The organism is Ferrovibrio sp. (assembly GCF_019636075.1).
GTDB lineage: Bacteria > Pseudomonadota > Alphaproteobacteria > Ferrovibrionales > Ferrovibrionaceae > Ferrovibrio.
Map to the genome: position 1 here is coordinate 1 of NZ_JAHBYG010000011.1, position 57671 is coordinate 57671.

General features: G+C 56.9%; 38 protein-coding genes (1 of these 38 running past the window's edge). 17 read left to right on the top strand and 21 right to left on the bottom strand.

The window, feature by feature from the left end:
• The 13 genes from KF827_RS06855 to KF827_RS06915 form a co-directional block, all read right to left on the bottom strand.
• Nucleotides 1-11312 (bottom strand): calcium-binding protein (locus KF827_RS06855; protein WP_291002392.1); only part of this gene is annotated, 11312 nt, incomplete at its 3' end.
• Between the two features lie 837 nt (nucleotides 11313-12149).
• Nucleotides 12150-12353, bottom strand: a complete 204-nt coding sequence (locus tag KF827_RS06860) for a hypothetical protein (RefSeq protein WP_291002395.1) — start codon at nucleotides 12351-12353, stop codon at nucleotides 12150-12152.
• Between the two features lie 31 nt (nucleotides 12354-12384).
• Nucleotides 12385-13224, bottom strand: a complete 840-nt coding sequence (locus KF827_RS06865) for a DMT family transporter (RefSeq protein ID WP_291002598.1) — start codon at nucleotides 13222-13224, stop codon at nucleotides 12385-12387.
• Nucleotides 13225-13241: 17 nt separating this feature from the next.
• Nucleotides 13242-13760, bottom strand: coding sequence for an NUDIX domain-containing protein (locus KF827_RS06870; protein ID WP_291002399.1), 519 nt, complete (start codon nucleotides 13758-13760; stop codon nucleotides 13242-13244).
• The gene (locus KF827_RS06875) at nucleotides 13757-14656 is read right to left on the bottom strand and encodes an NAD(P)-dependent oxidoreductase (protein ID WP_291002402.1); all 900 of its coding nucleotides are present in this window, start codon (nucleotides 14654-14656) and stop codon (nucleotides 13757-13759) included. Before KF827_RS06875 ends, KF827_RS06870 begins: the two co-directional genes overlap by 4 nt.
• A 9-nt stretch (nucleotides 14657-14665) precedes the next feature.
• Complete coding sequence (locus tag KF827_RS06880) at nucleotides 14666-15940, bottom strand: UDP binding domain-containing protein (RefSeq protein WP_291002405.1); 1275 nt, start codon at nucleotides 15938-15940, stop codon at nucleotides 14666-14668.
• Nucleotides 15937-16860 (bottom strand): Gfo/Idh/MocA family oxidoreductase, encoded by a 924-nt coding sequence (locus KF827_RS06885; RefSeq protein ID WP_291002408.1) that lies wholly within the window; start codon nucleotides 16858-16860, stop codon nucleotides 15937-15939. The genes KF827_RS06880 and KF827_RS06885 overlap by 4 nt, the downstream gene beginning before the upstream one ends.
• A gap of 11 nt (nucleotides 16861-16871) precedes the next feature.
• Nucleotides 16872-18428: a PfkB family carbohydrate kinase gene (locus tag KF827_RS06890; protein WP_291002411.1), complete on the bottom strand. Its 1557-nt coding sequence runs from the start codon at nucleotides 18426-18428 to the stop codon at nucleotides 16872-16874.
• Nucleotides 18421-19440, bottom strand: a complete 1020-nt coding sequence (locus KF827_RS06895) for an NAD-dependent epimerase/dehydratase family protein (protein ID WP_291002416.1) — start codon at nucleotides 19438-19440, stop codon at nucleotides 18421-18423. Before KF827_RS06895 ends, KF827_RS06890 begins: the two co-directional genes overlap by 8 nt.
• Nucleotides 19437-20444 carry an SDR family oxidoreductase gene (locus tag KF827_RS06900; RefSeq protein ID WP_291002421.1) on the bottom strand — a complete coding sequence of 336 codons (1008 nt, stop codon included), beginning with the start codon at nucleotides 20442-20444 and terminating at the stop codon, nucleotides 19437-19439. Before KF827_RS06900 ends, KF827_RS06895 begins: the two co-directional genes overlap by 4 nt.
• Nucleotides 20445-20504: 60 nt before the next feature.
• A complete protein-coding gene (locus tag KF827_RS06905) occupies nucleotides 20505-21236 on the bottom strand; it encodes a transaldolase (protein WP_291002423.1) in 732 nt (243 codons plus the stop codon).
• A gap of 20 nt (nucleotides 21237-21256) precedes the next feature.
• On the bottom strand, nucleotides 21257-21787 hold the full coding sequence (locus KF827_RS06910; RefSeq protein WP_291002426.1) for an HAD-IIIA family hydrolase: 531 nt from the start codon (nucleotides 21785-21787) through the stop codon (nucleotides 21257-21259).
• A gap of 40 nt (nucleotides 21788-21827) precedes the next feature.
• Complete coding sequence (locus KF827_RS06915) at nucleotides 21828-22415, bottom strand: SIS domain-containing protein (protein ID WP_291002429.1); 588 nt, start codon at nucleotides 22413-22415, stop codon at nucleotides 21828-21830.
• Nucleotides 22416-22635: 220 nt separating this feature from the next.
• Here KF827_RS06915 and KF827_RS06920 point away from each other — a divergent pair, with 220 nt between their 5' ends.
• Both KF827_RS06920 and KF827_RS06925 read left to right on the top strand, forming a co-directional pair.
• The gene (locus KF827_RS06920) at nucleotides 22636-23556 is read left to right on the top strand and encodes a glycosyltransferase family 2 protein (protein WP_291002432.1); all 921 of its coding nucleotides are present in this window, start codon (nucleotides 22636-22638) and stop codon (nucleotides 23554-23556) included.
• A 33-nt stretch (nucleotides 23557-23589) separates the two neighbouring features.
• Nucleotides 23590-24246 carry a class I SAM-dependent methyltransferase gene (locus tag KF827_RS06925; RefSeq protein ID WP_291002435.1) on the top strand — a complete coding sequence of 219 codons (657 nt, stop codon included), beginning with the start codon at nucleotides 23590-23592 and terminating at the stop codon, nucleotides 24244-24246.
• A gap of 15 nt (nucleotides 24247-24261) precedes the next feature.
• On the opposite strand, the gene KF827_RS06930 is transcribed toward KF827_RS06925, so the two are convergent.
• The 4 genes from KF827_RS06930 to KF827_RS06945 form a co-directional block, all read right to left on the bottom strand.
• Complete coding sequence (locus KF827_RS06930) at nucleotides 24262-25323, bottom strand: alpha-ketoacid dehydrogenase subunit beta (RefSeq protein WP_291002438.1); 1062 nt, start codon at nucleotides 25321-25323, stop codon at nucleotides 24262-24264.
• Nucleotides 25324-25373: 50 nt separating this feature from the next.
• Nucleotides 25374-26378: a thiamine pyrophosphate-dependent dehydrogenase E1 component subunit alpha gene (locus KF827_RS06935; RefSeq protein ID WP_291002441.1), complete on the bottom strand. Its 1005-nt coding sequence runs from the start codon at nucleotides 26376-26378 to the stop codon at nucleotides 25374-25376.
• Nucleotides 26379-26506: 128 nt separating this feature from the next.
• Nucleotides 26507-28393: a sulfotransferase family 2 domain-containing protein gene (locus KF827_RS06940; RefSeq protein ID WP_291002444.1), complete on the bottom strand. Its 1887-nt coding sequence runs from the start codon at nucleotides 28391-28393 to the stop codon at nucleotides 26507-26509.
• Complete coding sequence (locus tag KF827_RS06945; RefSeq protein WP_291002447.1) at nucleotides 28390-29622, bottom strand: SGNH/GDSL hydrolase family protein; 1233 nt, start codon at nucleotides 29620-29622, stop codon at nucleotides 28390-28392. The genes KF827_RS06940 and KF827_RS06945 overlap by 4 nt, the downstream gene beginning before the upstream one ends.
• Before the next feature lie 200 nt (nucleotides 29623-29822).
• Between KF827_RS06945 and KF827_RS06950 the strand changes: the two genes are divergently transcribed.
• Nucleotides 29823-30674, top strand: a complete 852-nt coding sequence (locus tag KF827_RS06950) for an NUDIX hydrolase family protein (RefSeq protein WP_291002452.1) — start codon at nucleotides 29823-29825, stop codon at nucleotides 30672-30674.
• A 21-nt stretch (nucleotides 30675-30695) separates the two neighbouring features.
• Here KF827_RS06950 and KF827_RS06955 read toward each other — a convergent pair whose 3' ends face one another.
• The 3 genes from KF827_RS06955 to KF827_RS06965 all read right to left on the bottom strand — a co-directional run bounded on the left by KF827_RS06955 (nucleotide 30696) and on the right by KF827_RS06965 (nucleotide 38912).
• A complete protein-coding gene (locus KF827_RS06955; RefSeq protein ID WP_291002455.1) occupies nucleotides 30696-32096 on the bottom strand; it encodes an HlyD family type I secretion periplasmic adaptor subunit in 1401 nt (466 codons plus the stop codon).
• The gene (locus KF827_RS06960) at nucleotides 32086-34245 is read right to left on the bottom strand and encodes a type I secretion system permease/ATPase (RefSeq protein WP_291002458.1); all 2160 of its coding nucleotides are present in this window, start codon (nucleotides 34243-34245) and stop codon (nucleotides 32086-32088) included. Before KF827_RS06960 ends, KF827_RS06955 begins: the two co-directional genes overlap by 11 nt.
• Before the next feature lie 83 nt (nucleotides 34246-34328).
• Complete coding sequence (locus KF827_RS06965) at nucleotides 34329-38912, bottom strand: calcium-binding protein (protein WP_291002461.1); 4584 nt, start codon at nucleotides 38910-38912, stop codon at nucleotides 34329-34331.
• Between the two features lie 639 nt (nucleotides 38913-39551).
• On the opposite strand from KF827_RS06965, the gene KF827_RS06970 reads away from it, so the two are divergent.
• Nucleotides 39552-40544 carry an NAD-dependent epimerase/dehydratase family protein gene (locus KF827_RS06970; protein WP_291002464.1) on the top strand — a complete coding sequence of 331 codons (993 nt, stop codon included), beginning with the start codon at nucleotides 39552-39554 and terminating at the stop codon, nucleotides 40542-40544.
• A 30-nt stretch (nucleotides 40545-40574) separates the two neighbouring features.
• On the opposite strand, the gene KF827_RS06975 is transcribed toward KF827_RS06970, so the two are convergent.
• A complete protein-coding gene (locus KF827_RS06975) occupies nucleotides 40575-41750 on the bottom strand; it encodes a TIGR00180 family glycosyltransferase (protein ID WP_291002467.1) in 1176 nt (391 codons plus the stop codon).
• Between the two features lie 399 nt (nucleotides 41751-42149).
• Here KF827_RS06975 and KF827_RS06980 point away from each other — a divergent pair, with 399 nt between their 5' ends.
• From KF827_RS06980 to KF827_RS07040, 13 genes are all read left to right on the top strand, one after another.
• The gene (locus tag KF827_RS06980) at nucleotides 42150-43340 is read left to right on the top strand and encodes a hypothetical protein (RefSeq protein WP_291002476.1); all 1191 of its coding nucleotides are present in this window, start codon (nucleotides 42150-42152) and stop codon (nucleotides 43338-43340) included.
• A 21-nt stretch (nucleotides 43341-43361) separates the two neighbouring features.
• Nucleotides 43362-44615, top strand: a complete 1254-nt coding sequence (locus KF827_RS06985) for an SGNH/GDSL hydrolase family protein (protein ID WP_291002479.1) — start codon at nucleotides 43362-43364, stop codon at nucleotides 44613-44615.
• On the top strand, nucleotides 44612-45712 hold the full coding sequence (locus KF827_RS06990) for a hypothetical protein (protein WP_291002482.1): 1101 nt from the start codon (nucleotides 44612-44614) through the stop codon (nucleotides 45710-45712). Before KF827_RS06985 ends, KF827_RS06990 begins: the two co-directional genes overlap by 4 nt.
• Nucleotides 45709-47919, top strand: a complete 2211-nt coding sequence (locus tag KF827_RS06995) for a radical SAM protein (RefSeq protein ID WP_291002485.1) — start codon at nucleotides 45709-45711, stop codon at nucleotides 47917-47919. Before KF827_RS06990 ends, KF827_RS06995 begins: the two co-directional genes overlap by 4 nt.
• A complete protein-coding gene (locus KF827_RS07000; RefSeq protein WP_291002488.1) occupies nucleotides 47916-50264 on the top strand; it encodes a glycosyltransferase in 2349 nt (782 codons plus the stop codon). The genes KF827_RS06995 and KF827_RS07000 overlap by 4 nt, the downstream gene beginning before the upstream one ends.
• Nucleotides 50261-51052 carry an ABC transporter permease gene (locus KF827_RS07005; protein WP_291002491.1) on the top strand — a complete coding sequence of 264 codons (792 nt, stop codon included), beginning with the start codon at nucleotides 50261-50263 and terminating at the stop codon, nucleotides 51050-51052. The genes KF827_RS07000 and KF827_RS07005 overlap by 4 nt, the downstream gene beginning before the upstream one ends.
• A gap of 2 nt (nucleotides 51053-51054) precedes the next feature.
• Nucleotides 51055-52902, top strand: a complete 1848-nt coding sequence (locus tag KF827_RS07010; protein ID WP_291002495.1) for an ATP-binding cassette domain-containing protein — start codon at nucleotides 51055-51057, stop codon at nucleotides 52900-52902.
• Nucleotides 52902-53570 carry a hypothetical protein gene (locus KF827_RS07015; RefSeq protein ID WP_291002498.1) on the top strand — a complete coding sequence of 223 codons (669 nt, stop codon included), beginning with the start codon at nucleotides 52902-52904 and terminating at the stop codon, nucleotides 53568-53570. Before KF827_RS07010 ends, KF827_RS07015 begins: the two co-directional genes overlap by 1 nt.
• Nucleotides 53567-54745, top strand: a complete 1179-nt coding sequence (locus KF827_RS07020) for an SGNH/GDSL hydrolase family protein (protein ID WP_291002500.1) — start codon at nucleotides 53567-53569, stop codon at nucleotides 54743-54745. Before KF827_RS07015 ends, KF827_RS07020 begins: the two co-directional genes overlap by 4 nt.
• Nucleotides 54746-54867: 122 nt before the next feature.
• Nucleotides 54868-55434, top strand: a complete 567-nt coding sequence (gene rfbC, locus KF827_RS07025; RefSeq protein ID WP_291002503.1) for a dTDP-4-dehydrorhamnose 3,5-epimerase — start codon at nucleotides 54868-54870, stop codon at nucleotides 55432-55434.
• Between the two features lie 27 nt (nucleotides 55435-55461).
• Nucleotides 55462-56457 carry an SDR family oxidoreductase gene (locus KF827_RS07030; protein WP_291002506.1) on the top strand — a complete coding sequence of 332 codons (996 nt, stop codon included), beginning with the start codon at nucleotides 55462-55464 and terminating at the stop codon, nucleotides 56455-56457.
• A 7-nt stretch (nucleotides 56458-56464) separates the two neighbouring features.
• Complete coding sequence (gene rfbD / locus KF827_RS07035) at nucleotides 56465-57334, top strand: dTDP-4-dehydrorhamnose reductase (RefSeq protein ID WP_291002509.1); 870 nt, start codon at nucleotides 56465-56467, stop codon at nucleotides 57332-57334.
• 5 nt (nucleotides 57335-57339) lie between these two features.
• Nucleotides 57340-57671: the 5' portion of an SxtJ family membrane protein gene (locus KF827_RS07040; RefSeq protein WP_291002512.1), read on the top strand. The gene runs 178 nt beyond the window's last position; only the first 332 of its 510 coding nucleotides appear in the window; the start codon lies at nucleotides 57340-57342; its stop codon lies off the right edge, out of view.

Below are 57671 nucleotides of genomic sequence, written 5' to 3' on the forward strand. Positions count from 1 at the left end.
TTCAAGCTATCGGAGCCCGCAGCCAGATCGATGCTGGCGCCCGCCACCGTGCTGGTGAGCGTGACGCTATCCGCGCCGGTGCCTCCGGTGATGGTTTCGGTATTGGCCACCGAAACGGTGTTGCCGCCCGCACCGAGGATCAGCTTGTCGTTGCCGCCGGCCAGATCGATGCTGCCGGTGCCGCTATAGGTGACCGTATCCGCGCCCGAATTGCCGGTGACGGTTTCGACATTGTTGACGGTGAGCGTGTTGGTGCCGCTGCCCAGTGTGAGTTTGTCGGCGCCCGCGCCACCATTCACGGTCTCGACATTGCTGACCGTGATGCTGCCGCCGGCCGCACCGAAATTCAGCACATCGTTGCCAGCCCCCAGATCCACCCGGCCAGTGCCGTTGAAGGTGACCGTATCGGCGCCCGTGCCGCCGGTAACGGTTTCGATATTGGTGGTGGTAAGCGAATTGGTGCCATTGGCCAGGGTCAGGCTGTCATTGCCGGCCAGCAGATCGTAATTGCCGCCAGAGACCACGGAGGCGAGCGTGACATGGTCGTCGCCCGTGCCGCCGGTGATGGCTTCGATATTGCCGGCCGTCAGCGTGTTGCCGCCATTGGCCAGGGTGAGGCTATCGCTGCCGCCACCGAGATCGATGCTGCCATTGCTCAGCTTATTTTGCAGCGTGACCGCATCGTTGCCCGAACCGCCGGTGATGGTTTCGGTATTGGCCACCGTTACCGAATTGGCCGCGCCGGTGAGGATCAGGGTGTCGGAGCCGCCTGCCAGATCGATGCTGCCGGTGCCGCTATAGGTGACGGTATCGTTGCCCGAGCCGCCCAACACGGTTTCGACATTGGTAGCGGTGAGCGAATTGGTGCCATTGGCCAGTTGCAGTTTGTCGTTGCCATCACCCAGATCGTAGCTGGCACCCGAGACCGCACCGGCCAGCACCAGGATATCATCGCCGGCACTGCCCGGCATGGTGACTTCCTGGCCATTCAGCAGCAGGCCGTATTGCACAGCCAGCGTCACGCCGCCATTGGCGAAATTGGCATAGGTGATGCCGTCCACAACCGTATCGGCCAGGCGGCCGGTGAAACCGCTGGCATTGATCACATCGCCTGCATCGCCACGGATCACCAGCGTGTCGCTGTCGGAAATGCGCAGCACATCGGTGGGCGTGAGGGTAACCGTATCAAGGCCGCCATTGGCCAGGTCCAGCACCTCGAAGCCGGTGATGCGGCTGTCGTTCAGGTTCAGCGCGCTGGTGGCGCTGGCAACCTTCAAGGTATCGGTGCCGCTGCCGCCGGCGATCATGGTGTCGGCGCTGTCGTAGATGATTACGTCGTTGCCGCTGCCGCCATCCAGCTTGTCGGCGCCCTCCCCGCCATCCAGATAATCGCTGCCGGCGCCGCCATAAAGATTGTCGTTGCCCTTGCCGCCCAGCAACGTGTCGTCGCCCGAGCTGGCCCACAGCACGTCGTTGCCGTCGCCGCCATCGATGGTGACCGAGCCATGGCTGTAGGTGGTGCTGGTCAGATCCACCACATCGTTGCCGCCGCCGGCATTGATGAACTCGACATTCTTGATGCGCGCGCCGCTGACCGCGGCATCGCTGTATTTGTCGTCGAGGAACAGCGCGTCGTCGCTGTCGCTCAGCTGCACCGTGTCGATGCCGTCGCCGCCATCGATGATATCGTAGGTGCGCACATCGCCGGTGATCGAAACGGTTTCGTTGGTGCCGGCCGCATCCGGGCTGCCGACATTCTTGGCCGCCCAGCCGCTGGTCCAGATCGCATCCTGCGAGGCGATGAACAGATCATTGCCGGCTCCGCCCGACAGGATATCGGACCCCGCGCCGCCGCTGATGGTATCGTTGCCATCGCCGCCGGTGAGCACATCGTTGCCATCGCCGCCGATCAGGTACACGCCGGTGGAGCCGGTGACCGTGATGGTATCGTTGCCCGAGCCGCCGGTGACGGTTTCCACATTGGCAACGGTGATCGTGTTGGTGCCATTGGCCAGTTGCAGGCTATCGGCGCCCGCACCGAGATTGATCGTTGCACCAGTGACGGCGCCCGACAGCGTGACCGCATCGTTGCCAGTGCTGCCAACGATGTTTTCCACATTCGCCAGGGTGACATTGCTGCCGCCGCTGAGCGTGACCGTGTCGTTGCCCGCGCCAAGATCCAGCGTACCGGTGCCGGAGAAGCTGACGCTATCGGCGCCCGAACCGCCGGTGACGGTTTCGACATTGGCAACCGTGAGCGTGTTGCCGCCATCGGCGAGCTTCAGGCTGTCGTTGCCGGCGCCGAGATTGATCGTACCGCTGCCAACCGTGTTGCTGAGCGTGACCGCGTCATCGCCCGAACCGCCGGTGATGGTTTCGGTATTGGTCACCGTGACGCTGTTGCCGCTGCCGGTCAGAGTCAGCTTGTCGGAGCCGGCACCAAGGTCGATCGTGCCGACGCCGCTATAGGTGACGTTATCGTTGCCCGAACCGCCGGTAACGGTTTCCGCATTGGCAATGGTGAGCGTGTTGGTGCCATCGGCGAGTTGCAGGCTGTCTTTGCCGGCACCCAGATCGATATTGCCGCCAGCAAGGGCGCCGCCCAGCGTGATGATGTCGTTACCCGAACCGCCGGTGATGGTTTCGATATTGGTGAGCGTGGCGCTGTTGCCGCCATTGGCCAGCTGCAGGCTGTCGGAACCCGCCCCCAGATCGATCTTGCCATTGTTCAGGCTGGCCGTGAGCGTGACCGCATCCTTGCCGGAGCCGCCCTGGATATTCTCGATATTCGCAGCCGTAACGCTGTTGGCGCTGCCGGTCAGGGTCAGTGTGTCGTTGCCGCCGGCCAGATCGATGCTGCCGGTGCCGCTAAAGCTGACGCTGTCATCGCCCGAACCGCCGGTGATGGTTTCGACATTGGCGATGGTGAGCGTATTGCCGCCATCGGCCAGCTTCAGGCTGTCGCTGCCCGCGCCGAGATCCACCTTGCCATTGGTGAGGCTGGTGGTGAGCGTGATGCTGTCCGCGCCGGTGCCGCCGGTGATGGTTTCGATATTGCCTGCGGTGACGATGTTGCCCACGCCATTCAGGATCAGCGTATCGGAGCCGCCGCCGAGGTCCACCTTGCCGGTAAGCGCGGTGGAAACCGTAACCGTATCGTTGCCCGAGCCGCCCGTGATGGTTTCGGTGTTGGCAACCGTAAGGCTGTTGGTGCCATCGGCCAGGGTGAGGCTGTCGGAGCCGCCAGCCAGATCGATGCTGCCGCCGGCCACGGCCGCCGCCAGGGTGATAGCGTCGTTGCCCGAACCGCCGGTGACGGTTTCGACATTGGCCAAGGTGGCGCTGTTGCCGCCATCGGCCAGCTTCAGGCTGTCGCTGCCCGCGCCGAGATCGACCTTGCCATTGCTGAGGCCGGTGCCCAGGGTGACTGTATCGGCGCCCGAACCGCCTGTGATGGTTTCGATATTCGCAGCGGTGACGCTGTTGGCGGAACCGGTCAGGGTCAGGCTGTCGGCGCCGGCGCCGAGATCCAGCGTGCCGGTGCCGTTATAGGTGACGGTATCGTCGCCCGAACCACCCTGCACGGTTTCCACATTGGCGACCGTGAGCGTGTTGGTGCCACCCGAAAGGATCAGCTTGTCGGAACCGGCGCCGAGATCGACGCGGCCTTCGGCATTGGCGCCGAGCGTGATCGTATCGTTGCCCGCGCCGCTGGTGACGGTTTCCGCGCCGCCCACCGTGGCCGTAACGCCAGTGCCGGTGAACTTGATGCTGTCGGCGCCATCGCCCAGATCGATGGTGCCACCGGCGCCATTGAAGGTGACGGTGTCGTCGCCATAGCCGCCAGTGAGGCTTTCGACATTCGTGACAGTGAGGCTGTTGGTATCGTCGGCCAGGGTGAGGCTGTCGGTGCCCGCGCCCAGATCGACGCTGCCGCCGGCCACGGCCGCAGCCAGGGTGATGTTGTCATTGCCCGAACCGCCGGTGATGGTTTCGACATTGCCAATCACGGCGCTGTTGCCGCCATCGGCCAGCTTGATGCTGTCGGCGCCATCGCCCAGATCAATCTCGCCATTCACCAGGCTGGCCGTGAGCGTGACCGCATCCTTGCCGGCGCCGCCTTCGATATTCTCGATATTGGCAACCGTCACGGCATTGGCCGAACCGGTGAGGATCAGGGTGTCGTTGCCGCCCGCCAGATCCAGCGTGCCGGTGCCGCTATAGGTAATCGTGTCGTCGCCCGAACCGCCCTGTACGGTTTCGACATTCGCAACCGTCAGCGTGTTGTCGCCGCCCGAAAGGATCAGCTTGTCGGAACCCGCGCCGAGATCGACATTGCCAGTGGCATCGGGGCCAAGCACCAGGGTGTCGTTGCCGGTGCCGCCGGTGACATTCTCGACATTGCTGGCGGTGACGGTGACGCCGCCATTGCCAAGCTGTAGCGTATCCTCGCCATCGCCGAGATCGACACTGCCAGAGCCGTTGAACGTGACGGTATCGTCGCCCGAACCGCCCACCAGGGTTTCGACATTGGATACGGTGATGACATTGTCGCCATCGGCCAGCGTCAGCTTATCCTTGCCGCCGGCCAGATCGATGCTGCCACTCAACACCGGATCCTGCAGGGTGATGTCGTCGTTACCCGAACCGCCGATCAGGGTTTCCACATTGGCAACCGTGAGCGTGGAGCCATCGGAAGCCAGGATCAGCTTGTCGTTGCCATCGCCAAGATCGATGACGCCCGCGACAGACGGCGGCACCAGAGTGACCGTGTCGTCGCCCGCACCGCCGGTAATGGCTTCGACATTCGAGACGGTGACATTATTGCTGTCGCCGGTCAGGGTCAGGCTGTCTTTGCCGCCGCCGAGATCGATGCTGCCAGTGCCGCTATAGGTGATGTCGTCGTTCGAGGCGCCGCCCTGCACAGTCTCCACATTGGCGACCGTGAGGCTGTTCGGGCCCTCGTTGGAAAGGATCAGCTTGTCGGCGCCATCGCCGAGATCGACGCTGCCGCCATCCACGGCGCCATCCAGCGTAACGGTATCCGCACCCGTGCCGCCCGTGATGGTTTCCACATCGGCGATGCTGACCGTGTTGCCGCCATCGGCCAGCGTGACGCTGTCTTCGCCCGCACCGCCCTGGATGGTTTCGGCGCCAGCAACCGTGACATTGGCGCCATCGTCGTCGAGAACCAGCTTATCTTTGCCGGCGCCAAGATCGACATTGCCGTCGCCGTTGAAATAAACCGTGTCGTCGCCCGCACCGCCGGCCACGCTTTCCACATTGGTGATGGTGACGCTGTTGCCGCCATCGGCCAGCGTGACGCTATCCTCGCCATCGCCGAGATCGATACCACCGCCCTGGATGGGTTGGGTGAAGGTGACATTATCCGTGCCCGACGAACCGTTCAGGGTTTCGACGCCGGACACGGTGACATTGTTCGGCCCCTCGCCGCCCAGCGTGAGGGTATCGTTGCCGCCGCCCAGATCGATCTTGCCGGATCCGTTGAAGGTGACATCATCGTCGCCCGCACCGCCGGTCAGGGTTTCGACATTGCTGACCGTGATGGTGTTGCCGCCATCGGCCAAGGTCAGTTTGTCGTTGCCATCGCCGAGATCCACTTCGGCGCCATCCACCGGGCCGCCAAGCGTGACATCATCGCCGCCAGTGCCGCCGATGATGGTTTCGGTACCGGTGACCGTGACGCTGTTGCCGCCATCGGCCAGTACCAGCGTGTCGTCGCCACTGCCCAGATTGATCTGCGTGCCGGTGCTGGGCTCGCCCAACGTTACGGTGTCGTCGCCCGCGCCGCCATTGATGGTCTCGGTGCCGGTAACGGTGACATTGCCGCCACCCGGGCCGAGCGTGAGCGTATCCTTGCCGCCGCCCAGGTCGACATTGCCATCGCCATTGAAGGTGAGGGTGTCGTTACCCGAACCGCCAGTGACGGTTTCGATATTGGTGGTGGTGAGCGTGTTGCCGCCATCGGCCAGGATCAGGCCGTCATTACCATCGCCGAAATCGAAATCGCCGTTGGAAACCGTGGTGTCGAGCTGCAGGGTAACGTCGTTGATCACCGAGTCCGAGATGATCTTTTCGACATTGACCGCGGTAATGCGGCTCTGATCGTTGGCGAGCTTGACCACATCATAGCCAGCGCCGCCATCCACATAGGATTTGCCGGTGAGCAGGATGTAATCGTCGCCCGAACCGCCGATGATGGTTTCGACATTGCTGACGGTGACGGTGTTGCCGCCATCGCCAAGCCGCAGCAGATCGGCGCCATCGCCGCCTTCGATCACGCCGCCCTGCAAGCCGCCGGTAAGATTGATGGTGTCGTTGCCGCTGCCGCCGGTGATGGTTTCAACGCCGGAGAGCGTGACGTTATTACCGTTATTGGCGAGCGTAACGGTGTCTTTGCCGGCACCGCCCTGCACGATTTCGACATTGGCCAGCGTGACCGAGTTGGTGCCATCGCCCAGCTTGACCACGTCGATGCTTTCGCCGAGATCGAGATAGGCCTTGCCATTCAGGGTGATGGTGTCGGTGCCATTGCCGCCGATAATGGTTTCGGTATTGGCGACTTCCAGCGTATTCGGGCCGTTGGCCAGGATCAGCTTGTCGTTGCCGCCAGCCAGATCGACCTTACCGCCATTGATCTGTTCGGAGAAGGTGACGGTATCGTTGCCGGCACCGGCCGTGAGCGTTTCAACGCCAGCCACAGTGACGGTATTGCTGGCACCCACCAGAGTGAGGCTATCGGCGCCGGCACCCAGATTGACGCTGCCGGTGCCACTGAAGGTGATGGTGTCGTTACCGGTGCCGCCGACCAGGCTTTCCACATTGTAGACCGCCAGCGTGTTGTCGCCATTGGCCAGCTTCAGGGTATCGAAGCCGCCGAACAGGTCTACCTTGCCGCCGGTCACCGCGCTGGCAAGGGTGATGCTGTCCTGCCCGCTGCCGCCATCCACACTTTCAACATTGGCGAAAGTAAGCGTGTTATCGGCATTGGTGAGGCTGATCTTGTCGTTGCCGGCACCCAGATCGATCACGCTGCTGGACGGCCAGGTGCTGGTCAGCGTGAGATGGTCGTTGCCGGTGCCGCCGCTGATCTGCTCGATATTGGCAACCGTGGCGGCATTGTTGCCGCCATCGGCAAAGCGCAGCACGTCGGTGCCTTCGCCCAGGTCGATGCGACCGGTGCCGGCGAAGGTGACCGTATCATTGCCAGTGCCGCCGGTGGTGGTTTCCACATTGGCGACAGTGAGCGAGTTGGTGCCGTTGGCGAGTTTCAGCGTGTCGCTGCCGCCAGCAAGGTCCACCTTGCCATTGGTCATCAGCGAGGTGAGCGTGATGTTGTCGGCGCCCGCCGAACCCGCCACCGCCTCGATATTGTTCAGCGACAGCGTATGGGTGCCGCTGAGGCCCACGGTGTCGAAGCCCGCGCCCAGATCCAGGCTGGACAGCGACTGATTGGGGCCGAGATAGACCGTATCGTTGCCCGAAGAGCCGACAACGGTTTCGACATTATTGACGGTGATGACGCTGCCGCCGACAGCCAGCACCAGCTTGTCTTTCAAACCGCCGCCGAGATCGTAGGAGCCGGTAACCGCATCGCCGATGGTGATGGTGTCGTTGCCGCTGCCGCCGATCAGGGTTTCAACGCCGAATACGGTCTGGATATTGGTGCCGTTGGCCAGTTTGAGCGTGTCGTTACCGCCGCCGAGATCGACGGCCTGGTTCTTCACCACCGCCTTGTTGGTGATGAAATCGTCGCCCGAGCCGCCGACGATGGTTTCCACGCCACTGACGGTAAGAGTGTAGTCGCCATCCTTCAGGGTCAGCTTGTCGGCACCGCTGCTCAGATCGACGCTGCCGGTCATGCCGCCGGTAAGAGTGATCTGATCGGCGCCCGATCCGCTGGTGATGGTTTCGGCGCCGCTCACCTCGACGACATTCGCACCCTTGGCGAATTTGACGCTGTCGTTGCCGGCGCCGAGATCGACGCGGCTGCCCGCATTCATCTGCGTGGAGATTGTCAGCGTGTCGTTGCCGCTGCCGCCGGTGATGGTTTCAACATTGCTGATGGCGATCTTGTTGGTGCCATTGGCCAGCTTCAGGCTGTCGTCGCCCGCCCCCAGATCGATGGTGGCCGAGGCCAGCGCCGAACCCATGGTGAGCGTGTCGGCGCCATCGCCGCCGATGATATTCTCGACATTGGTGACGGTGCCGGTATTGGCGCCGCCGCTGGCCAGGAACAGACGATCGCTGCCGGCACCAAGATCGATCGACACATTGGGCGTGAGCAACTGGCCCATGCGGATCACATCGGCGCCGGAATTGCCGGTGATCACTTCGATATTGGATACCGAGATATTGTTGGAGCCCTTGGCCAGATTGAGCTGGTCGGTGCCCTCCATCAAATCGACCTGGCCGGACATGGCCTTGCCGAGATTGACAATGTCGTTGCCGCTGCCGCCGATGATGGTTTCGGTGTTCTGCACCGTCAGCGTATTGCCGCCATCGGAAAGCTGCAGGGAGTCGCGGCCGCCAGCAAGATCGATCTTGGCATTGGTAAGCGAGGTGGAGGATGTGACAACATCCGCCGCACTGCCGCCCGTGACCGTTTCGATATTGGCAATGGTGACATTGCTGCCGGCCGAACCGAGCTTCAGCGTATCGGCACCCGCGCCCAGATCGACATAGGACGGCACTTGCGCGCCAACCACCGAAACGGTGTCGCTGCCGCTGCCGCCGATGGTGGTCTCCACACCGCCGATGGTGACCTTGTTGGTGCCATTGGCCAGGATCAGGGTATCGGCGCCATCACCAAGCTGCACATTGGCCTTGGCCGTGGCATTGCCCAGCGTGATCGTATCGGCCTGATTGCCACCGACAATGTTTTCGACATTGGTGACCGCGCCGGTATTGACCGCATCGGCCAACTGCAGGCTGTCCTGGCCCGCGCCAAGGTCGATCTGATGCGACGTGGTGAGCGCATCCTTGAGCTGGACCGTATCGGCGCCGGAACCGCCGGAGACGGTTTCCACATTGGTAAGGGTGAGCCTGTTGGCACCGCCGACGGTGACCACCTTGTCGGCGCCCGCACCGAGATCCATCTCTGCGGAGCCGGCCTTGGTGACCGTGACGGTATCGCTGCCGCTGCCGCCGGTGACGGTTTCAACACCGGCAACCGAGATATTGTTGGTGCCGTTGGCAAGCGCCACGCTGTCGTTGCCGCCCGACATGTCGATGACCATGCCACTGGCGGGCGCACCGATCTGCACGGACTCGCTGGCATTGCTGCCGGTCAGGGTTTCGGTATTGACGACCGTAACCGTGCCGTTGGTGCCGTTCAGGGTCAGCTTGTCGTTGCCGCCGCCGAGATCCACCGTGCCGGATGCGGCATCGCGGAAAGTGACGGTATCGGCGCCCGACGAACCCACCAGGGTTTCGACGCTGGCAACCGTGAGCGAGTTGTCGCTGCCGGTAAGGGTCAGCTTGTCGTCGCCGGTACCGAGATTGACGCTGCCCTTGACGATCGAGGTGCCAAGCGTGATGTCGTCGTTACCGGATTCGGCGCCAGTGGAGATATTCTCCGCATTCTTGACGGTGCCCACATTGTTGGCGCCCTCAAGGCGCAGCGTATCGATGCCGGCGCCGAGATCGACACTGGACGATGTGGTGAGCGAATCCGTGAAGGTGATGTTGTCGGTGCCGGAATTGCCGGTAACCGTTTCGATATTGGTAACGGTGAGCGTGTTGTTGGCCTTGCCCAGGCTCAAGCTGTCTGCGCCATCGCCCAGATCGTAGCTGGCGCCGCTGATCGGCTTGTCGGTGGTGATGATATCGGCGCCGCTGCCGCCCACCAGGGTATCCACATTGGCAATCGTTGCCTTGTTGCCGCCATCGGCCAGCTTCAGGCTGTCGTTGCCAGAGATCAGATCGATATTGCCGTTCTGCAATTGCGTGGTGAGCACCAGGGTGTCGGCGCTGGCGCCGCCGGTGATGCTTTCCACATTGGCGGCGGTAACGTTATTGGAATCGTTGGAAAGCTTCAGCGTATCGTTGCCGCCGCCGAGATCGACGTTGAGCGCTTCGGCGCGTTGCGTGACCGTGACGATATCGGCGCCATTGCTGCCGACCAGGGTTTCGACGCCCGAAATGCTAACCGTGGAAGCGCCGCCGAGCACCACGCTGTCTTGCCCGCCGCCGAGCGACAAGCTGAGCTTGCTGGTGCTGCCCGATACATAGATCGAATCATTGCCGGTGCCGCCGGAAACGGTTTCGACATTGGCAATCGTGACGTTGTTGGTGCCCGAGGTCAGCGACAATGTGTCGGTACCGGCACCGAGATCCACAACAACATTCGGATTGTCGCCAACCAGCGTGACGGTTTCGCTGCTGGCGGAGCCCGTGATGGTCTCTACATTGGCGACGGTGAGATTGTTGGTGCCCTTGGACAGGGCGAGAGAATCCGCGCCGCCGCCGAGATCGACCTGCACGCCATTGGCGCCATTGGTGATGGTGACGGTATCGGCCCCATTGCCCGAAAGCAGGGTTTCCACGCTGCTGACCGAAACCACGTTGCCGCCATCGGCCAGCGTGACCTTGTCGGCCCCATCGCCCATGTTGAACACGCCGCCGGTAACCGCGGTTTCCACGGTGACCACATCGGCGCCGCTGGCACCGCTGACGCTTTCCACATTGGCGACGCTGACGGTATTGCCGCCGGCGCTGAGCGACAGCGTATCGGTGCCACCACCAAGATCGACGCGGGAGCCGGATTCGAAGGATTTCAAACTGGAAACGACATCGTTGCCACTGCCGCCGATAACGGTTTCCACGCTCATCACACTGACGGTGTTGCCGCCATCGGCCAGTTTCAGGCTATCGGCGCCATCGCCGAGCGAAACCGTGGCCTTCGACATCGGCGTGGCATAAGTGACGCTATCCGCGCCCGCGCCGCCAATAATGTTTTCGATACCGCTGGCCGTGACCGTGTTACCCAGCGAAGACAGATTGAGCGTGTCGGTGCCACTGCCGAGATTAACGAAAGCCGAACCGGACGTGCCCAGGCTGATCGTGTCGTTGCCGCTGCCGGTGGTGATACTTTCGGTGTTGCTGACGATGACGCGGTTATTGCCGTCACCGAGGATCAACTGGTCATTGCCACCCAGCAGATCGATCGGAGCGTTCGCCGCGGCTTGCGCAATCGTGACGACATCATCGCCGGCGCCGCCTGTCAGCGCGTCGATGCTGTTTAGGGTAACATTGTTACCACCGTCACTCAGCGTGGTTGGATCAGCCACGGTCGCGCACACTCCTTCGAAAGAACCAGTTCATCGCAGGTCGGTTTTCTGAACCGCAGATGAACCATTGAAAAAATCGCCACCACAACAAAAGCACCAAAAGTGACAAAACCATTTTAAGACAAACAAACCAGCGGCCATCCATTTCAGGATGCCTGCCGGTTCAAAAGCCCTCGCCACTTCCACCACTCAAGACTGCTGCACCGCCTTCCGGCGTTCAGAATTTCGAGTGGTTTTCACTACCGCCAGACGACTAAACCTGATTCGGCTTAACCAGCCTTTCGCGATGGCCAGACACTACCACGGATTGCGCGTCAACCAAGCAAAAAAGACAATAAAAACATGATAATCATCACATGCGGCATTTTAGCACGCACCTGCGAAATCGCGTCATAATTCCATGGATTCAGGCTCAAAAGACCTAATCATGGGTTGTATTTCCAACATCCGAGCAAGGCCATATCGGCTCGCCCGACACCCTGCGAAAGTAGGCCCGATGGTCGATATAGCTGACCCAGCGGAAGTCTTAGCCGCCTGCGCGTTCCTGATGGACTGCTGGCCACAATGTTCCAAGTCTGAAATCTGCGGCCACCCCAAACCAAATGATGCCCAATATTTCGCCACAAAATTCAGCGGCTTAGTTCGAAGTGACTAGATCAGCCTCAAGGCCATGCCAGAAGTATTGCGAATTTTTATCGAACAGAAATACAACTAAACAAAATTTTTATGTGTAATACACTAATGCCGCCCGATATCCGCGGAACTGCAAAACTGGCACCAGCATCAATCATGATCACGGTCGCGTGATGCGCGGCATACGCTAATGGCCGACGGAGATCAGCCCTGCCCTGCCTGCCAGGCAGCGGCATCGCGGATCACGATGCTGAATCGGTCAGCCAGCTCCACCAGCGCGGCCCGGCCGACCGCTTCGGCCGAGAGCGGCTCGCCCCCCAACGGATCGGGCAGCGCGCGGGTGCCCGTGGCAGCCGCCACCACGGTGTTGCGGAAGCCCAGATCGAGGGCGGCCCGCGCCGTGGCCATACCTGTCCCATACGCAATCAAAAATGCACAGTCACCTGGAACAAATCACTATGCCAACAAAGATTATGATCGCGCCAACAAGACGCAATCTGCGCACATCCTCGCGCAACATGAAATAACCGAAAAGCGTAACCACGAGGACGCTGGTTTCACGCAATGCCGACACGACACCGATAGGCGCTCGCGATAACGCGAACAAAAAAATGGAGAATGAGGCCGTGCCCAATAATCCACTAAGTAAAATTGGCGCCGCCTGATCGCGTAAAGCAGAAAACAAACGGCCCCGGCGCATCACAAAAGCCACCAGGACAAAAAAACTGCCATCCAGGGCAACAAGCCAAGCAATATATGAATACGGCTCCCCACTTGCGCGTATGCCCATGCCATCGACGGCGCTATAGGCCGCGACGGATAAAGCCGTAGCGATAGCAGCAACCCAGAAACGTGGGGCTAAAGCCACGCGCCTGCCGTCCAAAGCCATTGCCAGCAAACCGCATGAAATCAGCAATATGCCCGCTGCCTGAGCCATGCTTGGAATCTCCCCAAGCAAACCGAACGCTGCCAACGTGGCAAAAAGCGGCACCAGCCCCCGTGCAATAGGATAGCCTTGGCCAAGATCGCCCGTAGAATAAAGTACGGAGATAGAGAGTTTATATATTGCATGGAGCAGGATTGAAGCGGCCAGCACTGGCCATACGGATTGCGGCAATGGAGGCAGCCAGAAAACTGCCGGCCAAGCTATACCAGCACTGACGATGTTCATTCCCGCCAAGCCAACGAGGCGATCCGCACCGGCTTTGATGAGGGCATGCCAGGCCCCATGCAGCACTGCCGCGCCGATCACGACCAACAATATCCAGTCGGTCTGCATGCTCACGAAGCCATTACTCAGCCGATACGGCTGCGATTGATGTGCTGCCAAAGCGCAAAGGCGTCGTATGGCGTAATCCGCGGCATGGCAAGCAAGGCCTGAGCGCTGAAGGCGCCTATGGCGCGGCCTTCGCCAAGCCTTAATTCGGAAAGTTGCTTGGTTGGCAACGTCACTTCATAGAAAGCTCGTGAAATCTTGCCGAGACCGCAATAGGTGAAGTCGAAATCAATCCTGGAAAAATACCTTGGCAAAGAGGCAGGTATAACAAGAGCGAGCTCTTCATGCAGTTCTCGAAGCAAACCGTCTATTTCCGTCTCTCCTTCCTCCATAGCTCCGCCGAACAGACCCCAATGATCAGGAAAGAATATCTGCGGTATCGCATCGCGATGCTGCAACAGATACCTACCATCATCAAGCTGTAGGATCGCAACTGCGGCAGGTTGCGGCCGCAGGCGCGCCGTGGAAACCAGGAAAGGATGATCCGGGGGCAGCATGCCCGACGGTTGTTCGTCCCGCGGAGGATCGCCGACAATCATTGCGAAGCGGCGGCTCCAGCCTCGACAGAATGCGCCGTTGCGAGGCCGTCTTCCAGAGAGGTGAAACGAAAATCAGGGAAAGCCTTGTGCAAAGCCGTAATATCGAAACGCCGATAAGTTATCGGAGATTGGCGCGGGGTATGCACGACCGGAACAGGCGGCGAGAAATGCCCCGCCACCAGCCGCGCCACATCGTCGAAACTTGGAGAATGGCCCGTAGCCAGATTTAGTACGCCATCCGATGTATGTTGCAGCACCAACTGGATCAGCGCAGCGGCATCATCGACTGCGATATGGTCTCGCGTTTCCTCACCCGCCCCACCGAGCGTGATCTTGCCGTCCTTAACGGCTTGGCGGCGGAAACGGTTGGGACCGTAAGAATTATGCGTATCTCCAGCACCATAGACCATTGTAGGGCGAAGAACCGCATAAGGAATCTTGGCCGCCGCCTGGCGCAGCAACGTTTCGCGAGCTAGGTGCATGGCGCTGTATAGATCTGTGGAAATCGCCGGGCTTTGCTCAGAGACAAGGCCATTATCGAATGGATAGACCGCATCCGAACTGACATAAACAACATGGGATGGTGTTTTCATCTCTATGGCGCCGCAAACAGCGTCTGCCATGGCGATGTTGCGCATAAAGGTGGCGCGATCTCGCCCTTTATCTGGAGTCAGCGCGCTGAGCAGCACCACGGCATCGCCTTCCCGCAGCACGCCTGCCAATGCCGCCCCTGCCTCAGCCTTGGTAAGATCAATTTCGGCAGAGGTAAGCGGCAGATGCGACATGCCGGCTGCGGTCAATCGCCGGCATAGCGCACGGCCGATGAAGCCCCTGGCCCCGATAACGACGACCCGAGGCAACTGCGCTCCGGTGGCTTCTCGATGATGCGTCAGCATGGTTCTCTCTCAACTGGTTCCAAGCGTGTGATATTCCAGCCCGAGCGCACGTGCCGCAGCGCCATCGACAATACGGAATGGATCTATCAATAACCTCGGCCCGCGCAATTCCGCCGCCATTGCAGGCAAATTGATTGTGCGAAACACCTGCCAAGGCGTCATAATCGCCACCGCATCCGCTCCGGTCCACGCAGCCTGCATGCTATCCATGATCGCATGTCTTGCCGGCAAATCAGGAAGCGACTTTACCTCAGGATCGAAGGCGCGGAGGTTAAGATGCGGCAGCGCCCGTAGAAGTGCCACAGCCGGAGAATTCTTGATGCTGTGCGTATTTTCCTTGTAGGCGAGGCCAAGCAGCCCCAAAGTGGGGTTATCAACCCGACCGACAAGGCGTTGCTGCAAACGCCGCAATGCCCAATCCTTACGATACCGACTATTCGCCATCCAAGCGCGCACAACCCCAACATCCGCGCCGACACGATCACCCATCGCTACGACAGCAGCCAGATCGCGCTCCAAATTGCCGCCGGATATACCGAGGCCAGGATTGATATACGAATACGGACCGATGCGGCGATCAAGCCGCAAGGCCGGCACTATTTCCGCCCAATCGGCACCGATGCCTTCACTCACCTCTGCCAAGGTATTGGCCACCGATACCGAGGCGACAAGGCAACAGTTAATAGCTATTTTCGCCAACTCTGCGCTCTCGAAGCGCATCGGCAATAATGGGCAACCAAAAGCCTCGAGATAAATCCGCCATGCATCCGGCAATGGCCGCGAAGGATCATCCAAGCCAAGAATGAAACGCTCTGGCTGAGCAGCCCGCTCAATGGCTCGGCCGAAGATAAGAGTTTCGACCTGATAGAAAAGATTCTTCTTATCGCGCGACAAAGAGCGTGTGAATCCCGGCTGCACCTGGCTAAGCACCACCATTGCAGCGTCTTTCGCCATGGCGCCATCCACACGGGCAATGAGATTCTGCAAAGGTCCGAAATCAGCTCTACCGGCATCGTCGGTAGCGACATCCAATGCGATATACACCACGTCGCAGTTGGCCAAGTCGGAAATATCCGCACTAAAGATCAGCGAGGCGGCATTCCTTGCCGCCATCTCCGGCAAATCAGGCTCCGATATCGGCCAGCGCGCCGCCTGTAAAGCCGCGATCAGTGTGGGATCAGGATCGTAACACAGAATCTCGAAGCCCTTGTCCGCCGAGGCAATAGCCGAGTTGAGCCCAAGATGGCTCATTCCAGCGAACCCTATGCGCGGCCTCTTGCTCACGACACCTTATCTGTCAGGTGCCGGAGGTGGCCATTGATCCAAAGATCGTTGCCGATATTGCCAAAGCCGTGAGCCGCCGGATCTGAGCAGCGGCGGCAGAATTCAGCATATTCCAGCGCCCAGGTCGGATCCGGCATTGTCAATACGCTCGTTTCTTCATCAGGACGGCCGCTGGGCAGCTTGCGATCGCGTAAAGTGAAACTAGCCGGCCCCCATTTGCATAACGAACTTATATGCGCGCTGCCCTTCTCTGCCATGATGTCGGCAGAAAAGTGATTGCGCCAGGAAAGCAATGTCATTTCCATCTCAATATGGATATCACCATCCAGGGCGAAAACGACATGGTCGTAAGCCGCATTCTCGAAGCGCCGCGCCGATATCATCCTTGGCAGCCCAAGATTCGCCCCGAACCAGTACAACACTGTATCCAGAAGATGCGAACCGAGATCAGGCAATACTCCCGCGCCCTTATCGCGCCAGACGGATTCACGAACCAACCGGGCAGTACCATTACCATAAAACAACCGCACCGAATAAATGCGGCCCAAAACCCCACTGGCAATCACCTCGCGCATACGGGCGAAATGTGGCTCGAACCGGTGATTATAAGCCGTATAGCAAAGCACGCGTTTTCTTTCAGCTATGCTTTGCAATTCCCTTAACGCGGCGTCGTCTTCGGCGCCAAGAGGCTTCTCCACCAATACATGTTTGCCGTTCTCCAGCAGATAGCGCAGTAAAGACAACTTTGCGCCATCAGGGGTGCAGACCAATGCCGCATCATAATCCGCCAACGGGACGTCACGAATATCTCTATAAGAGGCCTCGGCATTGATTGGGTCGATGGTGGCGATGCAAGACGCACCGGCAGCGCTCCGACGCTTATAGCCTTGCACCCCTAACCCAACGACGACGATGCGCATAACAATATCCGTCAGATCTGGTAATGCGTGAGCTTTTCAAGCCACGATAGCTTGCGCCGCACCGCCTCCGGCGTGACGGGCTCATTGCCATCCACTTCGCATTCAACGGCCGCAGCTATATTGCCGAGAATCGAAGCCAGAACCTCGCTGCCTGTCGCCTTCAGCACTAGCGTAGAGTAAGCAAGCAGGGCATCTCCTGCGCCAACCGCATCCTTTACATGATCGACAAAACTATCCACTGCAAAGAACGAGCGAGGATCATGCTCCGGACGCTTGCGGTAGGTTAGGATGCCGCGATCACCGAGTTTCAGTATCAACGTGTTGCAGTTGGCGCGGCGATGCAATTCCGTAGCCAAGGGACGCACCACGGAATCCTGGTCACCTAGGGCAAACCGGGCTTCCCGCTCATTAGGGGTTATGAGGTCGAACCCCTCGAATTCGAGGATATTGCCCCAGCGGCTAGCCACCTGACTATCGGCTACCCGCAACGGCCCCTGTGGAATCGATGCCACCAACGGCGGGATGGTGTGGCGATTAAAGATACCGTGTCGAAAGTCGCTGAACACAACAATATCGGATGTCACATCAGCGATCTGCTGCTGCAGCTTCTGTAGAATCTTGTCGGAAATAGAGCGGTTATCGAGCGTATCCACCTTGAGCAGCCGATAGCCGCCTGTTTCGATGGCATTCTTATTCGTGGTGGGACGGGTCGGATCAATCATCGGACGGCAATCGACGCCGAATTCCTCAAGATCCTTCACCACAAAGTCGCGATAAGCATCATCGCCCAATACGGTAGAGAAGATCACCTCGGCCCCGGCTGCGCGCAAATGCTTTGCGACAATACCGGCGCCCCCGACGAAATCGTCTTTCTCCTCAAAACGCACACTGATGGTCGGTGTCTTGGTCATGCCCCCGATCATCGAGCAGCGGGTAATGGTATCGACGATGGTGTCGCCGATAACATGCACCTTAAGGCCCTGAATGGCATCAAGCGCTTCGCTGAGCTGGTGAAACTCCAACCCCTCGCCTTTGAGCAGCATCAACAGCTTCTCAATAGCTATACGCGGCGGTCCGGCCTCAATCAAATGCGAAGAGGAATAAACAATATCGCCTGGCGTGAAGATGATTTCGCCGCCATAGGATTCGAGAACATCTAATTCTTCACGAGTTCTTGGATGAAGGCCGCCGCCTTCAAAATATTCATAGCCCTTGGCGAAATAATCCGGCTGGATCACCTTAAGATTTTCCAAGGGAGTCGGATTGCGATCAATCACCACATAATCAACCGGCTCGAAAGCAGCCAGATTAATGGCACGCAAATCTTCCGGCACATACGGTCGGAAATTAGCCTTTTTGATGAACTGATCGGCCGTCAGGCTAGCCACCAGGATATCCGCCTTGCTCTTGGCATAGAGGAGGTGGCGGACATGGCCTGGGTGCACCACATCGAATGTGCCGTGGCACATGATGACTTTCTTCTGCCGCGGCCGTTTGCCGATGGCTTCGGCCAATTCATCGGCAGTCTTGATCTTGCGGCTGACGATAGCCTGGCTGTGCTTATCCATTCTTTGCGCCTGCTGCTGACGGATCGAGATACTGGAACCAAGTACGCGTGGCTTGAGCAATACTGTCGGGCGTCCAGAGCGGCGCCTCGCGCCAGTATTCGATATTTTCGAGAATTCTAGCCACACCTTCCTCGAAGGAGATGCGCGGCTTCCAGCCCAGCTCACGCTCGATCTTGGCAGTGTCGGCCCAAGTTACATCCGGTTCGCCCGGGCGCTTGGGTAAATAGGTCACGCTGCCGCCAAGCAATTCCACCAGGCGATTTACGGATTGCGGCGCATTGCAGCCCACATTCCAGGTTTCGCCATTCAGCGGTGTCTCGGCCGCCGCCAAGAACGCGCGCGCCACGTCGGATGCGAATACGAAATCCCGCCGTTGAGTTCCGTCTCCAACCACGGTGAAAGGTTTGCCGGCCAGCTTTTGGCGCAAAAAGACCCCAAACACCGCGCCATAGGCGCCTGAAGTGCGCGACCGGGTGCCATAGGCATTGAAAATACGAATCGAATTCGCGGGCAGGCCATACACTTTATGCCAATGAAAAGCCGCCTGCTCTCCCTGATACTTGCTCAGTGCATATGGATATTGCGGGGTTATCGGATGGTCTTCGCGCGTAGGCGTTGCCGCCAACCCGTAACAGGACGAAGACGCCGCATAAACTAGTTTTTCAACGCGGGCTTCACGTGCCGCTTCCAACACATGTACGCTACCCTGCACATTGACCGACATGTATTCCATCGGCCTTTCGATGGATGGCACGATGTCGCCAATGCCCGCGAAGTGAAAAACGTACTTTACGTTAGAAAAAAGCCCGTCACCCGGCTGAATGGCGCGAATATCCTTACGCTCCAGGCTGACATCCGCATTGGGAGCATGATGAGCAAGATTTTGCTCGCGCCCGCCAACCATGTTGTCCACCACACGCACTCGGAAACCGGCCTGAACCAGCACATCCACCATGTGGCTGCCAATAAAACCGGCTCCACCGGTGACGATCGCAATGGGCTTAGCCGTCATTTCGCGTTGATCGCCTTAAGCCGCCGGACATTGAAATACTTGTCGTCGGTCATGCTGTTCGGCAGTTTGCCTGCCTTGAAGGCCCGGCAAAGATCACGCACGGCATCTTCAATGGTATGCGTTGGCTTGAACCCGAGTTTTTGCGTAATCTTGTCTGAATTGATGTGATAGGAGCGGATATCATCGGTTGGCGTGGTGACGATCTCGATCTCACCCTTCTCCGGAAATTCTTCCTTTACGACTTTGCGAACCAGCAATGCCAGATCCATGATGCTCATGTTCTGGTATCCGCAATTGAAGATTTCATTGGCAATCTTGTCGTCGGGCGTTTCGAGCAACAACTTACAAAGATCGCAGTAATCCTGAATATGCAGGTTGGGGCGCAATTGCGAACCGCCGAACACCGTGATTTTGCCATTATTGATGGCATGGTTGGTGAGGATATTGACAGAAAGATCCAAGCGTTGGCGCGGCGCATAGCCGCAAACCGTTGCAGGGCGATAAACCACTCCGACGAAATCTTTCGTGGTATGCTTAAACAGCACAGGCTCACAAAGGCCTTTATACTTATTGTAGAGCGTGAGCGGTACCAGCGGGTGATCTTCGCGCACATCGGGCGATTCCGAAACGCCGTAAACCGAGCTGGAGGATGCGAAGACGAAGCGCTTCACACCGGCTTGCTTCGCAGCCAACACCATCGGCTCGAAAGCGTCATAGTTGATCGAGGTGCTGAGATTCTCATCCAACTCGAAGCTGGCGTCATTGGAAATGCAGGCAAGCTGAACCACAGCATCGATGCCCTGCATTGCAGCCGTGAGTTTAGCGATATCACGGAGATCACCCTGCACCACCTTAAGGCGCGGATTGTTGCTGGGCAGGAAATCGCTGCCAAAGAACATGATATCGTAAACTGTGACTTCATAACCGAGATCGAGGAGCTGTGGGGTCAACAGACTGCCGCAATAGCCAGCTCCGCCGATAACCAGAATCTTCTTGAACTTCACGCTGTCGCTCCTTCTGCTTAAGCTTGGCCTGATAGGCAGGCTGAGTGAGATTGCGAAGGCTTAACCTACGGTTTCGATGACGTAGTTAGCCGCCTTAGCGTCGCGATAGAACATTTCCACCGTCTCGAGTGAGAAAAGGTCCAGATCCTTGCCCGCGCCTTCGAGCTTCTTAATCAAGTCGTTGGTGACGGTTATAATGTGGCAGCCCACCTCGTCGGAATGGAAAATATTCAGCACTTCCCGCGGACTGGCCCAGAGAACCTCTGATTTCGGCTTCGCCTTGGCGATAGCAACCGCCTCACGCATAAGCGGCATCGGGTCTACACCCGTATCGGCAATCCGGCCTGCAAAAATTGAGAGAATGGCCGGGGTCTTTGCATCAAGCGCGGCGACGATATCCCGCACATGCTGAAGCGTGAACATTGCCGTGACATTCACCTGCACGCCACGGGCGGAAAGCCGCCCTACCAGGGGTGCAGTAGACTCGCCCTTAGTGTTGGTGATCGGAATCTTCACGTTCACATTCGCGCCCCAACCGGCGATCTCTAATGCCTGCGCCTCCATAGTAGGGAGATCATCAGCAAAAACTTCGAAGGAAACCGGCTTGTCGCGCACCAAATCCAACACGCTCAAGGCAAAAGCCTTGTAATCGGTGACGCCTGCTTTGCGCATCAGAGTTGGATTGGTGGTGAAACCCTTGATCAAGGGATTGGCCTGCATCTCTTTGATGCCGCCAATATCAGCCCCATCGGCGAAAATCTTTACCTTGAGCCTCGAAACCAGTGGCGACATGCATCCCCCCGAGTTAACCCTCAATTGCGGGACAATACAAAATCTATCGCCGCAAGCGGGTCGGCAACCACGGCATCCGGTTGATCCGGGCGCTTCTCGTGATAACCATAATCTACAAAAATGCTAAAACACCCAGCTGCCTTACCAGCGCCCACATCCCGCCAACGATCCCCGATCATATAGCTGGCAGAAAGATCGATACCATGGGCCTTAGCGGCATCCAGCAGCATTCCAGGTTTCGGCTTGTAACACCGGCATTCTGGGCTGTCCAGTTCCATGCAAACCCGGATTTCATCAAGCGGTAAAAGGGTTTTAAGCAGGGCATGGAAAGCCTCCAAAGCCGCTCTCGACTGCTTACCGGTAACCACATCCGGCTGGTTTGTGGCCACGATAAGGAGGAAGTCTTTCTGCTTGAGGCACGCCAGGGCCGGACCGATACCTGGGGTTATGATTTCTCTCGTCAATTCCCGTGGTGGATACGGTTTCCCGTCGCGCAACTCGACCCTGTTCAGAATGCCGTCGCGATCCAAGAAAACCGCACGTCGCTCCATTTAGCCTACCCCGCCAAAACAGGCCGTAGAGCCACTTTCCTCACCATTTGGTCCGCTTCACTTGCAGGATGGGATGAGACACAAGGCAATGCCAAACAACGACATGGAACGCTTCAGTATGTGGCGTAAGGCGGGAAGGCTCGTCCACCGGAATAACAAGGGCGAGGTCGGCCTGTTGAGCGGTATGCCCGGTGGCACGCCCGACAATGCCGAAAACCTTCATGCCGCGCTGCTTGGCGTCATCGACCGCCCGCACGATATTCACGCTGACGTTTTTCTCAATGTCGCCGCCGCCAACCGAAAAGACCAAAAGCGCGTCTTTGGCGTTGGCCCTGCTGACATCCATCCAACCGGTGAAAATGGTTTCCCAGCCTTCATCGTTGGCGCGGGCAGTCAACTCGGAGACATTGTCGGTGGGCGCATAAGCCTCAATACCGCACAGTTTACGAAAATCGTTAACTGCATGGCTGCAATTGCCCGCACTGCCGCCTACACCCACAAGGAAAAGCCGACCGCCGCGTTCACGCAGGGCCACCAATTCTTGAGCCAATTGTTCGATTTGCGCTTTATCGAGCTTCGCGGCTATCGTGGCCACTTCCGAAAAAAACACATCCGCATGCGTCGCCATTGCAGCCTACCAGAATTTCCATCGCTCGAAGCAATCCAGCCGATGCAAAAACCGCCCAACTATTACTCACGGTTCCTGCCAGACCCTCAACTTGAGGTCAGCAAATTTAGCATATAGTCTGCCCGGCACAAGCACGCGCACCCCGGCTCTCCAAATTTACCTCTTCTCATGCTAACTAATTATAATAGCTTGAGGAATTTTGCTTCACAGCGAGTCAAACTTGACGAATCGCCCCACCCTTACAGCCATTGTCTGCAATAGGAATCATGCGGCCTATCTACCCCGGGCGCTCGCGGCGATTCTGTCTCAATCGCCTTCATTCGATCAGATCATCATTGTTGATGATGCCTCAACCGACGAAAGCGTCTCAGTCATCCAAAGCCTTGGGAAAGAGCATCCGAATTTCCTATTCATCCGCCAGCACGAGCAAAGGGGTGCAACCATCTCTGCAGCGGCAGCACTGCAAAAGGCAGAGGGTGATTATGTCGGCTGGTTTGCCGCTGACGACCATATCATGCCTGGCTTCACCTCCCGCGCCTTGGCCCTGCTGGAAAGCCATCCTGGCCTTGGCGTGATTGCCGGCGAAGTGGATTTCGCACAAGCTGACGGAGACGGCCACGTAACAAGAGAATACCGCTACGATCTCAGTGCCGACCGCATCTTATCCCCAGAAGAAGTCTTTCACTGGATGCAAAGAAAATATCTTTGGCTGCCGGCCTATGCTGCCCTCGTGAAGCGAGACTTATTACTGCAACTGGGCGGCTGGCTGCGCGAGTTGGACTGGTTCAGTGACTGGTACCCCGTGCAGATGGCCGCATATATGGGGGGCGCAGGTTTGATCGCCTCGCCCATGGCGAAAATCTATGAAAATGAAAATTCAGATGGCCAGCGCGGGCGCCACACTCCAGCCCGCCGCGACGCGGCCCTTGATGCCCTGCTAAATCTGCTGAATCGCGCCGAGAATCTGGAATTTCGGCGTAAGGCGCGTGCCGCCCCAGCCTTAATCTTCGTACCATTCAGCTATCCCATTTTGCATCGATTAATCCGCCGACCATCGGACTGGGATCTCATGGTCGCAATCCTGTGCATGCTGGCGTACAATTTCACGCGGCACCGCCTAAAGAGGCTTATCAAAATCTGATGGCGCAATGTTCATCAACCCAGCCCGAGAACCATGCCAGAAATCAACCTGACCCGTAGCCTTCCAAACGCAAAGCGCGATCTGAAGGCGCGCAACGCCGCACAAACGGCTGAAAATATTGCGATAGCCAAGCAGTTTGGCGAGGCCTATTTCGATGGCAGCCGAGATACCGGCTATGGCGGCTATCGCTACGATGGGCGCTGGTTACCGGTAGCCCGCGACATCGTTGCGCATTTTAATCTAAAGCCGGGCGACCGGGTGCTTGATGTTGGTTGCGCCAAGGGTTTCCTTGTAAAAGATTTGATGCTGGCCTGTCCGGGCCTGGAAGTGTTCGGCCTGGATATTTCAGAATACGCCATACGCCATTGCCCGCCGGAACTCATCGGCCGCCTGCATCTGGGCAGCTGCGACAAGCTACCCTTCCCCGACAATGGCTTCACTATGGCCCTGTCAATCAACACAATTCACAACATGGATCGCCCAGACGCCATCCGCGCATTGCGGGAATTACAACGCGTATCAAGCGGTCGCGCCTATGTCCAAGTCGATTCATACCGCACCCCAGAACAGCGTGAATTATTCATGCGCTGGGTGTTGACGGCACAATATCATGACTATCCGCAGGAATGGCTGCGCTGCTTCGAAGAAGCCGGCTATACCGGCGATTATTACTGGACAATTCTCGAATAAGAACCGCTGCAGGCCTTAGAACGGCCCGTTGAAAGAGGCATCCGGTACATCAAGCATATCGGCCGGCATTACGCTATCGAACGGCTCAGGCCAATCGCGGCCAAGCAGCCCGGCCGCAGCTTTCGCCACATGGCCCGGCAGCGGATAATAGTAATTCGCCAGCGCACGGGTGGTAGGCGTCGGGATATCGGGAAGCGCAATGCGTACCGGCGGCGCCTTCAAGTCGGAAAATGCCTTCTCTGCCACACGCGCAACAATTTCACCTGCATAACCAGCCGTCAGGGTACCCTGGTCGCACACGACCAGACGACCGGTTTTCCTGACTGATTCAAGAATCATGGTGTCATCAAGCGGGCTCAGCGTGCGCAAGTCGATCACGTCGGCCTGAATACCCTGTTCAGCCAATAGCGCGGCGCCTCGCACGGCGTCCACCGTTGCATAGGACGATCCCACGATGGTGACATCGCCGCCCTCGCGCACGAGGCGCGGCACACCGAGCGGCACTCGATAAATCCCCTCAGGAACATGCCCCTCGATATTGTAAAGCCAACGATGCTCGATGAAGATGACTGGATTGTCATCCTCGATAGCGCTGATCAACAAACCTTTCGCATCATGGCTGTTGGCCGGCATCACCACCTTGAGGCCGGGAATATGAGCGAACCAGGCATGCAGGCTCTGCGAATGCTGCGGCCCCTGCCCCCAACCGCGCCCTACGATCATGCGGATGACCATCGGCGCGGAAGCACGACCGCCAAACATATAATGCCATTTAGCCGCCTGATTGCTCATCTGATCCATAGCCAGCATGGAGAATTCCAACCGCATATGGCTCATTACCGGACGCATGCCGGTCAAGGCGGCCCCCAGGGCAACGCCTGTCATGGCATTTTCTGAAATCGGCATGTCTTGCACACGACGTTCGCCGTATTTCTTAACCAGATCGCGCGTGGTGCCAAAAACCCCAACCGGATCGGAAATGCCGAGGCCCAGCAGAAATACGCGAGGATCGGCTGCAAGAGAAAGGTCAAGCGCTTCATGAATCGCTTGGCTGAATTTGACGAGACGAGAGGACATCTGCAGATCGTTTCCGTATAGGCGCCGGCAAACCGGAGCGACGAGGAGGGTCAGACGTAAAGACCAACGGCAAGTTCTCGCCGCTCGGGGAATGGACTCTGATGGGCGAAATCGACCGCAGCCTTGAATTCCGCCTCAATGGCAGCACGCTTGGCTGCAATCGTTTCAGCGTCGAGCAAACCCTCTGCCAGCAACCGCTCTTCTTGTATGCGCAAAGGGCAGCGCGCGGTCCAACGCTCGAATTCGCCGTCGGGGCGGAAATCGAGGTGCGTATCAGATAATGGGCCGCAATGTTCGAGCCAGCGGTAGGTCATCAATTCCAGCAAAACCGGCCCCTCGCCCGCACGCAGATCGTCAAAAGCACTGGCCGCGCGACGATATACGGCTTCAACATCCTGGCCATCTTCCTGATCGGCGCGTATGCCGTGGCCATGCGCCAGGTCCGTGATGGACCGAAGATTAGATTGCCGAACCGACATTGGCGTATTTACCGAGTAGAGATTGTTCTCGCAAACAAACAAGACCGGCAGGTGATTCAGTGCAGCGAAATTGACGCTTTCATGAAACAGCCCGGTCTCAACCGCCCCATCGCCAAAGCAGATTATCGAAAGCGCTTGCTCCCCACGCAGCCAAGCGCTGTAACTGGCACCAACACCAATTGGCATCGTGCTGCCAACGATGGGCACACAGCCGAGGAAATTCACTTCCGTGGCAATCAGATGCATGGAGCCGCCCTTACCGCCGGCACAGCCGGTAGCTTTTCCATACAACTCGGCCATCATGCGCTTGAGATCGCCCCCCTTGCAGAGATAATGCGCATGCGAGCGATGCGCACTGATGGCATAATCTTCACGTCGTGCATGGGCGAAAACGCCAACCGCAGCCGCTTCCTGACCGATGCTGAAATGCGTGGGGCAACGCATCTGCTGCTCGTCACGATACAAGCGAGCGATGCCTTCCTCGAGCATCCTCACCCGCAGCAAATCATCATACAGCCGAATGCGCGTCTCTCGATCCAATACGACGGGCGGCGCAGACCGCTTCATGTTGCTCATCTTGCAGGGCCTCTCTCGCCTTCGGCTAGCTTCTTTAGTGTTCCCTAGAACGCAGGCTGAATAATATATTTGGACAAGGGATATTCAACTGTTGAGGTTGATAAAGCCAGGTCAACCGCCTGAGCGCATCAATCAAAACTGGGAAGGATATCGCCAACCAGCCCCAACCCACGCTCCAACAACTCATCATAGGGGTCTACCAGCCTAAGCGCCCCGGTCATACCGGCTATTTGCGCCGCATGATCGCCGATCTTGGCCGCCCTACGCTCCTCTTCCAGATGGCCGTCAACAAAATCAGCAGGCAGTGCTTGGCGGATAGCAGCATTAGCTTCCGCCTCTGAGGCATAAACCCTGCCCTCCAACTCAACAAGGCTACCGCTGAACATATGGAAACGGTATTGGCCGGGATGAATCTCGATCAGGTAGGCCACCGGAACTACGCCAAGCCGCAGCCATATCCGATCGGTATGCGAACCATGGCGACTAGCATTCATCTGATTTAAACGCCGTCGATAGGATTGCAGTTTTTCTGGGTAGGCCGGGCCAGCCTGCAACATGCGCTTCTCAGTCAAGCGAAGGGCATTGCGATAAAGGGCAATATCATAACGGTTATGCAGACAAGCCGCCGCTAGGGTTTCGGCATCCCATTCTATGGGCTCCAGGCCGCCACTGGTATTGAGCGTCTCGGATACATAGGGCTGATAGCCCATCTCCATACCTAGAAGCGCCATAGTGGCCTCTAGGTTGCCCGTTGTGCCGGCTATAACCCTGGCATCTGAAAGGTGCTGGTTGGCTTTGATGAACACGCTATCGTCTACGCCACCGATAAAGCGCCGGTTCCCCTCGAAGATCGTTGGATCTCCGGCAAGATAGCGAGCCTGAAGATTGTCTATCGAGCGATCAACGCCTCGCATGACATATTGTTTGAAACTTATATTGTGGTCCTCGATAAAATCATGCAGGTAGGAATTCCGATAATTACGATAATAACGATAAGCGGACATGATCCGCGCCAGCGGATTGCGCAAGATAATCAAGTAGCGCCAATCGCTAGACAGTTTTTCATGCAAACCATACGGCATGTGGCCATATATCAGCCGCATGCTGCGCTGACGATCTGGGGGCAATTCACTGAACAGGCGGAATGTGGAATGGTCTTCGGGGCCGGCTAACGTGAGCGCCTCGGGAACGCAGCGCCGCAAAGCCTGCGTAACGCTCACGCCCGCGGTTTTAGGCACATGCAGGAATATCAGGCAGGGCCGTGCAAGGCAGTCCACACTATCCAGCGTGGCCGGTTCAGTAATAGGAACGGCTGCTATCGGCACATCGGGCATAACAGTGGCGCGCGGTGTAGTCGGCTTCCGCCTGCTACGCGCCAATTCACGTGCCTGCTCGAAGAGCGAAACACCTGGTTGATTGCGCTGACGGAGCAATTCATAGGTGCCCGCCGAGACCGACGGCAACTCCGGCAAGCGAAGTTCATCAGGGTTGAGATAAACCGCCGGCCAGCCCATGGCTACAGCCAATTCCGGCAGATCGGCTTCAGCCTCTTCGACTATACCGACATGAAGAAAATAGCTTCGCAAATGATGCAGCGCCGCAGCCACTTCCGACGGCCCGACCACGCTAGTTCCTGCCGGTCGCCCAAGAAGCAGCGCTACCGCCTGATTATCGGCCTTGCCGCTTTCATCGAGTCTGATGAAATCCTCGAAGGGTAATTCGCTACCTCCATCACGCCACCCCTCGGCATATATCCGTAACGCTGCGCTAACGGGATTTGAAAGATAGACCACATAATCGCATGCATTTGCTATCAATTCATGCAAGCCAAAAAAGAAGTCCCCCTTGATGGCAAGCAGCCGCCCTCTCTGTTCAGGCGTAAGGGTATCGAAATTTTCGGTCCAATCCGAGCGATAGCGCAGCACGGTAGTTTCAGGCAGATTGCGCGCCAACAGGCTCGGCAACGGGCCCAGGATCATTCCGGGAGGCTGCATAACAAGAAGCGTGCGGCTCATTTGCGGATCAACCCACGGGCTTCGAGGCCATTTGCCGCTGCTTCGGCATAGACTTTCATGCCAAGGAGCGATGGATGGGAGTCGATCGCGGTACGGCCAATTTGCCTGACATCCCCGATCGGGTTGAAATTATTGATTGTTTCGATCGGCGGCTGACCGACAATATCGGTTAGGCTTTGCAGCAAGGCGTTTTCCTGAGATCCCAAACGATATTCCTGGCCAGAAATAAGTTCTTGAACCGTTGCAAGGTGCATCAGTACAACCGGAATGCCTAGCGCCGCAAGCCGCTCCATTCCCTTCCCGAACCGTTCGTCGCGGCGAAAATCCAACATTTTATGCCGAGGATTCTGCGACCCTCGGGCGCGCAGCCGAAGCGTGGCAAAGGAATCGCCCTTCATGAGGCGATCGAGCAAGGTGGAAAAGCTCGGGTCGTAGAAATCCATCCGTAAACCCGAGCGCGCCTGAGCCTCGCGCGCCACGGCTTCCATGGTCTCGAACACCTTGTCTCCGGGCTGGCGTCCTCGGTGCACGACAGTCTTGCACCATTCTTCCGTGGCGGCTGAATGCATGATGGCGGTATCGGCGGAAACCGAGAGGTCGGGATGCGGCTTAGGATCGGTGGTGGTAAGAATGCGTTCACGGCCATCGACCACAGTAGCGGTGCGCCAAAAACGATCACGCGTCAGGTCGTCGGTGATGAAGGCGATGACGATCAAGTCCGGCTTCTGCTGCTCGGCCTTAACCGCCGCCATATCTATCATCTGCAATATCCCATAACCATCGCGACCGTAATTCACGACATGGCTGCGTTTGCCGCTGCGCCGGTCCAATTCCTGCTGCAGAAAATTCGGCCAGGTCAGATCGCCTTCCTGCTGGGCCGTGAATGAATCACCGAACACCAGAACCTTAATATCGGCCGAGGCATAGTCGCCATCGATGCGTCCGATATTACCCTGCGAGTTGGTCCACCAGCTCCAGCAAGATGTTATGCGGCCGGCCGCGCTGGAGCCCCCATGAATGGTCCCCGGCACATACTCATAGCCGAACTCGAGATTGAAGCGCCAAGGAGACTGCTGGAAAAACCATAAATCCGGCGGGTTGCCGGAGGATGCAATAAAATGTTCAGGGTATTGCGACGACAACAGGTAGCGATGGCCGAGTTCGAGCAGCACAAAGCCTATGGCCATGCTGAACATCAACAGGATGCCTTCCAGAAACCTGCTCTTCATGCCGCTACCAGATTATGCATATGGCCGAATGCCCCTATCTTCCAACAAATACAAGCAGATTTTATTGTAAATGCAGCCGGCAGCAACAGCTGTTCATGATTTATTCTCATCGTTGCGGGCCTCTTGAGCGACCTGGCCTTGCCCAGTGGCTTATCCAGCCGCTAGTACTTTTCCTTCAATATATAACGCCGCAGGATCGCATGGCTCTTCTCGACCGCATCACCGAATGCAACGCACAGAGCTTGGCAGATATGGTGCCACTGCATTTCCGCTCTGCTCAAATCGGTTGGATCGACCCATTGATGTTGCCGCGTCTGCAAGCAGAAACCGCTGTCTTCCTGATGCAAGCAGGAATTCTGACGATCCGCGATGATCTGGGCGACCTTACAGCCACAGGAGATGCCCTCGATACCGCCCTGCGCCGGGTATATGAGCGCGATCCGACCGGTTTCGGTCGTTGGTGCCCGGATTATACGCCTGTGCTGGAATTCGATAGCGGGAAGTCTCTTTTCCGATTGCAGCGCGCGGCTATACCAGCCTTAGGGATCATGGCTGGCGGGGTTCATCTGAATGGCTTCTCCGGTCGAGGCAGCAAACAACGCCTATGGGTGGCACGCCGGGCCCAACATATCGCGGCACAACCCGGTAAGCTCGACCAAATTGCCGCCGGTTTCTTGCCACATGACGAGGATCCCAGGATCAAACTCATCGAGGAAGCCGAGGAAGAAGCTGGCATTCCAAAACCGCTCATGATGCAGGCCCACCAAACAGGCATTGTCAGCTACCGGATGCGGAGGCCACTTGGACTGCAGATCGGCCTGATTCAATGCTTTGATCTTGAATTGCCGGAAGACTTCACTCCCAGAAATACCGATGGCGAGGTGGAGGGATTCTTCGCGCTAACACCCAAAGAGTTGATCGAGGTTCTGGCGGAAGGACAAAATTTCAAATTCGATTGCGCCTTGGTGGCAATAGATTTCCTTATCCGCCATGGTTGGCTGACATCCGAGCGTGACGACTATATTGCTCTCTGCCGCGGGCTTAGGCACTAGAAAACAATACGGAAGCCAAAATCAACGTTCGCGCAGGCTTTCATCCCGATGCCGCGCAATCGGTGAAAGCAGATAATCTATAACGCGACGACGATCTGTCTTGATCTCCGCGGTCAACGCCATTCCCGGCGAAAGTTTTACCTCACGCCCGGCCACTTCAACGTATTCCTGATCAAGAGCGATACGCGCGATATATACGAGTCCTCGCGTCTCATCTTGTATCGCATCGCTGGAAACCGTATCGACACGGCCGGCTACCGTGCCATATTTGGTGAAAGGGAAAGCTTCAAGCTTCACTTCGACGGGTTGTCCAGGCTGCACAAAGCCGATGTCACGATTCAACAATTTGACTTCCGCGAAGATCGGCATGTCGGCAGGAACAATCACCATCAATGGCTGTGCCGACGTTACCACGCCGCCGATCGTATTTATCGCGAGCTGTTGCACCACACCGGCAGTTGGGGCCGACAAACGCTGCTGCCCCTCTCGAGTACTGACCTTGAGCAATTCCTCGGTGAGTGATGCAATTTTCCGGTCCACCTCGGTCAATTGCGTAAGAACATTCTTACGATATTCAGATTGATATTGGCGCACCTGTTTTTCCAATGCCGCAATGCTGGCATTGCTTTCCTCTCGCTTATGGCGCAAAGAAACCAATTCATGCTCTTGTTCTACCTGTTGCTGCTGCAATTCCAGAAGCAGCAAACGCGAGCCGAATCCTTTTTCAGCAAGTTCGCGCCGCGCATCGACACGCTGGCGCAGCAAAGGCAGAGCCTTCTCTGCTCGCTCTATACTGGTTTCCAGCGTACGCCGCTCCGCGCGGCGACGAGCCATTTCATCGGTCAGGCTTGCCTGGCGGGCATTGTATTCCTCGACCTGGCTTAACAGCAGAGCCCGACTGCCAGTACGAAGCGCCTCGGGAATAATGCTCGAAGGTTGAAAATGTGCCAAGGGTGCATCCGGATGAAGCGCCGCGCGTAACCGCGATGCCTCAGCCTCGCTAGTTACAAGGTCCGATTCCAGCCGCCGTTGATCTGCGTTCACCGCTGCGGTGTCGAGTTCGATCAACAAATCTCCAGCGCGCACAGACTGGCCGTCCTGGATATGGATAGCGCGCACGATCCCAGCCTCCAAAGGCTGCACGAGCTTCACTTTGCCGGCTGGAACCAACCGGCCTTCGGCCACCGCGACAACATCGAGTTGGCCGATGAAAGACCAGCCTATAGCCACCGCAATGAGCGCAGCCAAACTCCAGAATAAAAGCCGCGCCGTTGGCGAGGGTGGCGTTTCCAATAATTCAAGCGCAGCAGGCAGAAAGGCCGTTTCGTCTCGGCCACGCGCCGTGCGGGCCGGTAGACTGCGTTCGTGCGCCAAAGCAGCGGCCGTCACGCCCGCAATGCGTCTGAGACTATCAAACGGCATGAATGCCTCCCGCTTGGAGGCGGTACATAGCAGCGAAACGCCCGCCTTTATGCAGCAATTCCTCTGGCTTGCCGTCTTCCACGATCACGCCCTGATCCAGTAACACCACACGATCTGCGCTGCGCACGGCAGAAAGCCGGTGCGCAACAATCAAGACCGTACGCCCCTGGCGTATCTGGCTCATGTTTCGTTGAATCGCGAGTTCGGATTCCACGTCAAGCGCACTTGTCGCCTCATCGAATATCAGGATACGCGGATCTATTGCCAAAGCGCGTGCTATGGCCAAACGTTGGCGCTGGCCACCGGAAATATTGAAACCGCGCTCGCCCACTAGCGTGTCATATCCTTGCGGCATAGCCATGATAAAATCATGCGCTCCTGCAAGCTTAGCTACATGGATCACCTGATCGAGCGCCAAACCCGGATTAGCCAAGGCTATATTCTCGCGCACGCTGCCGGAAAAAAGTACGTTTTCCTGCAATACAACGCCGATCTGGCGGCGTAGCCCAATTACATCCACCCCCGCGATATCCATACCATCCAACAACACACGACCGCCCTGGGGGGCATAAAGCCGCTGCACCAGCTTGGTCAATGTGCTTTTGCCCGAACCGGAAGGTCCGACAATGCCCAGCACCTGTCCCGCCGGCACATGCAACCCGATCTGTCGCAATACGTCGGGGCCATCGGCAGTATATCGGAAGGTGACGCGGTCGAAACCGATCTCCCCACGCAGAATAGGTAACGACGCACGCCCAGTCCGCAACCCCGCCTCGCCGGGTACATTCATGATGTCACCCAACCGATCAACCGAAATCCTGGCCCTCTGGAAATCTTGCCATATCTGCGCCAGACGCAGGATTGGTGTGCTCACGCGACTTGCCAACATATTGAACGCGACCAACTCCCCAACCGTGATAGCGCCTTCTATGACCAGCTTAGCGCCGAACCAGAGGGTGGCCGCGACCACAATTTTGTTGACCATTTGAGCCAATTGCCCGGCTACATTGCCAAGAAAATTGGCGCGAAAGGATGCCCCGACATAGCCTGCGAGCAATTCCTCCCAACGGCGTTGCGTCTGCGGCTCGACAGCCATTGCCTTCAAGGTTTCAACGCCGCTGACGCGTTCGACGAGGAAAGACTGGCTCTCCGCGCCGCGCACAAAAGACTCTTCCAACCTACGACGCAGCATGGGCGTGACGATGAACGACAGCAACACATAAACCGGTAACGATAGAAGCACGATCATCGAAAGAAAGCCGCTATACGCAAGCATTACCGCTATGAATACGATAGTGAAGGCGACATCAACTGCAACCGAGAGAGCAGAACTGGTCAGAAAATTGCGGATCGTCTCTAATTCGCGCATTCGGGCTACGGTATCGCCCACTCGCCGAGCACCAAAATAGGCCAAGGGTAGGCTCAAAAGCCTGTCGAAGAGCCGAGCGCCAAGCTCTACATCGATACGGTTTGTAGTATGCGCCAGAAGGTAGGCCCGCAAGCCGCCGAAAATTGTCTCGAAAACCGAGATCACCAAAAAGGCAAACACCAGTACATCCAGCGTTGTGAGCGAGCGATGCACGAGGACCTTGTCGATCACGATCTGGAAAACGAAAGGTGCAGCTAAGGCCAAAAGCTGGATTAAGAAGGAGCCGAACAACACCTCGCCCAACAGGCCGCGATACTTTACCAGCGCAGGGATAAACCAGGTGAAATCGAAGCGCCGCTGGTCGCCGGCCAGACTGGCGCGGCTTGCAAGCAGGATAAGCCTGCCGGTCCATGAGCCTTCGAATTCAGTCCTGGAGAGCGAGACTGGCCGTCCGTTGCCCTGATCCAGCACCAGAACAGCTTCTTTATCGGCTTCTGCACGCCGCGCCGCCAATAAAACGAACCGCCCATCGCGGCATTCGGCGATAGCCGGCAATTGCGTGCCGGCCAGCTTCTGCCAGTTGCTTTCGATCAACCTTGCTTTAAGGCCCAATTCCCGCCCGGCCCGCACGATCTCCGCAGCCCCGAGCATCTGCCCAGGGCGACCGAAGCGGTGTTGCAGTTGCTCAGGATCCATCGGCTGCCCAAACAGCCGCAGCAAAGCCGCGAGGCTGAACAGGCCGGAATCTATATTCGGCAATGGGTTGATGCTGTCGCTCATGGGCGATTTCTACGATTTCGAGGTAACTAAGTTATTTCTTTTCCGGTAAAAAGCCACGCTTTCCGATATGCCGCAAAGCAGCATTAACGCCAGGTGGCCGCAATGAGGGTTTCCAATGGATCATAGGCTGGATTAGACAGTGTCGTTTCGCCGAAAGCAGGCACGGAATAACCCGCCATGGCATCCACCAAAGTCTGGACTTGCCCCTCGATCAACTGTTTGCCATCGGCCAGCCGGAAACGCTCCACCCGATATTCGCTGCCCGAATACCAGTTCTGAATCTGGATATGATCGAAGGTGCCGATGATGGCGATATCCAGATTGTTGCCGGAACGACTGAGCCAAAGTTGATCCGCTGTGATCGAACTGCCGAAAAGCAGATTATCTTCCACGCCGATAGTGCTGTCGTTTTCGGAAATGGTGTCGGCGCCATCGCCACGCCCGAACAGATAATTATCCGCGCCAGCTCCGCCCACCAATGTATCTATGCCCGCTCCGCCGCCCAGCACGTCATTGCCGCCGCCCCCATTCAATGTATCGTTACCGGCATTGCCGAGCATCCAATCGACGCCGCTGCCGCCGGTCAGCGTATCGTCTGAGGCCGAGCCGTTCAGGATCGTGCCATAGGTCATGTCGATCCTGGTGCCATCGGCAAAGACGAAGAATTCCACTTTGTTGGACGCGGAATACCAATCCTTCATCAAGGCACGGTCCGCCGCAGCGGAAGCCGACGCCAGACTGCCATCGGTGATGCCAACGATCAGATCGTTGCCGGATTTTTCGAGAGCGATGTTCCAAACGGTAATACCAGAGCCAAGGCCGAGCGAGTCGGCATTGCCGGTTTCCAAATTGCTTTCAATGATCGTATCGAATCCGGAGCCGGTATAGAGGGCGTAGCGATCATTGCCCGTGCCGCCATACAGCATATCCGTGCCGGTGCCGCCATCCAGAGTATCGTTGCCGGCATTGGCGGTCAGCGTATCGTCTCCGCCGCCGCCCAGCAGCCAGTCGTTACCGGAAGCGGAAACGATGTTCTCATTGGAATTTTCGCCGTTGATTACCGATGCGCCGGCAATGTCGATAACCGTGCCATCCACGAAGCGGAGATTTTCCACCAATCCACCGGCCGTGTAATAATCCTTGACCAGAATGCGATCGACCGACAACAAGGCATGATTATTGCCATCGCGCAGCGAAACATAGAGGTCGTTGCCCCATTGCTGCATCATCACGTCCCAGGCCGTGATGCCGCGCGCGAAACCGATGCTGTCGTTGCTTCCGCTGCTTTCCACCAGGGTATCGACCTGGCCGCCGCGTCCGAAATTATACGTATCGTCGCCAGCGCCGCCGCTTAATGTGTCGTTGCCGGTACCGCCATCCAATGTATCGTTACCGTCATTGGACTCGAGCACATCATCGCCGCCACCGCCGAGCAACCAATCGTCGCCGGCCGCCGCCACGATATGCTCCGGCCCCACATCGCCATTGATGACGCTGGCAGCCCCCAGATTGACCACGCTGCCATCAACAAAGCGCAGTTCTTCTATGCGGTTTTCCACCGTATAGAAATCCTTGATCAGCATGCGATCATAAGACAGCAGGGCATGGTTGTTGGCATCGCGCAACGAAACATAAAGGTCGTTGCCCCATTGCTGCATAATCACATCAAGCGCGGTGATGCCGGCGCCGAATCTGATGACATCGTAGCCGCCGCTATCCTCGATGGTGTCGACACCGTCGCCTACATTGAAGTTGTAGGTATCGTTGCCGTCGCCGCCGCGCAGCGTATCGTCATCCGCTCCGCCATAAAGGATGTCGTCTCCTGCGCCGCCCTCTATAATATCGGCGCCCGACATGCCCCAGATCGAATCCGCACCCGTGCCGCCATAAAGCGTGTCTGCCCCGAAGCCGCCATCGATGCGATCATCGCCATCGTCGCCATAGATTGTATCTGCTCCTTCCCGACCTGTAATGCTGTCGGCTCCGGCGCCGCCATAAAGTATGTTTGCGGCGGCATTGCCGATCAGAGTGTCCGCAAAGCTGGAGCCGATCAAACCCTCTATTTCAGAAAGAATATCTCCCTGCGCATGGCCACCCGAGGCACCACCATAGGCAAGGTTGATGCTCACCCCTGCATTGGAGCCTTCGTAACTGGCGTAATCGAAGCCAGCCTTACCATTGATCGTGTCGCCGCCCGCACCGCCGCGGATAACATTGTCGTTCGTATCGCCAACCAGAAGATCATCGTATCCAGAACCAATGATATTTTCAAAACCGCTATACTGATCGCCGGCCGCATCGCCTGAGCTACCGCCCGTGACGAGATTCATCATCACGCCGCCACTTGCATTGGCAAAGCTTACGGTATCAATACCCGCGCCACCGACCAACGTATCGGCGCCATAGCCACCCTCGATTATGTTGTCGCCATTATCGCCAGTTATCGTATCGGCGTAATTCGTTCCGATGATATTCTCGATACCGGAAAAAGTGTCCCCCGCCGCTCCGCCGGACACGACGCCGGTTGAAAGATTTAACGTTATGGCAAGATTTGCGATTGAGTAGTTTACAGTATCCGAACCATTGCCACCGACGAATATATCGCCATAGAAATGGCCATAAAGCATATCATTACCATCACCACCATTGAGATATGCTGTATAATTGTCAAACGAATAGCTGTTAATTGCGGAGGCAAATAGCACGTCATTGCCATCTTCGCCGTAGATGTAATCACCGTATCCGCCACCTACGATATAGTCATTGCCAGAGCCGCCATAAATCGTATCGGCACCCTGGCCCCCATCGATAACATCGTCTCCGGAGCCGCCATAAATTGTATCAATGGAAAACGATCCATAAATCGTGTCGTTGCCGTTCCCACCATCCATCCAATTCGTGTTGGACGATCCATCGCTTAAGTTAACAGCTCCGGCGTAAATTACATCATCGCCATCTTCGCCATAAAGCCAGTCATTTCCTCCTCCGCCATAAATTGTATCGTTTCCGCCCCCGCCTCGGATCGTATCGTTTCCGCTCCCACCATCCAGAATATTAGCGGCGCCAGTACCTGTCAGATCGTCGGCATAGCTTGATCCGGTGACATTTTCGACATCCGACGCCGAATCTCCTGCCGCGAAACCGCCCGAGAAACTTGCGGTGGCTAGGTTTACATTCACCCCGGCAGTAGAGTTGCTGTAGCTAAGCAAGTCAGTGCCCGCGCCCGCATTGAAAGTATCGGCGCCCATACCGGCGTAAAAGGTATCATCTCCCAAACCGGAAACGAAGGTCATCGAATATGTCGAGCTTATACTCCCCTGAACCACGTCAGAGAAATTGCTGCCGATAAGATATTCGACATCGATGATGTTGGTGTAGCTTGATTGAATTCCGACCGCGGATGCTGACAAATCGGCAATATCGTAGCCACTGCCGCCGTTAATGCCCCAACCTCCAAAGCCGCCCGGGTCTTCATACAAATCATAAAAAATATCGTCGCCATCGCCGCCATTCATGTAGTCGACGCCGGCGCCGCCATAAATTATATCGTTGCCAGCACCGCCATACAGGCTGTCTTTTCCTGCCCCGCCTTGGAGCATATTATTCGCAGCGTTGCCGTATATCGTATCGTTGCCGGTGCCCCCGATCGCATTCTCGATGGTGGCGCCGAAAGCGATGGCAACGTTATTGGTGCCGTTGATAGAGCTGAAACTGCCGGCATTCAGATTGATGGTCTGGCCGGCCGTGGCTCCGGTCAGGTCGATGGTATCGGTGCCGCCGGCATCCCAAATGGTGCGGATCTGCGTGGTGCCGCTGAAATAGCTGGTCCAGCCATAAGTGGTGTCGCCGCTGCGGGTGGTGGTGTTGACGCCATAGATGAATTGCAGCGCCTGGATATCGTACAGCATCGGCGTGAGCGGATAGATGCTGCTGTAATTCGGGTGGGTGTTATACGCCATCACCGAATACTGATTGGTATTCTCCGCGCCGGAGAGCGTAGAGCCGCCGCCATCGGATTCGAAAGTATGCTTCAGGCCGAGGGCATGGCCGATCTCATGCAGCAGCACGAGGTAATCGAGGTTCCCAGCCGTCGGACTGCGTACCGAATTGTCGATAAAAACATCGCCGCCAACCTTGTAGCCCGAAAGCGACTGATTGGGGTAATAGGCATAACCGAGCGTATCGGACTGATTGGTATTGGCGAATTCTATATTGGCGCCGGTGCTGCTCGAGGCGTTGTACGCCACCTCGACGAATGTGAGATTGCACACTTCAGCATATAGAGCGAGAATTTCCCGCGTCGCCTGCTGCTGCTGCGCGTTGAAAGCATTCAAACTGGCGAGTTCGGCGACATCCTCGGGGTCATTTCCGCTCAGCGCCACCAGTTGCTGGTAGCGGAACGGCGTCGAGGTCATGAAACTATAGCTTACCGTGGCGCCGGTGCCGGTAGTGCCGCCGTTCCAATACAAGCCGTATTGATTCAGCAATGCGTTGGTGGTGTTCGGCGCCCCATAAATGGCATCGCTGGCAGCGGACTCGGCCAGCGACTCAAACGGAACGCCACCCAAGCCTGTATAGGCTGCCGTCACGCAGGCTGGGCAACCACAGCCCCCCGTGCCGGCGGCCTGGGAGGCCGATCCGCCTTCGATATCCACGCCTTCTGCCATACTCTTTTAACCGTTGCGGCCCAGTGAATACAAACCAAGGTGGTAAGTTTACGGCATAATTAAAAAAATATCCGCTACTTATCGGCGTGTTCAGCAACTTTTTGCCCAAACCCGGCAGGATTAATTTTTTAATTTTTTGCGAAAAACAGCCACTTTATATGGAGCTAATGACTGCCAGGCCTCTTTCCAGGCGTCTTTAACGCCCCGAGACACCAAAGATATCGATATTGACTTGGCCATTACTTAGCCGAAGCCCTAACGGGCCAAGGTGGGCTGGAAAGCATCGTCATACCATGATGGCGCCGCCCGCAACCAAAGTCTTCCTGATCAATCACATGAAATACGAATCGAAATTACCATCGGCTGACCCGATACTTTTGCCCCCATTAACGCGATCGGCTCATCGATAAGCGACAAACCGATTTACAACGCGATATCCAACGCAGCGAAAAAGCTGGCATAGGAAGAGATAACGGATTCGCTGTCCAGATAGGATCCGGTTACAACCCGCCTCTACCGAGGATTGACAAGCGCTCGGGGACCGGAGAGTTTCAGTCGGCGTCGGTTGGCATCTAAACCGATCAAGGTAATGCCACCAATCCTATACACCCTACCTATACAATTCTTGCAGGCAGAGCGATGGCAAAGACTTATGCAGTGATCGGTGGTGGCGGCTCATTCGGCATCCATACGGCGCTTTACCTGCTGGATCACGCCGATCCCAAAAAAGTGCTGGGCATCGGCCGCAATTCTCTCCGCCCTGAACCGTTTTCGCTCGGAATCGAGAAGCGCAAGAATTATGAATACCATGCACGGCATGTCACTTATGAACTCGACCTGCTGATGGAGTTGCTCGATAAAGAGCGACCGGAAATCATCATCAATTATGCAGCTCAAGGCGAAGGCGCCGTTTCCTGGAAGCATTCCTGGCGCTTTTTCGAAACCAACAGCATGGCATTGACCCGCTTCGTCGAGGAATTGATGAAGCGCGACTACGTAGAGCGATTCATCCAGATCGGCACCTCGGAGCTTTATGGCTCTGTGGAGCATGCAGCCACCGAAGACGACCCGATCCGTCCCTCCAGCCCCTATGCCGCCTCAAAGGCAGCATTCGATCTGTATCTGCTTTCTGCACAGAAATTCCTCAAATTCCCGATGAACATCATCAGGCCCTCCAATGCTTATTGCCCGGGTCAGTTGCTGCATCGCGTTATCCCCAAGGCTGTGGTGTGCGGCTTGAAAGGCATCAAGTTGCCGCTGCATGGCGGCGGCCGCGCAGAAAAATCCTACATCCACGCCCGCGATCTGGCGCGCGCAATCCTAATGGTCTGCGAAAAGGCCCCGCTGGGTACTGTTTATAATTGCGGCCCGGAACAGCCCACCGCTATCCGTCGCGTGGTGGAATTAACCGCGGAAGCCCTCGGCGTGCCATTCGATCAGCTTTGCGAGGTGACCGGCGACCGTCTGGGCCAGGATGCCCGCTATTGGCTGGATTCCTCAGCGATCATGCGCGATGCAGGCTGGAAAGCCGAAATCACCTGGGAAGAGGGCCTTGCCGAGATGGTTGCCTGGGGCCGCAAATATTTCGACGAGATCAAGGACTGGCCGACCGACTACGTTCTGCGCGGCTGACAACCCCAAAAACCAACCCTTCACGCAGCTTCAATAATTTGAAAGCTGCGTCAGCAGGTCAACCAGGGTCTCTCGCGTATAGGCGTGCGGCGGCTTAAGTTCCGGGTATATGAACTCGTAAAACAGCTTATAGGTTCGCATTGTACCGTCATGGATGCGGGCAGGCTGCAAAAAGTCGCGTGGGGAATGCTGCCCCATCAGATGATCCGGTGCAAAATCTCGACCGGATGCGCCGAATAATCGATCCACTGGATGAATGGCGCGGGTGGAATTGACGAAACGTTGCCAGAGATGCTCCGCGGTAGAGCGCGCATCCATCCCAGCCATGCGATCTTCAATAATCAAATCGATCACATCTTTGCGGACGAATGGTTTGATATAATCCAGTCCATACAAATCAAACCCGATTGTCAGGATATCATCCGGGGTGAGTTCTCCACATTCCTTGACACGATCAATCAGCAACTGCCGGAAAGCAGGATAATCCTGAAACAAAGCCTGTGGCGATTGGCAAAAAATCTGGTGCGGATGCCACATGGCGGGCGAGAGCGATTCGCCCGTGCTGCGTCCTAGATAGAAATCATCCAACCGCAGGATATTGCCCGCAGCAGCAGCCGAAAGGCCTGACCAAATCTCAGCCAGCAATGTGGTTTTGAGGCGGTCACATCCCTTCCATTTGGCGACGAAAACCGGCGTGCGGAACACTGCATACATCATCACATCGTAATGCCGCATCAACCACAATACACGCTTGTATGGCGTCGGCTGCTGCAAGGCAGCATGGCGCTGTACGGTGTAGCTGATATTGAAATAATCCTTATCCTCGATGAAATTGAAATAAATGCCATGGGCGCCAATGGCATCCGGCGTCGCCTTAAGCGCATCAAGGCATTTGGCCAGCGCTGGCAACAACACCAGGTCGTCGTCGGCGATCATGGAGCAGTAGGTCGTTTTGATCGTCTTCGCCCCCTCATAGAATTTATCATAGGGGTGGATATTGGGCGGAAACGGCATGAAGGTTACGTCGAGCGGCGATGCTTCCGCGCGGGCGCGATTGATTTCCAGCAAATCGGCACGGCTGGAGTCGAATACCACGATCGGAAACGGGGCTTTGCTGCGCTCGAGGAAGCCAAGCAAGCGGTCCAGCATTTGCGTGCGGTTATGCGCCGGAATGATCAGCGTGTAGTCTTTAAACCTGTCCTGCAAACTACCCCCCCATCAAAAGCGCCTTGTGCGGCACAAACAGAGCAATACCGCTTTTTTTCAGGCCGGTTGCCTATAGCACACCTATTACCAATAGCACTGGAGAATTGCGAAACGCTTGCTGCGATAACAAGAGACAGATTGCGGGCTTCTAGTACCGAAAAATCTGAAGTTGAATAGGCGGCGCAAGAATCATACCGCCAGATAATTTTATAGGATTATAGTCCCATTCCACTTCCCTGCAAAAGCCAGCATGGATAACCAATACCCCTGCCGCATGCTATAACCCGCTGCGTATTTCAAAAGACAACCCGAAAACAGGGAAATTGTTACGTGCAGCATCGTCACATGCTATATGGTCCGCGCGTTGCCGGGCTACTTTCTGTCAAGGGAATGGTTTGAATGAAAAGGCTCTTGGTGTTCTTTTTGGCGCCGATTGTGGTCATGGGTTTGGCTACGCTTGCACTGCTGCTGTTGACCGACCAACCCGTCAATACGAGCCGCCGGCCGATCGTTACCTGTCCAATCGAGGCCAAAGCAGAATTCGCCAAGACCTTTGATAACAAATGGCTGATTTGGACCGAAGACGGTAACGTCAAAGCGCCTTCGGTGCGGGTCGACCAAAGTAAATCCGCAGCCAGCGGTATGCCTTTCAGCAATACCTGCGAACTCAGCTTCAAAGCCCATGAAGCCGGCCAAGGCATCGACTGGCGCATTGGCAACACCGCCGTCGATGTTGCGCCTTTCCGAGGAAAGATGGTGCAGTTGCGGGTATGGGTGAAATCCAGTGTTCCTGTCGAACTGAGCACTGGAACGGCCTATTTCTACGATGGCCGATCCGTAACCGGAAAAGCGGTGCGCCGCATAGATCAAAACTGGCAGACGATTGATGTAATTGGCCCGGTTTCCAAGGATGCAGGCAGCTTCGAATCATGGTTCAGATTGGTGCTTGGAGACGGCACGATTAAGCCACAGGAAGGCAAGATTCATTTTGCGATGGAAGTATCGCCCAGTGATCGTCCTTACGAGGCGCCCACGCCACCTGCCCCAGCTGCAGCTTCGCCATTCGTTGCGCATCGCTGTCCCGTCGAAATGTCTGACTCTGTGTTGGCACTCACAGGCTCTACGCGCACAGAGAACAAATGGACCTCCTACCGCTTTGATGGCAGCAAACCCGCTCCCGAAGTGATTGCACAAGCCGACGGCGTACCCTTCAACGGAAAACCGACCTGCCGCCTCAAGTACTTCAAAGCCCCGGGCAGCCCAGGCTCCGCAGTGGATTGGCGCATCGGCTTCCAGTTTCCCGACGCAGCGGTCTTCCGCGGTAAGGAAGTCACGCTGACCATCGCCGCCCGCGCCGAAAAGCCGATCAGCCTCGATACCGGGTCAATCTATATTTACGATGGGCATAAGGTGGCCCAGATACCAGTTACCAAAATCGGGCCTGAATGGACCGACATTACGATAAGCAGCTCCATCGACCCATCCGCATCTGTATTGCAAGGGTGGTTTCGCCTTTTGCTCGGCCAGGGCACAATTGTCCCTGCAGACGGCGAAATAGATTTCCTCGCTCGTTTTGATGTTCTCCCTTGACCCATTGCCTGTTGAGAAACGATGAAACGCAATCGCCAAGTCCAATTATACCTCGCCATGACCCTGATCAGTCTGATCCTAGGCCTGGTGGGCTCGGAAATTATGATTCGTGCCTATATTGCTTTTAAAGATCCCTATGTTTTCACAGTGAAACCTGTAGATACGAAGGCCTCTCTGGCTACCTACAGCATATCGCACTGGGAATTCGATAAAGACTTCGGATACGTATATCCGCCAAAACGCAAAATCGACCTGACCATGCTCGCGGACGGGCTGGTGCGCGGTTGCGCCGTTCTCGATGTCATCAACAGCGACGGCAATATCGGCCCGGAGCAGCCTGACTATAAAGATGCGGAAATTAAGATTGCCGTATTCGGCGACTCATGGGCAGCATTCCATGTAAATGGCCGCAATTGGCCGCAAGCTTTGCAAGATGAATTGCAGAAGCGCCTCAACAAGAAGGTCCGCGTTATAAATTTTGGCCGTGATGGCTATGGCGTCCTACAAATGGTGACGCTGGCCCGTGCGAAGCTGAAGGAATTCAAACCGGATCTGGCACTAATTACCTTCATTACAGATGACATAGACCGCGACCGATTCTGGCGAACCGCCGTCGTTAAGAATGGCGAAGACCGGGTTCTGACCACGCTTGATCCAGATCCAAACCCGCCCCTCAACCGCGCAGCCGACACCTTCTTGCTTCACCCCGGCGCCACATACGACTGGTGTACCCGAACACAGGGCAAGCGCGACCAGGTCGTCGAAGAAATCGAGGACAAATACGCGCGCTACATCTCAGCTGTCATGGAAGATCGCGCGGAAACCGTAAGCATCTTCACCTTTCGGCATTCATTCCTTTACAATCTGATTGTTCATCGCAACGCGGTACACTCCATCTTCCGCAACTACAAAAACCCTCAAAATCCCCGCATCACCGAATTAACATATAACGAGATTCCCGGGTTTGTAGATGAGATAAAGGATCTGAATAGCATCGGGGTGCCTTGGCAACTGGTGCACTTGGCCTTCTATCCCGAGGTAAAGGATGGAACCGAGTATCTGCTGACTCCAGCGCGCGAGAAGCTGTTGCAGTCGCTTGAAAGCATTGCAAACCATAAAGCCCTGCAAACGCTCGACTACGTGACTCTCCCCGTCGAAAAGCCAGAGCGCATGAATGTTACCGAAGTCAATTTCCATCCTTCACTCTGGGGCATGGAGTTCTATGCGCAGGCCGTGAGTAAAATGATCATCGAACAGGGGTTGATCAAGCCGTGAGCATCGTTGCGAAGCTAGCGAACAGGTATCGCCTCTGGCGTCAAGCGCGTCATGAATATGCCGCGCTGCTATCTTCCATACCTCGCGATCGCTTTGCCGCCTTTTTCGACTTCGGTTATCAACATTATGCACTCGGTGACGTGCTAACCACCATGGTCAACCTTGCCTGCCAGGCCGAGGATGCTAAATGCAACGGAATGGATATCTATATCCATATCCTGCCCTATGCTCCGTCGGCCCCACAGCAAGGGCATATCACACCTGACAATTACCTAACCCATCTCGACAATCTTTTTCCTGCCTTCCTGTGCAACCCTCTGCCGGGTGCGCTGCGCTTGCTGCGCGACTATGGCCTGCAAGCGGGATTGGTGCTTGAACAGCTTCATGCCAGTGGCGTTTCTGTATGGCCATCGTTAGAGCAGCATCTGCGGCGGCAGATGAACTATCCGATGGGCCACGCGCTGATCAATGGATTCCACAAACAGCATGGCCGCCTGCCGCAACTCGGGGCGCCGCGCGGCTACGACCGCTGGGCCAAACAGCTGCGTGACACCCTTTTCAAAGACCGTTTCCTGGTTTGCGTCAATCCGCGCCAGAGCGGCCTGACCACGACGCCAAGCACTATCTACCGCGATGCCCCGATGGATGAGTGGATTGCCTTTTTCGGCCGCGCAAGACGCACTCATCCCGATGTACATTTTGTCATGCTCGGCGCTTATGCAGAGGCAGACCGCCGTCTCTTGGCATTGGAGAATGTGACGATCCTGCGCGCACTAGGTTATGGCCTGGCGCATGAACTAGCGCTGTTGGCCAATGCAGATATGTTCATGGGCACATCCAGCGGTTTCGCCACCATGGCAACATTCAGCGGCGCACCCTACTTCATAACCGGGGTCGAGCCAGTCTTCTCTCACTATGCGGAGATTCCCGTGGGGGCAACGGCCTATCCTTTTGCCAAGCAGCACCAATATCTGCACTGGGCGCGGGAAGACGCAGCCATGCTGCTGGATTATCTTGGTGTTGTACATGCAGCAAATAGTCCCCTGATGCAGCTTTATCGTAAAAAGGCAGCAGCAGAAGCAGGTGCAGCGCAATGAGACAACCGCCTGCATATTATTTTTACCGCACCTACCAGGAACTGAAAACTGCAGCATCCTGGGCATTGCGCTTACATGCCTTTTCCTGGACCGAAACGCCGCCGCAGCGCATCCTCGGTATCCTGGCGCGGTTCGGCTCCCGCAGCACCAAGCCCTGGCGGCAGCGTCTCATGATCAACATGCAGGCGCGGTTGAAGTTCCGGGAATTACGCTACGCCGATAAGATGAATTTTCAGGCTCGGATCATGGGCCCTGTTGGAGCACGGGAAAAACGGAACTTCCTGCTATGGCAATATTGGCTGCGCGCCCACAACCCTGAAATCCCACCTACGCTTGCAATTCATGGCACCCTGCTGGTCGAAGGCGACGGCATGGATACGCAGTTGGATGGCTTGCTTTCACTGCTCTGCCTGTCCGGAGGCTTTTGTAACTTCAGCATCCACTGGGATGCATCACAAAAGGACGCACGTGTCTTGAATGGCGCCACGTTGCGTGAGCGCGGACGCATCACGGCCGATATGGCACCGCCATTCGATCTTCGTGCCGAGCATACCGATTTTGCCCGCACCATTGACCAAAGCCAACCTAGCCGGCTGCTGCATCAACCTATAGAGGCGCGCCGATTGTTCAACGACCGGGTGAAGACCATCTTTCCCGGACGTATGATCGTGGCGCTTAATCTGCCAAGCGATCAAGAAGGCTATAGCGATGCTGAATTGTTGCGTTGGCTACCCAGCCTGCAGCAACTGCAGCAACGCATACCCGGCCTTGGCTTTTGCCTGCTCAGCAATTCGCGGCACCCAGCATCGGATTGGGATGTTTGGTCGAAGAGTCCTGACATATGGCCAGCTCTGCGCCATGGCTGCTCCCAACATGAAATATTCGCCTTCGCAGAAAAGAGTGATATCTACATCGGTGTGCTGGATGCCCTGGGACTAGCAGCCCTGGCAGCAGGGCGACCCGGGATTTATTTCAACCCGGCGGGCGGTGATTTCCACGATGCAGCAAGACTGGTCTGGGGCTGGGTCAATCCCGATCCAAGGAATTCCATCGGTCCGATTGAACACATTGTAAAACGTGCGCAGCCCGATTGGGATCCAGAGCCTTGGCAGATTGATGTCGGTCCGCAGGACTTAATCGCGCCCGCATCTCAAGCTCCTATGGCAACACGCCCCAATGCGGCCTTACCTGCGCCCGCCATAGCGGTTCAACCACCGGCCAGCACCACTGCGAAGCCTGAGTTGGTTTTTTATATCGATGTGTTCAGCCATTGCAATTTGCGCTGCCCATCCTGCCCGGTAGGCAACTGGACCAAAGGCGAGGCCCTCTCTGAGGGCGGCCTGATGAGCCCCGACCTGTTGCGGCGCCTATTGGAAAAAGCTGTCTCGGAAGCGACGGTGAAAAGCGTCGGCCTCTATAACTGGACCGAACCGCTGCTGCATCCCAACATCGCGGAGTTGCTGACACTGGTGAAATCCTTCGGCCTGTTCACCTCGATCAGCACCAACCTGAACAAGTTGGAGCGTGAAGACGCATTGCTGGCCTCCGGAGTGGACTGGATTCGCATTTCGGTTTCCGGATTCACTCAGGAAATATATGAACGTGGCCACCGCCACGGCAATATCGAGCGGGTTAAAGACAACATGCGTCGTCTTGCCGCCGCACGTGACCGCCAGAATGCCAAAACCGATATCGAAGTCTTCTACCATCGCTATCTCGATAACGAAGCCGACGAAGCCGCGATGAAGGCTTTTGCCGAAAGTCTCGGGTTCCGCTTCGTAAAGGCCTGGGCGTATTTCATGCCGGTGGAGAAGATGCTGACTTATCTGCATCCGGACAAACCATTCACCAAGCTGACAGCCGAGGACCAGGCACTGATCGACCGCCTTGCCCTGGAGCCCAAGCAGGCTGCCGCCATCAGCCGTGAGCATCACCTGAAAGATTGCGATCTCTACAATTACCTGACCATCGACACCACCGGAGAGGTTTACCTGTGTTGCGCGGTTTCAGCACGTGAGAGCAACCGCATAGGAAATTACCTGGATGTGCCGCTCGCCGAAATACAAGCGCGCCAGCGCAAACATGATCTTTGCGGCCCCTGCATGGAGGATGGCCTGCAAGTGCTCTATGGTCATGCCGACCCCGCCTTTAATGATCTGGCCGAGAGGGAACGCGAACGCCATAGCCAGGCAGCCCAGGCGAAATGACAATAGAAGCGCGTAGCACAGATTCCGACCAGTCTAGCGCCGTGCCGTCACGCCGCCCGAGCGTCACCATCCTGTTGTCCAACTACAATCAAGGGCATTATCTGCGCAGCGCGCTGGATGGTATCGTAGGCCAATTCAGACCGGCGGATGAAATCATCCTGGTCGACGATGGCTCCACCGACAATAGCCGCGCCATCATGGCCGAATATGTGAAAGCCCATCCACGTATCCGATTCATGCAGAACGAGAGCAATATCGGCCTGCAAGCGACCATCGAGCGCGTGCTTCCCTTGATAACCACCACACATATGGTCTGGACCGCGTCAGACGACCGTCTGCTGCCAGATTTCCTGACGGAATCTATGCCGGTTCTGGAGCGGCACCCGGAAGCCGGACTTTGTTTTTCTGAAACCGTGGAACTACGCGGCACCGATCCGTCCAATGAGCTAGCCGTGCGTTTTGCCACCACGCCAGGTGTTGCTCATATCTTTAATCTAGGCGATTTGCCCGAAATGCTCGATCCTGCCGCCGTGGTGGCCAGAATGCAGAGGGCCTATCTGCCGATCGCAGGCAATACCGCGGTGGTGGATTGCGCGAAGCTACGCGCCATAGGCGGCTTCGTGAACGCATTGGAATGGCACTCCGATCTGGTCGCATACACCATTCTGACCCTTCGTCACGGCGCTTGCGTGGTTGCTAAGCCGCTGGCCTATATCCGGGCGAATCCACAATCCTATTCCTACACAGGCATGCGCTCTCCAGCGAAATTGCGTGAAGTGCAGGAGGAAATGCTGAAACTATTCAGCAAACGGGATTTCCGCGATATCCGCCGTGCGCTCCGCCGTGCACCGGCTTTTTTCTCGGTCTGGGGCAAGGGTATCATGCCGGTCATGGCCCGCCGTATGGATTGGGATTTGCTGCTGCCCTATGCCACGTGGTGGCTGCGGGAATACAAGCGAGGACACCGCATCGGCTGGGGCGAAATTATTCGTCGCGCTTATAACTCCACTAAATATCGCCTCACCACGCCGCGTGCTATTCGCGCCCGTCTCAGCGGCGCGGAAATGGAACGCGACGCGGGCCGCCAGCAGATCGCGCAATTGACGGCCGAGCGAGATGCAGCACGAGCCGAACGAGACGTTGCGCAGACGACTCTCGGGCAACGCACCGCCGAACGCGATGGAGCAGCGAATGCCCTTTTGGAGCTAAGAACCGCGCACGAACAAGTGCTGGCCCGCCTTGCCGAGACAGAGCGCAATCTCGAGGTCGCCTACAACACTATAGCTGCCGCCGACACCCGTGCTGCCGATCTATCTGGCGCTTTCAAGCGGATTCTGGCGGAGCGCGACGATATCTTCAAGCAACTGCAGAAACTGCTAGCGCGCCAAAGCAGTCAGGACAAAGTGCCGGACCTGACGGCACGGTTGCAGGAAACTGAACGACAATTAGCTGCCCATCGTGCCGAAGCCGAGGCCCGGCTGGCTGCAGCTAACGCCCAAGCCGATGCTCAGTTTGCAGCCGCCAAGGCGGAGGCCACAGCGTTGCAAAACCAGATCGCCGCGCAACAAGCTGAATTGGAGCACCTGCGCCAGACGGTTGCACGCATCAAGCTTCCACCGATGCTGGTGACGACAATGCCTAAATCCGGCACATACTTCATCAGTGGTTTGTTCGAGGCCGGGTTGAAAATCGACAGCAGGATCGTCAGCCATCAATATTTTCCCGACGATGTGATCCGCCAACCTGAATTGCGCATTCTCTCCGAAGGCAATTGCATCAGCCAGGACCATTTCGGCGCAAGCCGGATCAACCTGACTCATATCGCGCGTCACGTTGATCGCATAATGGTGCACCTGCGCGATCCCCGTCAGGCAACTTTGTCTTACGTACATTACCTGGCCGACCCATCCTTCCGAGCCAACGAGGCGGCAACGTTGAAGTTTGTCTATCCGCCGCTGCCGGCGGATTTCTACTCCCTGCCCTTCGAGCAACGGCTGGATTGGGGCATCGACCATTGGTTGCCGCTTCTCATCGAATGGGTTGATGGCTGGCTGCGCGCAGAGGCCGAGGCAATGGCCAATGGTGGGACACTACGCATAGGCTTCACCCGTTTCGAAGATATGGCAGCGGACCAGGAAGCCTTCATCGGACATGCGCTGGAATTCTTCGGCATTCCCGCCGAACGCTTCATCAAACCACCACTGAAGGCTGAAGACGTAAAACATTTCCGCCGGGGCGAAGTGGATGAATGGCGCCGCGTCTTCAGCTCCGAACAAGCCGCACGGGCCACACGGCTGATCCCGCCAGCCATGGCCGAACGCTTCTCCTGGCCGCTCGGGCAATGAAGCGCAACCTGCTTTTCATTCTCCGTGACTGGGCCAGTGGCTTTCTGCACTGGCGTTACTGGTGGAATTTCGCGCTGCTCGATATATCGTTACGCTATCGGCGATCGATCCTAGGGCCGTTCTGGCTCACCATCAGCTTCCTGATGACGGCAGCCGGCCTTGCCGTGGTCTATTCTGCGCTGTTCAATATGGAAATCAGGCATTACATCCCTTATCTGGTGGCCGGCCTGTCCAGCTGGGGCTATGTCAATTCACTGATCAACGAGGGTTGCACGGCCCTGACCCGGCAAGCCGGCACAATGCGCGATCAAAATCTCCCGATTATGGCCCATGCCATCCGCGCCGTTGTCAGCAACACCGTGATATTCGGGCATAATCTTCTTGTCGTAGCCGCCACGGTGCTGATTGCCGGCACGCCGATCACATGGTCCACTCTTTTCGCATTGCCGGCACTGGCGCTGCTGGCCTGCAATGGCGTTTGGATCACATTGATTTTCGGTTTGCTCTGCGCCCGCTACCGCGACCTCCCGCCGCTGGTCTCAGTCATTACCAATTTGCTATTCCTGATCACACCAGTCTTCTGGTTACGCGACATGCTGGGCCCACGCGGCTTTATCGCCGACTTCAACCCACTCTACCATTTCGTTGAACTACTGCGCGCCCCCATGCTCGGCAGCATGCCGCCGCTTCACACCATTATCATCATGCTGAGCATCACTGCTTTCGGCTGGCTACTGACGCTGCTGATTGCTATGCGCCTGCAAACGCGCATCGCGTATTGGGTCTAACAATGGCGCGCATCACCGCACGCGATATCGAAGTGATCTACCCGGTGGTAACCCAACGAGGCCAATCCCTGCGCCTCAAACTCATGCACTATGGCAGCGGCGGCATCTTGGCCCAGGATGCGCGCGGCATCGTCAATGTACGGGCGCTGAGTGGGATTGATTTCGATATTCGTGAGGGCGATCGCGTGGGGTTGGTCGGCCGCAATGGTGCCGGCAAGTCAACCCTGCTGCGTGTGCTAGCCGGGATTTACCATCCCAGCCGAGGCGAATTGAAGATTGAAGGCGAGGTTTCCGCAATTTTAGGCCTTGGCCTCGGCATAGACGAAGAACTCAGTGGCCACGAAACTATCGACTACGCCCTGATGATGCGCGGCGTGCCGCGCGACGTCATCCCATCTCTGCATGATGAGATCGCCGCCTTCACCGAACTGGAAGATTACCTGCAACTGCCGGTCCGCACCTATTCCTCGGGCATGAAGATCCGGTTGGCTTTCGGCGTCGCTACATCCAGGCGTCCCGATATCCTGCTGCTGGACGAAGGCATCGGCGCAGGAGACGCATTTTTCTTGCAGAAAGCGCGCCGTCGCGCGGAAAGTTTCGTGGACGATGCCAGTATCCTGGTGATCGCTTCGCATTCCGATGATCTACTGCTCAAAACCTGCAATAAGGGCTTGCTGCTTGATCGCGGCCAAGTTATCGCCGCTGGCCCGATCAGCGATGTAATTGAAATGTATCGCCAACTTGAATACGGCGACAGCAACGAAACAACGGAAGCCAAGCCGGAAACCATTGCCAGTAGCGCCACTGAGGGTGCGGGCGTTGCAGCGGCCTTCGATGGCTCTGTGCTGTCTCATTGGCATTCCACTGCTGGCGACCCAACCCCTTGGATCGGTCAGCGCTTCGAGGAACCAACGGTAATCCGCACGGTAACTTTGCGACAATGGAGTGGTCGCCTGGACAACACCGATTGCGTACATCGCATAGCCCTGCAAACCAGTAATGATGACTTTCAGCGCGATATACGCGAGGCAGGAATCCTTGAAGTGCCGGCTCGTCCGGCTATACACACCATCCGCTTGCCCACAACAAACCGGGCGCGTTGCTGGCGGGTTGCGCCAATGCAGGATGCTGCCATGGACAGGGGCTGGGGCGTTACCACTCTGCGCTTCCATGTCGAAGAGACAGGCAGAGTCGACAAAATCGCAAAATTGTATTGCGACCACCCAGAGCACAGAACCCTATCTGATTGTCTGGATGCGATGGAGCATACTAGGGAGGCACTGCCCACCCTAGCCGATGTGAACGAGCGCTCCTGCTTACTGGAACGGACCAAGCTGCATATAATCCGCCTACGCCGCGGCCATGGAGACGATTTCGCCGCTTTCGATGCATTGGTACGGCAGCATCTGGATTTCTTGCGCCTCAATCTCTCATCGCGCTGGCTGATATCTATTCTGGATAGTTATGCAGATGGCGGAAGCGAAGTCGAACGCAGTGCTGCGATACTGGCCTCAGGTTTATTCAACTGGGAAAAACTGGGCCTGACCAGACGGCATATTGACCTGCAAAGACTGGACGGCGACTATCTCGGACCCGTCGACCTCACGCCTTTCCGCACACCTCTATCCCTCTGGGATGGCATGACCATCCTAGGTATACCCGGCGACATGCCGCGCGCCTTCGTGAAACGCCTGCGCCGCGCTCTACGTCCCGCCCCACACTTGGCCGCGATTTTCGAGATACTGCTTGAGCGGGCGCTAGATAATCCGCAAGGCACCCTCAATGCCATAGGGGGGCGTTACGGGCGTGATTTCAAGGCGGAATTGCGCATAGCCGCCGAGGATAGCTGATGGTGAGCATCTCAAAGATATGCCACGACCCGCATCATCACGACTGGCATGAATGCGCCCGCGCCTTCTACCGCGCCCGGCGTGGCGAGGGCGATGGTCTAAAAGCCACCTGTCCTTTCGTGCAACTGAGACACCTGATGTTTGCGCTTCAGGACGGCGAAACACAATATATGTCCGCCTATCGCACTGCGCTCGAAAGCCATCTGGAACAAATTTGCCAGTATATAGATACGCGCTGGATCGTCGCTCTATTGGAAATTCTGGCTGATTCCAGCCAGGGTTTGGAAATGCAAAACGCCACTCTAGCCACAACCCTCCCGAATTGGGAAAAATTGCTGCTCACCCGCGCTGCCCTGGACAAAGCCGCCATGCAAGGCGCAGCTACGCAGCGCTTCGATGCCGCGAGCATGAACCAGCCGTTACCGCTCTGGGATGGCATGTCGATCTTCGGTATCAAAGGCGACATGACTTTAAATCTGGCACGGCGCATGGGCGCGGCTTTGCGCCCCACGCCAGTAATTGCCACGCTGGCCCTAGCACTTCTTCGACGCATGGCTTTTGGCCAGGATACCACGCTCATCGCTTTGGGGCGTGACTACGGCCGCGACCTGATCGGTGAAATGGCACAAAGCTTCGCCAAGGCAGCCGGACTGGAGAAGCTGGTGTGAACATCAAGCGTCTGACCGGAAATCTGGCTTTGTTGCTGGCCTCGCTTCTGATCGGCGGCTTGGTTATTGAAGGTTACTTTCGCTTCACATCGCAACAGGCGAATCATCCAATCCAAGCGACCAGCAATCAATATTATTTCTATCAATTCGATCCCGTACTAGGTTGGTCTGGCCGGCCTGGCGCACACGGTGTAATGAAGCGCGAGGAGTTTTCGAACCATGTCACGATCAACGCAAACGGTTACAGGCAAACGGCTATAAGCGCACAGCCCGACATCGTCATTCTTGGAGATTCCTTTACTTGGGGAATCGGCGTCGATGAAGACGATCGGTTCAGCGATAAATTTCTCGCAAAAACCGGCTTCTCAGTTTGGAATCTGGGTGTTTCCGGCTATGGCCCAGTACATTACCTGCTGCAAACCGATGAAGTGATTCGTCGAAAGCCAAAACTGGCGGTGATTGCATTCTGTCTGGGAAACGATTTCGTAGATACCGTGCACTGGGTGCGCTACGGGTATTTTAAACCCTATGCTTACCTAAGCAGCGATGGCAGATTGCATCTGGGTGGCTATCCGCTGCCCTATGCAAAGCAGGAGCAATTTCGGTTGCCTATGGTATCCAGCTTGTTCGGGTGGAGGCCGCTAGCTTGGCTTTACAATCATTCGATCTTTTTTCAGCGCCTCGATATCGCATATACTGAGTTGTACACTCGCGCCGATGCTATGGCACAACAAGCCGATCCGCGCCTTGAGCAAGCGTTGCTCGATCTCCGTTCAGACCAAGACCAGATATACCATCCCGAGCGTTTCGGCGCCAAAGGAGAAGCGGTAGCGCATCAGGCCATTGCCACGGTTGGCGCAACCATGGCAGAGATAAATCACCGGCTGAATGTCGCCGGCATCAGCTTGCTGGTAATGACAGTGCCAACCAAGTGCGAATTCGACGATTGCGTGCGAGGTGGTAGCGAACGAAACACCCGAGCACGTGATGCTCTGATCGGGGCGCTGGACCGGGCCGGCATCCCCTGGCTAGACCTACTGGATATCATTGAACCTACTGATTTCTGGCAGTCGGATGGGCATTGGCGCCCCAGCGGCCACCGTAAAGCCGCAGAACGCCTTACCGCCCACTTAGCCGAGCATCCCAACCTGCTGCAAATACGGCCTCTGCCATGACTTTTACCACAGCCCTATACGGGTAGCATGGGCCCCAAAACCAGGTAGGAAGAATTGCCTCAATCTCGCATTCCGTGTATCAAAATACTCAAAACTCCAACAATGGATGCAACGGCGTGGTCATGCAGGTAGCATACGAAAGAACCGACATCCGCGATGTTTACATCGTGAAGCCGGAAGTGTTCGAGGATAGCCGCGGCTTCTTCACCGAGGTTTACCGCCAGGACCAATATTCCGCACTCGGCTTGCCTGCCAATTTCGTGCAGTTCAATCATTCGGGCTCGGTACGCAACACGGTGCGCGGCTTGCATTTTCAATGGGAGCCGCCGATGGGCAAGCTGATGCGGGTTAGCGCCGGCGAAGCTTTCCTGGTGGCAGTGGATATCCGCAAGGGATCCCCTACATTGGGCCGCTACGTCAGCCTCACCACATCCAGCCGCGACCGCAGCATGCTGTGGGCGCCTGCGGGTTTCGCTCGCGGATTTGCCGTGTTGAGTGATTACGCCGAAATTCAGTATCTCTGCACCGGCACATATAGCAATAAAGGCGAGAGCGGAGTGCTGTGGAACGACCCCAAGATCGGCGTGCCATGGCCAGTGGCTGAGCCGCTGCTTTCCGACAAGGACCGCGTGGCACAAAGCCTTGAGCAATGGCTGGAACGTCCGGAATCGATGCATTTCACATACTAACGGCCGATTGCCGGACGGGAGGATCGCATGCGCATTTTGATTGCCGGAGGAGCCGGCTATATCGGTTCGGTTTTGGTGCCCAAATTGCAGGCGCGCGGCTATCAGGTGGATGTGCTGGACCTGCTATGGTTCGGCAACAACCTTCCCAAAGGCACGCATGTGCTGCAAAAGGATGTGATGTCGGCGACCCAGGACGATATGAAGGGCTATGATTGCGTGATCTTCCTGGCCGGGCTTTCGAACGACCCGATGGCCAATTATTCCACCGCCAACAACTTTATCGGCAATGCGGCGGCGCCCGCTTATCTAGCCTATACAGCCAAACAAGCCGGCGTGCGGCGCTTCATCTATGGCGGTTCTTGTTCGGTCTACGGCTATGCCGTTGATGAATTCTACGACGAGCAGGCCCCCACTATATGCCATTACCCCTATGGTATCTCTAAATTGCTTGGCGAACATGGATGTCTAAGCCTGCAAGACGAATCCTTCTCCGCCATCGTTCTGCGCCAAGGCACCGTGTGCGGCTATAGCCCCCGCATGCGGCTGGATTTAGTGATCAACACTATGTTCAGCCATGCTGTGCAGAACGGCACGATCACAGTGACAAATCCGTCGATCTGGCGCCCTGTACTGGCGGTGCAGGATGCAGCCTCGGCCTATATACGCGCCGTCGAGGCGAATGAAGAGATTTCAGGCATCTTCAATATCGCCTCGGGCAATTACACGCTGGGTGAATTGGCCGATCTGGTGCGCGATGGTGTGCGCGAATTCCACGGCACCGAGCCCAGGCTGGAAATCCGCAATGTGCAGGATTTGCGGAACTACAAGGTGAATTGCCGCCGCGCCAACGAAGTGCTGGGCTTCCATCCGCGCTCCGACGCTAAGGCGATCGTGGGCGAACTAGCAGCCAATCTGGACCGCTTCCGCAATTTCGAGAACGATGCCTATTACAACATCAAGGTCTTCACCAAGCTGGAAGCCAGCGGCACGGCAGGACTGATCGATAGCCGGACACGGAGCTGACTCCACCATGCCCCCTAAACGCATCGCCATCATCGGTGCCAATGGCCAGCTCGGTAGCGATCTGGTCTCCGAATTCGGCAAGCGGGGTCATGATATCGTGCCGCTCAACCATGAGCGCATGGATATCGGCGATGCCGAGGCCGTGCGCCGGGTGCTGAGCGAAACCCGACCCGATATCATTCTCAACACAGCGGCGATGCACAACGTAGAGGCCTGCGAGGCCGACCCGGTGGCGGCCTTCCGCGTGAATGCACTGGGCGTGCGGCATCTTGCCCTGGCTGCGGCGGATCTGGATGCCGTACTGGCCCATTACAGCACGGATTATGTTTTCGACGGCGCCAAGCAGGCGCCTTACGCCGAAACAGATGCGCCGCGGCCGCTGAATGCCTATGGCAACAGCAAGCTGGCTGGGGAATATTTTGTCCGCAGCCTTGCACCCCGGCATTTCGTGTTGCGAGTGGGCGCGATCTACGGCCATGCCCCCTGCCGAGCCAAGGGGGGACGCAACTTCGTCACCACCATGTTGGCGCTGGGCCGGGAGCGGCCTTTCCTGCGGGTTGTTGACGATGAAATCGTAAGCCCTACCCCCACGGCAGCCATCGCCGGTCAGAGCGTCGCTCTCTGCCAGACCGAGCATTACGGGCTGTACCATATGGCCGCGCGCGGGCGATGCTCGTGGCACGCCTTTGCCGCTTCCATCTTCGATCTGGCTGGCATCAAGACCGACCTGCAAGTAGCCGCCCCAGGTGAATTCCCCGCCAAAGTGCCCCGCCCCGCCTATTCCGCCCTGGAAAATGCCGGTTTAGCCAGGATAGGTCTCGATCTCATGCCCGATTGGCGCGACGGCCTGAAGCAGTTCCTGGACGGCCGAAGCTAACGATATTGCTGGCTTTGGTATTTAATGCTACTACCGCCAAAAGTCGTGTAAACGCATGGCTTCAACCCTTTACCTTCAAGCCCTCGGAAATGAGCAACAGCCACGAGACATTCGATCGACCGGATGACGTGAAAGTCGGCTCCGAAAAGAGCTTCGGGCTCGTCATGGGAATTGCCTTCGGCCTGATCGGTGGCTGGCAAGTTTGGCATGCCAGAAACTGGGGCTATTGGCTATTGGGCATTGCGGCGGCATTCCTGCTGCTGGCCTTCGTGGCACCGCGCCTGCTGCGCCCGCTGAACTGGCTGTGGTTCCAATTCGGGCTAATGCTGCATAAGGT

What these genes read in the sequence shown, in the direction of transcription:
- KF827_RS06915 (WP_291002429.1), bottom strand. Translation starts at nt 22,415, where the DNA reads ATGGCGACGCATGCGGATGTGTTTTTTTCGGAAGTGGCCACGATAGCC.
- KF827_RS07015 (WP_291002498.1), top strand. Translation starts at nt 52,902, where the DNA reads ATGGTGAGCATCTCAAAGATATGCCACGACCCGCATCATCACGACTGG.
- KF827_RS06860 (WP_291002395.1), bottom strand. Translation starts at nt 12,353, where the DNA reads ATGGCCACGGCGCGGGCCGCCCTCGATCTGGGCTTCCGCAACACCGTG.
- KF827_RS06905 (WP_291002423.1), bottom strand. Translation starts at nt 21,236, where the DNA reads ATGTCGCCACTGGTTTCGAGGCTCAAGGTAAAGATTTTCGCCGATGGG.
- rfbD (WP_291002509.1), top strand. Translation starts at nt 56,465, where the DNA reads ATGCCCCCTAAACGCATCGCCATCATCGGTGCCAATGGCCAGCTCGGT.
- KF827_RS07005 (WP_291002491.1), top strand. Translation starts at nt 50,261, where the DNA reads ATGAAGCGCAACCTGCTTTTCATTCTCCGTGACTGGGCCAGTGGCTTT.
- KF827_RS06955 (WP_291002455.1), bottom strand. Translation starts at nt 32,096, where the DNA reads ATGCCGTTTGATAGTCTCAGACGCATTGCGGGCGTGACGGCCGCTGCT.
- rfbC (WP_291002503.1), top strand. Translation starts at nt 54,868, where the DNA reads ATGCAGGTAGCATACGAAAGAACCGACATCCGCGATGTTTACATCGTG.
- KF827_RS06885 (WP_291002408.1), bottom strand. Translation starts at nt 16,860, where the DNA reads ATGCGCATCGTCGTCGTTGGGTTAGGGGTGCAAGGCTATAAGCGTCGG.
- KF827_RS06925 (WP_291002435.1), top strand. Translation starts at nt 23,590, where the DNA reads ATGCCAGAAATCAACCTGACCCGTAGCCTTCCAAACGCAAAGCGCGAT.
- KF827_RS06985 (WP_291002479.1), top strand. Translation starts at nt 43,362, where the DNA reads ATGAAACGCAATCGCCAAGTCCAATTATACCTCGCCATGACCCTGATC.
- KF827_RS06910 (WP_291002426.1), bottom strand. Translation starts at nt 21,787, where the DNA reads ATGGAGCGACGTGCGGTTTTCTTGGATCGCGACGGCATTCTGAACAGG.
- KF827_RS06890 (WP_291002411.1), bottom strand. Translation starts at nt 18,428, where the DNA reads ATGGATAAGCACAGCCAGGCTATCGTCAGCCGCAAGATCAAGACTGCC.
- KF827_RS06980 (WP_291002476.1), top strand. Translation starts at nt 42,150, where the DNA reads ATGAAAAGGCTCTTGGTGTTCTTTTTGGCGCCGATTGTGGTCATGGGT.
- KF827_RS06995 (WP_291002485.1), top strand. Translation starts at nt 45,709, where the DNA reads ATGAGACAACCGCCTGCATATTATTTTTACCGCACCTACCAGGAACTG.
- KF827_RS06870 (WP_291002399.1), bottom strand. Translation starts at nt 13,760, where the DNA reads ATGATTGTCGGCGATCCTCCGCGGGACGAACAACCGTCGGGCATGCTG.
- KF827_RS06935 (WP_291002441.1), bottom strand. Translation starts at nt 26,378, where the DNA reads ATGAGCAACATGAAGCGGTCTGCGCCGCCCGTCGTATTGGATCGAGAG.
- KF827_RS07000 (WP_291002488.1), top strand. Translation starts at nt 47,916, where the DNA reads ATGACAATAGAAGCGCGTAGCACAGATTCCGACCAGTCTAGCGCCGTG.
- KF827_RS06895 (WP_291002416.1), bottom strand. Translation starts at nt 19,440, where the DNA reads ATGACGGCTAAGCCCATTGCGATCGTCACCGGTGGAGCCGGTTTTATT.
- KF827_RS07030 (WP_291002506.1), top strand. Translation starts at nt 55,462, where the DNA reads ATGCGCATTTTGATTGCCGGAGGAGCCGGCTATATCGGTTCGGTTTTG.
- KF827_RS07010 (WP_291002495.1), top strand. Translation starts at nt 51,055, where the DNA reads ATGGCGCGCATCACCGCACGCGATATCGAAGTGATCTACCCGGTGGTA.
- KF827_RS06970 (WP_291002464.1), top strand. Translation starts at nt 39,552, where the DNA reads ATGGCAAAGACTTATGCAGTGATCGGTGGTGGCGGCTCATTCGGCATC.
- KF827_RS06950 (WP_291002452.1), top strand. Translation starts at nt 29,823, where the DNA reads ATGGCTCTTCTCGACCGCATCACCGAATGCAACGCACAGAGCTTGGCA.
- KF827_RS06930 (WP_291002438.1), bottom strand. Translation starts at nt 25,323, where the DNA reads ATGTCCTCTCGTCTCGTCAAATTCAGCCAAGCGATTCATGAAGCGCTT.
- KF827_RS06960 (WP_291002458.1), bottom strand. Translation starts at nt 34,245, where the DNA reads ATGAGCGACAGCATCAACCCATTGCCGAATATAGATTCCGGCCTGTTC.
- KF827_RS06965 (WP_291002461.1), bottom strand. Translation starts at nt 38,912, where the DNA reads ATGGCAGAAGGCGTGGATATCGAAGGCGGATCGGCCTCCCAGGCCGCC.
- KF827_RS06865 (WP_291002598.1), bottom strand. Translation starts at nt 13,224, where the DNA reads ATGCAGACCGACTGGATATTGTTGGTCGTGATCGGCGCGGCAGTGCTG.
- KF827_RS06875 (WP_291002402.1), bottom strand. Translation starts at nt 14,656, where the DNA reads ATGCTGACGCATCATCGAGAAGCCACCGGAGCGCAGTTGCCTCGGGTC.
- KF827_RS06945 (WP_291002447.1), bottom strand. Translation starts at nt 29,622, where the DNA reads ATGAAGAGCAGGTTTCTGGAAGGCATCCTGTTGATGTTCAGCATGGCC.
- KF827_RS06940 (WP_291002444.1), bottom strand. Translation starts at nt 28,393, where the DNA reads ATGAGCCGCACGCTTCTTGTTATGCAGCCTCCCGGAATGATCCTGGGC.